Here is a 57,671-nt window from a genome sequence, read left to right on the forward strand (position 1 = left end):
TATCTAGCCCAGCATAGCCCCCAATTAGTAAATATCCCCAAACAAGAACGCATGATCGATTTCTTTGCCCAAATGCAATTACCTAATTGGTCAGCCTGGTCTAATCCTAAAGTATATTTTTACGCCCTGGTTATCGCAATTGTTGCTTCTTTGGAAACCTTATTAAACGTTAAAGCAGGGGAAAAGCTGGATCGTAAAAGACGTTACACTTCCAAAGACAGGGAACTATTTGCGCAAGGGATCGGTAATATGGTAGCGGGGCTAATTGGCGGGATTCCCGTAACCTCCGTAGTAGTAAGAACTTCGGTTAATATCCAGGCGGGTTCTAAAACAAAAATGTCTACTATATTGCATGGCATATTTATCTTATTAGCGGTAATGTTATTACCAGACATGCTTAATCGCATTCCATTGTGCTCTTTAGCAGCTATTTTAATTTATACTGGTTACAAATTAACCAAGCCAGCAATTTATACCCAAATTTACAAACAAGGTTGGGACAGGTTTATTCCTTTTATTGCTACATTAATCAGTATTGTTGCTTTAAACTTATTGGTCGGCATTCTTATCGGATTAATCGTTAGCTTATTTTTTATTTTCAAAGCACATAGTCAAGTGCGCATTGATATTATTAAAGAAATATACCCCAATGGAATAACTAATCGTTTGATTCTGCCTCAGCAAACTACCTTTTTAAATAAAGCTTCATTGGTTGCCGAATTAGACTCTATCCCCAAGAATTCGCAATTAATTATCGACGCACGTTATTCAGATTTTATTGACAAAGAAATAGTAGAACTTATTAAAGAGTTTCAAAGTGAACAGGCGCCTCTTAAGCAAATTTCTTTAAACCTTATGGGTTTTAAAGATTATTATAATATTCACAATTATATTGATTTTATTACCGTTACCACTTATGACGTGCAAGCTAATCTCCAACCCTCCCGGGTTTTGAATATTTTACGTGAAGGAAACCATCGATTTCTTAAAGATAGACGTATTCACCGCAGCTTAAAAATTGATATTAAACATACAGCTTCCACGCAACACCCTATTGCTGTAGTGCTCGCATGTATTGATTCCCGCGTTCCTGTAGAAACTATCTTTGACATGACTTTCGGCGATTTATTCTGCGTACGTGTCGGCGGTAATGTGGTAAATGATGATGTATTAGCTAGTATTGAATACGCTTGTAGTGTAGTAGGTGCAAAACTCATTGTTGTTTTGGGGCATACGCACTGCGGAGCTATTCAAGCAGCTTGTGATGATGTAGAAAAAGGCCACATTACGCAATTGTTAGCGAAAATAAAACCTGCAATCGCCGCAGAAAAAGAAACCGAGGTAAATCGCAATAGCCAAAATACCCCTTTTGTAAATAAAGTTATTAAATTAAATGTAGGTCATACCCTACACGATATTTACAAAAAAAGTACCATTCTTCGTGAAATGACCGAAAATGACGAAATCGGGATGGTAGGAGCAGTTTATGACGTAAATACCGGTAAAGTTAACTTTAGAAATTTTGGCCCGGAGGTTCAACAATTTGATCCCCATGCCACTGAATTGGCCGAAAAACTAAGCACCCTCATAAGCGACGCCCACGCCGATGAAATGCATAAAGAACTCCAGTTAGAAATTCCTTAAGATAGCGCTTGGACTTAATGCCTGTTTTAAGTGTAATTCTTGCCTACGCTGGTTGAGCCGACAGGCCCAACCAGCGCTATTTTTACTTTGCTACCCTTTGGCACCAACCTATAAAAGTAGTTAGTCTACTTCATGCGTTTGAATACTTCATAAGTGTATCCGCTACCTTCATGGGTACTAAAAGTTTTCACAAGTTGGTACTTATCATCTTTTAATAAAAACGGTTGTATACACGCATCTGCAGGGGCATAAGTGGTCTGTTTTTCACGTAGTGACGTTAAAATAATAATCTGGGGCGATTCTTTCAGCGTTTTTTTACAGAAATTTTCTATTCTTTGAGCCGATCTATCCATTCCCATCGTGAGGTTATTTAAACAGTAGGAATCAATAATTTTTAGAGAGCTTTTATAGGGGATTAAACCTGTATCTCCAAGAACTACCGTTGCGTTTTTCTCTACATTATTATTTAACCAATCCACAACTTGTAAGCGAAGATTTTCCCCTTTTTGCGGATCTATAGTAAAAAATCGGTATTCATTTAGTTTCATGCCAGGAATAAAAAATAAAGCTAGCAGAACACTGGCCAACCAGATAAAAGAAGTTTTTTCATAACTTGCCAAATAGCGGCGAAAATAAAAACGAATTCCGAGTAATACTAAAGGTAGCAGCAATATGTATACAGGTAGAAAAAGTCGCGTATAGAAAGCGACTATTGGATCGGCACCTATTAATAAAACACCGTAAACAACACTTGGTATCCAAAGAAAATAATGCTTTCGGCTGTGGTTTTTGATTTCTTGCACTATCGCGGGGAAAATTAATAGAAATAAAGGGTAGATTAAAATCAGATAGTCCTTATCAAGGGACAACTCAGTAAAACTTGATAACCCTTTACAGGATACGGAGTTAGGGAATAAATGACCGAAATAAGTCCATCTCCAAATAAAATAAGGAGCAAATATAAAAATAAAGCTAGCAATAAAATACAGTAAATTACGGTAAAAAACAGGTGCTGTGCGTGGCTTGTCCATCCACATCAAAACAAGGAATAACGCTACAAAACCAGGCATTTCTGGTCTAGTCATAGCGCCTAGGCCGAGTAAAATGCCGGCCATAATCCAATAAACTTTTACTAAAGGCCCTCTTTTCTGCGGATAAGCCAAATGCCCGAGACCTTTTAAAATAAAATAAACACTAAAACAAAAAATCGACTGATACACCGTCGTTTCAAACCCACTAACGCTCCAAATAATTTGCCCTTTATAAAACAACATCCAAAAAGACGGGATAAGGGCTATGAGCGGGGTAAACCACAGACGTGAAATAAGATAAATTCCAATAAACGTAATGAAAAGTCCAACAGCTCCCGCTATTTTTAAGACAAAAACAGGGTTTAATCCCATCTGAATGGCAAACTTACCTAATGCTAAAAATATAAAACTTGTGTAGCCTTCCACCGGTGGCTCGTTTATATTCCAAACCAATCCATAACCTTCACTCCAATTACGGGCATACCGCAAAGGAATATACATATCATCAACGGTAAACGGCCATATAGCGATAAGTTGTAAAACAAACAAGTATATAAACAGAAAGCATAAGAACGCGGCGATACTAATTTTTTTAAAAGTTAGCCTGTCTTTTATCATTGAATAAGGGCCAGGAAAGTAAGAACAAAGAAACAAATAAAATTAAATACCGATAAATAATCCGAAAAAAACAAGGCAATGGGATCATCTTTTTTGCGATCTTTGCTTGTCAGTTTGGTAAAACGGTACAAACCAAAAGCTGCGAATGGGATAGTCAATATAAAATAAAAAGACCAATTACGAACAAAGTAAATATAAAATACGTACCCAAATAAACATAAATAGCCAGTGCTAAATAACAGAAAATTTAAAAGACGCGGATGGTATTTTTTTAACACAGCTCGCCTTTCATTGACTTTCAAAAGCTGTAATTCTAAACGTCGTTTGCTTAAAGCAATAAATAAGCTTAATAAAGTAGCGGTAAGTGTCAACCACCAGGTAATGGGCAAGCCGATGCCAATGGTGCCCGCAAGAATACGCAACATAAAACCGCTCGCTATACACAAAACATCTAGAACCGGCACATTTCTAAGAAAATAGTTATAAGCAAAATTTATAAGTAAATAGATTGCCAATATACCTACCATTTTAAATGAAACTAAAAATGCCAGGCCCATTCCTACGATTAAAAGAAAGAAAAAACTTCCTACGGCAAAAGGAATGGAAACTAAACCGCTTGCTAAGGGACGTTTATTTTTACGGGGATGTAACTGATCTTCAGCAATGTCTTTTAAATCATTATAAATATATACAGCACTGGCAATTAAATTAAATGCCAGGGCAGCGACTATAGCCCGCGGCCAAAAAAAAGATTGATTAGAATAAATAACTCCCAGGAGAACAAAAATTGCTTTTGTCCAATGTGACACTCGCAACAATAAATAGAATTTTTTTATTGAATCCATTCCACTTAAACCGGATTTTCGCTTTCTATAAAATTATGTCGTAATTCAAATTTAGCACCCAGATGATGTCCTAAAGCCTGAATTCCATAGCGCTCTGTGGCATAATGACCACACGCGTAATAATGAATATCCATTTCAATTGCTTCATAGTAGGTTCTTTCAGAAATCTCACCACTGATATAAGCGTCGACACCTAAAGCGGCAGCATCTTTTATAAAATCCTGCGCCCCTCCCGAGCACCATGCAATTGTGGAAATTTTTTCTTTACTAACAGGAATATGTAAAGGTTGTCTTTTTAATTTTTCTTGTAAAAAAAAGGAAAATTCATCCGGGGTCATCGACTTAATCAGTTCCCCCGCCCAAAGCAAATTTTTAGTTTTTCCTACTGAATATTTATTGATCGCTTCCACTTCAAAAAGTTCAGCAAGACAAGCGTTATTCCCTACATCAAGATGACAATCCAGAGGCAAGTGGTAAGCAAATAAATTAATATTATTATTTAAAAGCTGACTAATACGATTCTTTTTTATGCCTGTAATGACCGGGTTCTCACCACGCCAAAAATATCCATGGTGAACCAATAAAGCATCTGCCTGTAAAGCTACTGCGGACTGAATTACATCTGCCGATGCAGTTACCGCTGTACAAATATGCTCAATATTTTCTTTGCCTTCAATCTGCAAACCATTCGGTGCGTAATCAGAAAATAAGTCACAACTTAAATAGTCTTGCAGATAATGATTTAAGTCCTCTCTTTTAATCACCTTCCAGAACACCGTTTAATATCAGCGCCCAAAATAGAAAACTTTTCTTCAATACGCTCATATCCCCTATCGACATGATAAATCCGCTCTACTCGCGTCTCTCCCTCAGCCACCAATCCAGCCAGGATCAAGCTTGCAGAAGCACGTAGATCAGTGGCCATAACCGGCGCTCCTGTCAGTTTCTCAATTCCATTAACCATGGCGGTATTTCCATGTAAACGAATTTGCGCTCCCATTCGTTGTAGCTCTTGCACATGCATAAAACGGTTTTCAAAAATAGTTTCTACAATAGATGCCGAGCCTTGGGCAACAGTATTTAATACCATAAATTGCGCTTGCATATCCGTTGGAAACCCTGGATAAGGTGCTGTAGAAATGTTTACGGCACTTGGTCTTTCCCCATGCATATTTAAATTTACCCAATCTTCGCCAATAGTGATGGCCGCTCCAGCTTCTTCAAATTTACAAAGCATCGATAACAAGTTATCTGGCTTTACTTTACGCACGGTTACATTGCCTCGGGTCACAGCCCCAGAAGTCAAATAAGTGCCTGCTTCAATACGATCGGGCATTACTGAATACGAACCCCCGCCCAAAGAATCCACGCCTTCGATTTCAATGGTATGGGTTCCCGCACCATGGATTTTTGCACCCATTTGAATCAAAAAATTAGCCAGGTCAACTACCTCTGGTTCACGAGCAGCGTTTTTAATTACTGTTTTACCTTCAGCTAAACAAGCAGCCATTAATACGTTTTCTGTTCCACCTACAGTGACAGTATCAAACACCAGGGTTTTTCCTTGTAAACGGCCATTTTTACAACGTGCTTTGATAAACCCATTTTTTACAGAAATGTCAGCCCCCATCGCTTTAAATGCTTTTAAGTGCAAATCGACGGGACGGGTACCAATCGCACAGCCACCCGGCAAGGAAACGTCTGCTTGCCCAAAACGAGAAAGAAGCGGACCTAAAACCAATATCGAAGCACGCATGGTTTTTACTAATTCATAAGGAGCAGTAAAATCATTAATATGGCTTGCGTCTACCTGGACATTCATTTTTTCATCAAGAACTAATTGAGCCCCTAGCTGGCCTAATAGCTCCATCATCGTGGTAATATCACGAAGATGAGGGACATTGGCAACAGTGACATTATCGCTGGCGAGGATGGTGGCTGCCATAATAGGTAACGCTGAATTTTTTGCACCTGAGATAGTTACATCACCTTGAAGGGGCTTCCCGCCATTGATGATTAATTTATCCATGTTGCTTCTCCCATTCTTCATTGGTCAGTGTTTGCATTGAAATAGCATGCAAGCTACCCCCGATAATATCATCTTTTAATTGTGAATAGACCCATTGTTGCCTGGCTACTTTCGACTTTCCGTTAAAGACGTCAGAAACAATGACTAATTGAAAATGGTAACCGTCCCCTTTCACTTTGACATAATCCACATTTTCAAGGGCTAACAATTTTTGTTCTATTTCTTCATTGCTTATCATTTTTTATCTCAACAGCCTTTACTGGCGATTCTAAAATCCACCCCACACCACAAAATTCTGCTAAAGCATGAATAGCAGCAGAAGCGCCTTCAATTCGTAAATCTTTTTTGAAAGTTTTACAGATGCGTTTTGCTTCAATTAAAAAAGCAAGACCCGCACTATCACAATGATTAACATTGGTTAAATTACAAAAAATGGTGGCATTATCCTGCGCCCTGGCCAATTTTTGCAAACGGACCGCGTCCTGCTGTACCGTATCAAACGTTAACTCAGCAGCAGGGGTAAATTGAATTTCCATTATGCAGCCTTTTTACGCATTTGATTAATCAGCTCGTCCATGCTTGAATTTTGCAGGATTTGACCAAATTGCGATCGGAAACTTTGTAACAAGCTGACCCCTTCAACGCTTAAATCATAAATTTTCCATTGGCCATTCTTAGAAACCAGGCTATAGCTTAAAGGAATATTTTGACCGTTGCTGCGGCTAATTACGCTATTTACTCGAATAAACTTCCCATTGGTTGCACCACGTAAAGGAAGAAATTTTACTTTTTCATCAGAATACTCCGCCAAGGGAGTCGAATACGTTCGTATAACCAGTTTGGTAAATTCTTGTGTAAATTCTTTCTTTTGAGCACTGGTAGCCTGGTTCCATGCTTGTCTTCCTAAAACAGAACGCGACATACCGGTTACGTCAACTACGGGTAATAAATACCGGGTAACGGCTTGGTGAATAATCGCGTGGTTATTTTTTAAATTTCCCTTGTTCTGATTTAAGGTATTAATAATTTGATTGGCAACATTTTCCAGCATAGGGACCGGAGAATCTTGCGCACAAAGAATGGTTGATACCCCTAGCGCCAAAGTGAGTAATAACGTTTTTAATGTTTTCATATAGATGCACCTTTTCTGCAATTATGATTTTTTATTAATATTAAATAAGAGTTGACCAATTAAATTTTCAAGAATCACTGCTTCCTGGGTCTTGGCAATAACATCCCCGCTACGCAAATAAGGATGCGCTTTACTTCCTTCATCGTCATCATCAAAACCCGGGACAATACTAATATAATTAGAACCTAACAAACCTTGGGTTAGAATGCGAGCACTAGCATCTTCATAGGGAATGGGCTTATCAGGACGCAAGGCCATAGTTACCTTGGCATTAAGGCTTCCCGGTTGCAATTCAATATTCGTTACTTCGCCAATTTTAACTCCAGCAACCGTAACAGGAGCCCGTACCTTTAGCCCTCCTATATCAGTAAACTCCGCCGTAACTGAATAACTGTTTTTCGTAGAAGAAAAATCAGAGAAACCACTTACTTTAAAAACCATAACTGATAAAGCCAGTAAGCCTAGCAGCATAAACATTCCAACGCTAATATCTATATAACGCTGCTTTTTCATTACCAATCTCCAATCATTACTGCTGTCAAAAGAAAATCAAATCCTAAAACTGCCAAGGAAGAATAAACCACCGTTTTAGTCGTAGCCTGGCTGATGCCTTCCGAGGTGGGTTTGCATGAAAAACCTTGGAAAACAGCAATCCATAAGACTAAAAATGCAAAAACAACACTTTTTATGATGCCGCTTAAAACATCCATGCGAAAATCAACGGAAGCTTGCATGTTTGACCAAAAACTCCCTCCATCAATTCCTAACCACTCTACTCCAATAAAATATCCTCCGAAAACAGCAACAGCGGAAAAAATTAAAGCGAGCAGAGGCAAAGCAACGATACCCGCTAAAAAACGGGGAAAAATGATACGACCTAGTGGATCGACACCCATCATATCCATACTATCCAGTTGCTCCGTTGCCTTCATAAGGCCAATTTCAGCGGTAAGTGCCGAACCGGCTCTGCCAGCAAATAGTAATGCGCTGATTACAGGCCCCAATTCGCGAGAAACACTGAGTGCAAGTAGCTGACCTAATTGCGTGGTGGCACCAAATTTATTAAGCGTATTAAAGCCTTGAAGGCCTACTACCATTCCTATAAAAAGTGCGGACACGACAATAATTAAACAGGATAAAACGCCCACATAGTATAGCTGTGAACGAAAATCTGGCCATAAGCGGCGAAAATCCGGTTTTCTTAACAATACTTTTAGTAAAAAAACACCAGAATTTCCAATTCCTTGTAAAGAATTTAAGCCACGCAGTCCTAATTTGGCGATTGCCTCAAGCATCTAATAACTCCTCTTGATAAGAACGGGCGGGGTAATGGAAAGGAACTACACCATCAGCCTCTCCATGCATAAATTGTTTTACGAGTGGATTATCAGAGTGAATTAGTTCTTCAGGCGTTCCCTGCCCTATTACTTTCCCACCAGCAATTAAATAAATGTAGTCGGCAATAGACGTGGTTTCGTTTACATCATGCGAGACCACAATACTGGTGATTTCGAGTAATTGATTTAACCGTTTAATTAATTTAACTAATACACCTAAAGAAATGGGATCTTGCCCAGTAAAAGGCTCATCATACATCATAAGAGCGGGATCAAGCACAATACTTCTAGCCAATGCCACTCTTCTAGCCATACCCCCCGATAACTGGGCAGGCATTAAATCTGCAGCCCCTCTTAATCCCACCGCTTCCAACTTCATAAGTACAATATCTCTAAGTAAGGCTTCACTTAAAGAAGTGTGTTCACGCAAAGGGAAAGCGACATTGTCAAAAACAGACAGGTTAGTGAATAAAGCACTATTTTGAAAAAGAAGCCCCATTTTACGCCGAGCCTCATAGAGTGCTTTACGCGAAAGTGTGTGAATATTTTCCCCATCTACGCGTATCTCGCCCGCATTGGGGGTTAATAATGCTCCAATTAATCGTAAAAGCGTGGTTTTGCCGCTACCACTAGGTCCCATAATAGCAGTAATCTTTCCCCGTTTTACTGCAATATCAATTTCATTAAAAATCAATCGATCTTGGTGAGCAAAGGAAAGCTTGGTGATTTCCACCAAATTGTCAGCCATACTTTTAATTCCGGAATTATTTAGACAATATTATACTCAAGAAACGCTAAATTGCTATTAGTCATGGCTACTTCTCTTGTCCCCCTCGAGGCCGCATTTGCGTTGTCAATTTGGTGGTTATTTGTTTTTATGCAGGCGGGCGCAAAGACCCAACAAACCTTTCAAAAGGTCGCTCTTAAGCATTCGATATCAATCCCCATTTGATTTGATAGTTAGACCCTACACCCCATACTATGTTAATATCTGCAAAATTTATTCAACTTACATAACCTATGAACTTTTGCGAACTAGGTCTTGCTGTTATTGAAACCGAAGCACAAGCTGTTTTTGAATTAACGCAGCGTATTGATCAGCGCTTTGATCAAGCTTGCAGGCTTTTATTGGCTTGCAAAGGGCGAATAGTTGTAACCGGTATGGGGAAATCTGGACATATTGGAGCTAAGATTGCTTCCACTTTCGCAAGTACAGGTAGCCCTGCTTTCTTTATGCACCCCGGGGAAGCAAGCCACGGGGATTTGGGTATGATTACAAACCAGGACGCAGTGCTTGCCATTTCCAATTCAGGAACTACGCAAGAATTATTAATATTGCTGCCCATGTTAAAAAGGATGCAAATTCCTTTAATCAGTCTAACCGGCAACCCCGCGTCGCCTTTAGCCAAAGCAGCTGATGTTAATCTTGACCTGAGTATTCGCCAGGAAGCATGCCCTTTAGGCCTTGCACCAACTACGAGCACTACTGTATCGCTGGTCATGGGCGATGCTTTAGCGATTGGCTTATTACAAGCAAAAGGTTTTAGCGCCGATGACTTTGCTCTCACTCACCCTGCAGGTAACCTGGGCAAACGTTTATTATTAAAAGTAGATGATCTGGCTCATAAAGGGGAAGAAATACCTGTTGTTAGTGAAAATGCTACTATCCGTGAAGCACTCATTGAAGTAACCGCAAAAAAATTAGGTATGACATGCGTTACCAATGAAAAAGGCCATTTGGTTGGTATTTATACGGATGGGGACGTAAGAAGAACGCTCAACCGTGAACTTGACATTAATAACACGCAAATTAAAGAAGTAATGACACGTAATAGTCGCACTATTTCTTTTGGTTTATTGGCTGTAGAAGCATTAAGCTTAATGCAGCAACATTGCATTACTTCCCTTATCGTTATTGATGAAAATAATTTCCCGCAAGGGGTCTTGCATTTACATGATCTACTACGAGCCGGGGTCATTTAACCTAGGAAAACCATGAAAGAGTTGATTGAAAAAGCAAAAAAAATTAAATGTTTAATTTGTGATGTAGACGGCGTTTTAACCGACGGACTTTTGTTTATTGATAATTTTGGTAATGAATTAAAAGCTTTTCACGTGCTAGATGGCATGGGCCTAAAGCTTTTGATGGCTGCAGGGATAGAAGTAGCTGTCATTACCACTTCCAAAAACGCCGTCATTGAGCATCGTATGCAGCAATTAGGGATTGAAAATTATTTTAAAGGCCAAGTAGATAAGCAAGAAGCTTTTGCCAAAATCAAAGCAAAATTAGGATTTGCAAATGAAGAAATAGCTTATGTGGGTGATGATCTGCCTGATCTACCTATTATTCAGCAAGTAGGTTTAGGTATTGCGGTGGCAAATGCGGTTTATCAAGTGAAAGAGTTTGCCGTTTGGCACACAGAACAACAAGGCGGCCGTGGTGCCGTTCGGGAAGTTTGTGATTTTATATTAAACGCCCAAAACAAATGGGATTTAGCATTAACAGGATATTTTAGCCAATGAACGCCGGCAGCAAACAAGCAGTTTGGATTTTCATCGCACTAATAGCGCTTGCTTGCTCAGGCTGGTATTTTGCCAGCTCTCCCATACAAATTACGTTAGATAATCAAACCTTAGCAAATACTATCGATTCTACGGCTACTCATCTAACAGTAAAGCAGTTTAATGCGGAGGGAAAACTCGCCAGTTTGTTGCAAACCCCCCAAATGGATCATATTCCAAATGAAAACACACATTTACTGGCAGCCCCTTTTATTAAAATAAATCAAATTAATAAACCCGCCTGGGAAGTACAATCAAAACAGGCCATTTCAAAAGAGGGCGGTCAATTAATAACTTTTGAAAAGGATGTCATTATTCACCAAAAGAGCGCAGAACAGACAGCAGAGAGTACCCTAAAAACCGAATTATTATTTTATCAACCAAAAACCAAACTTGCGTGGACACATGCCAAAGTGTTCTTTGAGCAAATGGGGAACATCGTTGAATCAAAAGGTATGAAAGCATATTTGGAAGAAAAACACATACAGTTATTAAGCGAAGCCCGAGCAACTTATGTTCCAAAACAAGGTTAATTGTTTTTTTGTAATAATAATAGTATTACTAAGCGGTAATTGCTTTGCTTTACCTGAAGATAAAAATGAAGTAATTAACCTACGGGCAGATTCTGCCGATTTAAATCAACAAACTCACAATGGTAAATACATAGGGAATGTTGAATTTGACCAAGGTTCTAGCCACCTTCGGGCTGCAGAGGCCATCACCAAAGCAAATGAAAAAAACGAATTAATAAAAGCAATTGCCAAGGGAAGTAAAAAAGAGCAAGCTCATTACTGGGCGTTAACCGCACCAGATAAACCCCCATTACATGCTTATGCTGATAAAATAACATACTTTCCTGAGCGCCATATTATCGAATTGATAGGCAATGCCCGGGTTGAGCAAGGAACCGATTCTTTTTCTGCCCCTAAAATAATCTATGATACGGAGCATGAACACGTTGTAACCGAGAGCGATGGAAAAAAAAGAACAGTAATCATTTTTCATCCTGAGAAAAAAGCATGAATGAATTAGTAGCACTTAATTTAAAAAAATCTTTTAAAACCCGTACAGTAGTAAACGGTGTCAGTATTAAAATAAACCAAGGCGAATGTATCGGTTTACTAGGTCCCAATGGCGCGGGCAAAACTACCTGTTTTTACATGATTGTAGGTTTGCAGTCTTGCGACGAGGGCCAAATCCTCTTTAATCACAAGGATATTACCAAAACGGCCATGCACCAAAGAGCGCGACTGGGCATTGGATATCTTCCACAAGAAGCCTCTATCTTTCGAAAATTATCTGTGGCTGACAATATAATGGCCATCCTGGAGCTTCGTAAAGATTTGAATAAAACACAGCGTAAACAACGACTTGACCAACTCTTGCAAGAATTCAATCTTACCCATCTCTACAGCAATTTGGGCATGAGTTTATCAGGGGGAGAGCGCCGGCGGGTTGAAATTGCGAGGGCTTTAGCGATTGAACCTGCTTTTATATTATTAGACGAGCCTTTTGCGGGAGTGGACCCCATTTCAGTATTAGACATAAAAAATATTATTTCTCATTTATGTAAGAAAAATATTGGGGTTTTAATTACTGATCACAACGTACGCGAAACTTTAGATATTTGTGAACGTGGCTATATTGTTAGCCAGGGAAAAATCCTTTGTGAAGGTACTCCTACAGAAATCCTTAACAATCAGCAAGTACGTGCAGTTTATTTAGGAGAAGAGTTCACACTCTAAATAGATAGATGATTTTAATCATTGATAATTATGACTCCTTTACATACAACCTCGTGCAATATTTTCGTTGTTTGCAGCAAGAAGTAGTAGTGCATCTAAATGACCAAATTACTATTGAGCAAATCGAAAGCTTGAATCCCAACTCTTTAGTTATTTCACCAGGCCCTAATGCTCCTGATGATGCTGGTATTTCTTTAGCTGCAATTACCCATTTTTATAAAAAAATTCCCATTCTTGGCATTTGCCTGGGTCATCAAGCCATTGCCCAAGCTTTTGGCGCCAGCATTGTTTCGGCAAAGGAAATCATGCATGGGAAAACCTCTGCTATAGAGCATAATAACCAAGGGTTATTTCACACGCTTCCGCAACATTTTCAAGTAACCCGTTATCATTCTTTAGCCATAGAACCGCAGAGCCTCCCTCCTGATTTGCGCGTTGATGCCTGGTCCAAAGAAACAATTATGGCAATATCCCATCGAAGCCTGCCTGTATTTGGGCTACAATTTCATCCCGAAGCTATATTAACGGAACATGGGATGGACGTGTTATCGCATTTTTTAAGTTATCAATATGAAAGAAGTGTTTGAAAAACTACTCACTAAAAATAATTTAACTTCTGTCGAAATGAGTACAGTGATGCAGTCCTGTATGGAGGGAAAATTAACCGACGTACAAATCGGGGCGTTTTTAGCTTTAATGCGTATGAAGGGGGAATCAGTTGAGGAGCTAGCCGCAGCAGCAAAAGTAATGAAAGCCAATGCGCGTTGTGTGGATTTAGGCCCCTCTCTTATTGACATTGTGGGTACAGGTGGTGATGGTAAAAATACTTTTAACGTTTCTACTATTAGTAGTTTTGTAGTTGCCGCTAGTGGCGCAAAAGTCGCGAAACACGGCAATCTGTCGGTATCTAGTCGCAGTGGAAGCGCTGATTTTCTATTACAAGCAGGTTTTAAATTAGATTTGACAGATGACCAGTTAAAGCAGTGTATTAATTATTGTGGCATTACTTTTTTATTTGCACCACAATTTCATCCTGCCATGCGCTTTGCTAAAAAAGCCCGCCAGGAACTTGGAGTTCGCACTTTCTTTAATTTATTGGGACCATTAGTTAACCCTGCTCAAGCTAGAAAGCAAGTTATTGGCGTATTCTCTTCTAAATGGCAAGAACCTATTGCAAAAGTTCTCGGCCATTTAGGCAGTGAACGGGCCTGTGTTATTCATTCTCATGATGGCCTAGACGAAATTAGCATAGCCGACAAAACATCTATTTATGAATTGAATAATGGTGAAGTGAATCAATGGACGCTTGACCCTAGAGACTATGATTGTATGCATACCTCCCTAGAAGAAATTATCGTAGAATCTCCTACCCAAAGTTTAAATATAGCAAAAGCAGTGCTCAATGGTGAAAAAGGAGCAGCACGTGATATAGTGTTGCTAAATAGCGCCCTGGCGATTTATTGTTTTAATACCCATAGTTTTGAAGAAGCTTTCCTGCTTGCCCAAAAAGCTCTTGATGGTGGTGAAGCTTTTAATCGTTTTCAGACTTTGCGTGATTTTTCCAACGAGTGTTAAATGAATAGTATTCTTTCTCGCATTACAGAAATTAAACAACAAGAAGTTGCAGAAGCAAAAAAAAATGCCCCTCTTTCTTCGTTAGTGCTTAATAGACCTTTAAAGGATTTCATAGAACCCTTACGCACCGAAAAGGTAGCTATTATTACTGAAATAAAAAAAGCCTCTCCTAGTAAAGGTATTATTCGTGAAGATTTTGACGTAACCCGTATCGCGCAAACTTATGCTCAAAATGGAGCAAGCTGTCTTTCTGTATTAACAGATATACAATTTTTCCAAGGCCACCCAGGAAATCTTGCTATCGCTAAAAGTGCCTGTGATTTACCTGTTTTACGCAAAGATTTTATTATTGATCCCTACCAAATTTATGAAAGCCGGCATTTAGGCGCCGATTGCATACTGCTTATTGCAGCAATTTTAGATAAGCACCAATTAGAAGATTATTGCCAATTAGCACAAGAATTAGGAATGGCCGTACTAGTTGAAACCCACGATCAGCAAGAAGTAGAGTTAGCGGTTGCCCTTCCCACTCCATTAATTGGAATCAATAATCGTAATTTACATACATTTAAAACCGATCTAAATCTCAGTTTAGAATTAAAACAACACATACCCAACGATAAAATTGTTATTAGTGAAAGCGGCATAAACTCAAGACAAGACATTTTAAACCTTTACCATTCAGGAATAAGTAAATTTCTAATAGGCGAAAGTCTCATGCGAGAACCCGATATAGGCAAAGCCCTATTAAACCTATTGCAGTGACCAAACCAACATTTTGAGCTCCGAACCACCTGAATTTCAGCCTTCCGGCCCCTGATACGGGTATTTACCCACTCTTTTAGAAAAATGACTTACGCAAAACCTCGAGGTCAGGGAAAAAATTGATTTTAATGAGGGAGTGTAGATTACCTAAGTGACTGAATTAAAATAAATTTTTAACAAAGCGATCGACGTTTTACGTAAGCCCTGAGAAATTTACATTTGTTCCTTTGTGCTAAATTAAGCATAATACCCAATTATTTAATAGTTAGAATTTTATGAAGCCTAAAAAAGTGTCACCCTCTTTACATAGTGAAACACCGAAAAAAAATATAACCGTGCAGTTATTGGAAGAGCTAGTTAAGAAAGCCGAAATAAATCACGAAGGTCATGTGGCTAATTATATACCTGAGCTTGCGAATGTGGATAAGGATATGACCGCCATTGCTGTTGCACCCTTAGGTCAAGAGCATTTGGTGTATAGCAATACGCCGCTTATACCTATTACTTTACAAAGCACCTCTAAATTAATTCCTTTAATCGGATTATTAGAAGAGTTTGGTGCAGAGCAAGTATTGGAATGGGTTAAAGTCGAACCCTCTGGCGACGACTTTGCTTCAATAACCCGTTTAGAACAATTCGGTCCCAAGCCTTCCAATCCTATGCTCAATGCCGGAGCTATTACGTTATGCTCTCATATTCCGGGGAAAGGAGAACATCAATTTGCATGGTTAGAAAGTTGGGTATATAAACTTTTTAATCAACATTTGCGAATTAATCCTTCCGTTTTCGCTTCCGAAAAAAGAACCGGCGACCGAAACCGCTCTCTCGCTTATTTACTTCATAGCCGTAAAAATTTAGGTACTAACGTTTCCGAAACGTTAGATCTTTATTTTACCTTGTGCTCTTATGAGGCTCTCATAGAGCAAGTGCTATATTTACCTACCCTGCTGGCTAATTATGGTAAAAACCCTATGACGGGTGAGCAAGTCATCTCTTTAGAAACCTGCAAAATCACCTTATCCATTATGGCAACTTGTGGGCTTTATGATGAAACCGGCACACACATGGTCCGCACAGGAATGCCCGCAAAAAGTGGTGTCTCCGGCTATACCATGGCCGTTGTTCCTGGAAAAGCTGGCATTGTGGTTTTGAGTCCCAGAGTTAATCCTAAAGGCAATAGCATCCGTGGGGAAATTATGCTTGAAGGGTTGTCCAAAGCCCTAGGCTGGCATTTTGCTGATCCTTTTTAAAGGATCAGCTCTCGCCTATATTTGCTCTGCTAAGATTTTGAGGCAATTAAGTTTCATTCTTCTAATCTGATTTTTATGTTCAGATAAAAACCAAATACACCTTTTCACCATACTCTGCTCATAAACTTAATACTTGTCGCAAACCCTCATCCAGAGCATTTAAATCTTTATCAGAAAGTGGACCTATAAAACCTTTTAATCTACTTTTATCAACTGTTCGAATCTGATCACAAATAGCGGTTACATTTTTATTAAGACAAGAGACTGAGATAGTTATTGGAGGCCTGGCTTTTGCAGATGTGGAGAGCGGAACAACAATCACAGTATGACGCGCTTGATTTATTGGCGTTGCACCCACCAATACACACGGGCGTTGTTTATTGATTTCTGAACCAGTTGTCGGGTTAAGATCTATCCAATAAATATCACCACGATTCATTATTTAATCCATCTTGAAGAGTCACATCCCAATCTTTCATTTCCTGATTCAACTCATGATCTTGTTCAACAGCGGCAGCACATTCATAAAGTGCTTTTTCACGTTTTTCTATTTCTTTCTCTATTAATTCAACAATGACTTTACTGCGTTGCTTTTGTGGAATGGAAGCTCGCATTCTAGAAGCAATTTTATCAGGCATTGAAATAAGAACTTTACTCATAATAATCTCCACCATATATAATATAGTATATCCTATATCTTATATTATAGTCAGGATTTAAATCAAACCTCATCCACTTCCTCAATTGCCCCATTTCCCCATAGCCATGTGTTATAATAATCAAAGTATTTTGTCGAGTGATTTATATATGCATCTTTTTAGCTCAGTCAAACCCACTGTAAAATTTATTAGATTAAACGAACTAGATTTCATCTCATTTAATAAGTGTTTAAACCAAGTAAACTTATGGTTTACTAATGAATGGGGTTATATCCATGATAAAGCTAAAACACCAGAACAAGCGCTTAAAGATCGTAGAGATTATTTAGCTGAAAATGCGGATAGAGTTCATTTGGCTTTTTATGGGTCTGTTATGGTAGGTGCCTTTCGAGTGGAAAATAAAGAGTTTGATGAAAAATTCATAAGAAAAGGCTGGGAAATAATCTAAGGACTCAGGAAATATGGTTTATTTATGTAGACCCTTTTGCTCGTGGTTTAGGAGTGGGTCGTCAAATTGTTAAGCAAATTAAGCGGCATTCTAAAGAGGAAGAAGCTAAAATGGTTTTATTAGAGACATTAAAACCTAGCCTAAATCACCTATACCAAACAGAAGACGCAGAAATAATTAGTGAAAATAATTTAGATGGCCATCCAACTGATGTCTTAAGAATAAATCTAAAATGATAAATGCAAATTTATTACATGACTCGAGTAATGGGGCTTCTCCGAAATTTTTTTACTTAATGGCTCTTGATGTGGATGAACCAGAAGAAATATTTATTGTAAATTCTTTCGATATTTTTTAAATTCTTTATCTGAATAAAAATTACCTATGCAAAAAGTGATGTCAATGCTTACAGTTGTTATTTTGAAGTTCAATTGAAACATTACTCATAATTCGGCTCAGGTCGTTCAGAAGGCTCTGGTTCTGGAGTATCTGGTAATATAGGTTCCAATGGTTCAGGGTGCGGTGGTGATTCCAGAGGTGGCCTTTCAGGAAACTCGTTAGGTGGTTCAGGAACTGTATCCGGGGCCATAAAGCACTCCTTGTTGAAATTGTGTTCAAAATCATACCATCCTGGATTACAGCCTTGGCGTAATCCAGAAATCATTTATAGTTTCTTATTTAAATTCTAGAACACAATCCTAAAATCTTCCTATCTATGCTAAGATCTTTAGAATACACCTCAAAAAAAATTCGCTGAGAAATTTTCATGGATATCAGTTTATTCGATTTATTTTCAATAGGTATAGGTCCTTCCAGCTCGCATACCGTTGGGCCCATGTGTGCGGCAAATGAATTTCTTACTCTCTTGATGCAAAAAGAACTTTTTGATGCAACTTCCCGGGTAAAAATAGAATTATATGGTTCACTCGCTCTAACTGGCAAAGGTCACGGTACGGATAAAGCCATACTTAATGGCTTGGAAGGAAAGTCCCCTGAATCGGTGGTACCTGAAAGTATGGTTCCCCGTATGCAGGAAATTTTACAATCTCAGCAACTCAATTTAGGCTCTAAAAAACTGATAGCTTTCCATGAAGAGCAGGATTTCCCGTTTCATCAAAAAGAATTACTCCCAAAACACTCCAACGGGATGCGTTTTAGCGCTTTTGATGAGAATAATCGTCTATTAGTTAGTCAAATATATTATTCGATTGGTGGTGGGTTCATTGTTACTGAAGAAGCATTTGATCAAACAGACGCTGCTATAGAAAAACCTCTACCCTGCCCCTTTGCCACTGCTAAAGAATTACTTGATCAGTGTAAAAAACAAAATAAAACCATTGCTGACATTATGATGGCAAATGAGCGCAGTTGGCGCAGCACGCAAGAAATACATGAAGGCATCTTGAATATTGCGAAAGTAATGAGCGAGTGTATTGAAAATGGATGTAAACATGAAGGAAATTTACCAGGCGGTTTGCACTTAAAACGCCGTGCCCCCGATTTATATAAAAAATTAAATGAGCAAAAAGGGATTCCCAGTGTGTTCGAACACTCCGACATTATGAATCTTTTAAATTTATATGCTATGGCAGTGAATGAAGAAAATGCCGCGGGTGGGCGAATTGTAACCGCACCTACCAATGGAGCTGCCGGCATTATTCCCGCTGTCTATAAATATATGCAACATGCACATGACAAAATTAGTAATGACGACACCTATATTTATTTCCTCACCGCTGCAGCAATCGGAATTCTGTACAAAAAAGGCGCTTCAATCTCTGGGGCAGAAGTAGGGTGTCAGGGCGAAGTCGGCGTTGCCTCATCAATGGCTGCAGCAGGTCTTACTGCTGTTCTCGGAGGAACGATTGAGCAAATTGAAAATGCTGCAGAAATCGCTATGGAACATCACTTAGGGATGACTTGTGATCCTGTTTTGGGGTTAGTACAAATCCCCTGTATTGAGCGAAATGCCATGGGTGCGGTTAAAGCAGTCAACGCTTCACGGATGGCTCTAATGGGTAGTGGTGAACACTATATATCTCTTGATAAAGTAATCAAAACCATGAAACAAACAGGACACGATATGCAAAGTATTTATAAAGAAACATCCATGGGCGGACTTGCAGTAAATCTACCTGAATGTTAAAACTTTGTACTATCCTTTTTCTATTTTATATGACGAGTGTAGACGCGAGGACTTTGTTAGTAGTAGATTCCGATCTACATTCTTCCTTACCGAAACATTTTCGCATTTTAGAAAAAAACAACTTAAAAGCTATAGCCAGTGGTCAATTCTCCCCTACTCAACTGCAAAATATCCTTAAAAAAATTCACGCCCCTATAGTAATAATTGATTTGCGCCAAGAAAGCCATGGATTTATAAATGACATACCGGTAAGTTGGTATGGAGTTAAAAACCACGCGAATAAGGGTAAAACATCCGCGGCAATCGCGAAGGATGAAGAGAATTTATTAAATGTATTGGCTTTATCAGAAATAACTCTTCATCAAATTATAAAAAAAGAACAAGGCCACATTATTGAAACCCGCCCTCTCACGGTCAAACCACAAAAAGCAGATGAGGAAAAAACCTTGGCTAAACGCTTAGGCATTCCTTATTATCGTTTTTATTTAGCGGATCATTCTTTTCCCAGTGAGAAGCAAATAAAAAGATTGAAGGGTCTCTTACAAAATATCCCTAAGGGAACTTGGGTTTATTTCCATTGCCGAGGAGGTTCTGGCCGCTCGAGCACTTTTCTTTTGTTATATGATATTTTTCTTAACGCCAAGAATGAATCTTTGGATGACATGGTTGACGAGCATGTAAGAATGGGCAGTAAAGATCTTTCCAAATTACCGGCTGTTGAGAATTATAAGTATAATTTAGCGCAGAAGCGATGGGAAGTAATTAAAAAAATCTACATAACTATGACTACTAACAATACTTTCCCGAACTAACAAAATCAAGACTTCATCATAGCTCTATGCATTTGATTGGCATCGAAAACCTGGTTGCTAGTCAACCAGGCTTGTATCTTTAAAAAGTAAGCAAAAAAGCTTAATCTCAAGGGCACTTGGGATGGGAGGAGAGATCTTGAAACCAGGCAAGGCTTAAAAAGCCTGTGAGCGTAGAGTAGGACCTTCTCCCCACTTATCTATCGACCGTACAGTATCTTAGGCTACCGACCAAGTAAGCCTGCATTCACAAGCATGGTCAATGATAAATAACCCCAAGTATTCACAAGCATTAGGAGATTAGCATGTCAGGGTTCGATTGTGTAGGTGTTGATGTTGCGAAAGATAAATTTGACGTATCCGTTGAGTATAAAGGGAAAAGCAAACATAAAGTTTTTGCTAATAAGGAGCAAGGATATATTGAGTTTTTAACATGGCTTCATGAATACACTATTAACCCTTGGGTTTGTATGGAAGCAACTGGGCATTACAGCACAAAAATCGCGGATTTTCTAATAGGGCAAGGCATCCGAGTCAGTGTAGTTAATCCATTTCAAATTAAAAACTATGCCAAAGCGTCACTTATTCGGAATAAAAATGACCGGGTAGATTCGGAAGTTATTCGACAGTTTTGTAAACGGATGGAGCCTCGTCCCTATCAGGCTTCGTCTCCTGAGCAGAAAGAAATTAAAGACTTAACCAAGCTTCTTGATATGTTAAAAGGTCAATTAACTCAGCTCACTAATCAAAGGCATAGTACTCAAGGAAGTATTGCAAAGAAAGCTTTGACCAAGCTTATTATGCAGCTTGAGAAAGAAATTGCGAAGGTAGAAAAACAAATTGCGGACTTAATTGCTAGTAATTCACAACTTAAAGAAAAATTGGAGTTAATTACCAGTATAAAAGGCATTGGCAATTTAACGGCCTATCATATTCTGGCCCTTATGCCAGATGTCAATTCCTTTTCTACTGCCAAGCAATTTGCAGCCTATACGGGTATTACTCCAAAACAGCGTGAGTCAGGAACCTTTATCGGTAAAACTACTATCTCAAAATTAGGGGATGCCAGATTGAGGAAATCTTTATACATGGCTGCATTAGTCGCCAAACGATATAATAAAGGGCTTGCTTCGTTTGTAGCTCGTTTACAATTAAAGGGAAAAACACCAAAAACCATTATCTGTGCCGTTATGCGAAAATTAACACATATAATTTTTGGTGTTCTTAAAAATAAACTGCCTTATAATGAAAATTATCATTGCATTTAAAGACAGTATCTACTAGCTATTTTTTTGTCATTCCTGCGTAGCGGGAATCCATTTCTATGCTGAACTGCGCCAATTGATAAATAGATTCCCGCCTAGCGCGGGAATGACAGACATTAAAAGTGACGTACTTCAGTCGGCAGGCCCAACAATTCATCTGCCATTGTTTGTTGCGCCTTTGGCGCTAACCTACTTAAATCCCATCAATATTCCGCATGTCCCGGAGTTCGTGGGAAGGGAATTACGTCACGAACGTTATTGACTCCGGTAACATAACTCACCAGCCGCTCTAACCCCAATCCAAAACCTGCATGAGGTACACTGCCATAACGGCGTAAATCGCGATACCATTGATAGAGATCTTTGTTTACCCCGCACTCCTCCATGCGTTTATCCAAGATTTCCAAACGATCTTCTCTTTGGCTGCCCCCTATAATTTCGCCAATTCCAGGAGCCAATACGTCCATAGCCGCTACCGTTTTGCCATCCTCATTTAATCGCATGTAAAAGCTTTTTATCTCTTTAGGATAATTAATAATGATAACCGGCTTTTTACAATAAGTTTCCGCGAGATAACGCTCATGTTCTGATTGCAAGTCTAATCCCCACTTAACCGGATAATCAAATTTTACCTCCGCTTTTTCTAAAATAGTTATCGCTTGCGTATAAGGAATTATTTCAAATTCCGAATCAATAATATTTTCCAAGCGCTCAATACAACCCGGGGCGACAAATTGATTGAAAAAATTCATGTCGTCAGAACGTTCGTCCAGTACAGTTTTACATAAAAAGCGCAACATTTCCTGACTCAATGAACAAATATCATTTAAATCTGCGAAAGCAAGCTCTGGCTCTACCATCCAAAACTCTGCCAAATGGCGGCTGGTATTCGAATTTTCAGCACGAAAAGTAGGGCCAAAAGTATATACTTTAGACATAGCCAAACAATATGCTTCCACATTTAATTGTCCAGAAACAGTTAGAAAAGCTTCACGGCCGAAAAAGTCTTTGCTGAAATCAACCGTATTTTTTTCATTTTTGCAAAGATTCACCAAATCCAAAGTACTCACTCGAAATAACTCACCCGCGCCTTCGCAATCGCTGGTAGTGATAATGGGAGTATGAATCCAAAAATAGCCTTTTTGATGGAAAAAATTATGAATTGCCCAAGAAAGGGTATCGCGAACACGCGTTACTGCACTAATGGTATTGGTACGGGGGCGTAAATGGGCTACTTCTCTTAAGTATTCCAAAGTATGTCTTTTAGGCTGTATAGGATAAGTATCTGGATTTTCTACCCACCCTATTACTTCAATTTTTTCGGCTTGAATTTCAAAAGACTGCCCTTTTCCTTGGGAAGCGATTAATTTTCCCGTTGCTTTTACGGAACAACCTGAAGTTAGCTTGAGCACTTCCATTTGATAATTGGATAAATTTTCTGGAACCACAATTTGAATAGGAGAAAAACAAGAGCCATCATGTAAACTAATAAATGATAAACCCGCTTTAGAATCGCGTCTTGTTTTAACCCAGCCTTGAATGGTTACAGTTTCATCAATGCTAATTTCCCCATCTAAACATTGTTTTACTGTGAAAACTTCTGTCATTATGTACTCCGAAAATTTATCCTCTGCTTTGCTGTTTAATTTTCAAAGCGAAATAAAATTTGGATAATACACTAAATAAAAACAGGGTGGGAATAGTATGCAGCTTATACTTTGCTTATTTTTTAGCATATTAGCTAATAATCTATATGCTCAAAATACAGAATTATTATTTTATAGACCGTTTGCAGAAACTACGGCCCATCCCTCGCCAAAAATAGCTAACACATTGCATGGAGAATGTATAAAACAATCCGAGGTGATTAGAAGAGAAGATGCTATTCAATGTAAAGCGGAAGGGAAAATTTATGACCCTTGCTTTATTAAAGCTTTTACAGATAAAAAAGAAGCACTTTGTCCACAATCTCCGTGGAGTGAAAAAAGCACAATAATTCAATTTGCTGAACAATACCCCCAAGCCACGGAAATATTAGATATGTCAAAAACCTACCCGTGGGCTTTAGAATTAAAAGATGGGATTAGATGCCAAGCTTTTCTAACGCAAAACTCGTTTGATAATTTACCTGTCCGCTATTTTTGTAATGATCAGTCTACCCTTTTAGGCCACCTACAGCGATGCTCTGCATCCTGGAAAATTCTACAACATAAAGATAGCTCTCAATTAGATACCGTGGAAATTACAAAGGCATGGTTTTAAATAGTGAGTAAAACGATAAGGGTTTGCAAAATAAGGAATTTCAGTCTATTAATTATAGTATATTGACTGCAAGGGAGTGGATCATGGTGGGGGCAATTCATACTTTTTTAATAGGGCAAATAGTTGGCCTTTATATGGTAATAATGGCTATTATTATGATTGCAAGAGCACGGTATTATCGTGAGTTAATACAAGACATACGCGCAGATAGTATTGAAATTTTCTTTAGCGCATCGGTTTGGTTATTTATAGGAATTATGCTTGTTGTCCTACACAATATCTGGGTTATGGGACCACCTGTTATCGTAACCGTTATTGCCTGGCTAATATTAATAAAATCTGTATTTTGGCTCGCTATACCAGAAATGATGCTAAGATGGACTAGAAATCTCTATTCAGGTAGTGGATTTTATGTGGTTGCTGTAATTGCAGCAATATTCGGGGTCATTTTAATGTCATCCGGGTTCCATCCTTTATTCGCTGATTTAGCCGACTTTAATCCATTTAATTAGACTAATCATTCTTCATGTTGGGTCTTGGCCCGACATGACAGCCGCACCAAAACCAAAACTTCCGCTCACGTTAGTAAGCGGAAGTTTTGTTTGTCCACGTGTAACCCTGAGAGAGCGGAGATTTTGCTTGTCTGCTTGAAACGGAGGACAGTAAACCTTATCTAAAAAATCACTTTCCCTTCTTGCAAACTCCAGACTTTATCCATGCGTTTAGCTAGTTCCATATCATGCGTAACAATCACCAATGCAGTTCCAATATGCGTATTCAATTCCAACATCAACTCGAATACTTTTAAAGCAGTACTATGATCCAGGTTTCCCGTGGGCTCATCGGCAAATACACAGCGGGGTTGGTTGACCAATGCTCTAGCAATAGCCACTCTTTGTCTCTCTCCTCCTGAGAGTTGCGCAGGTTTATGAAGTTCGCGCGCTGACAAACCTACTTTATCTAAAATTACACGGGCTTTTTCTTGTGCTTCTTTTACAGAGTGATTTCCCAGGAGTAACGGCATAGCCACATTTTCAAGCGCGGTAAACTCTGGCAATAAGTGGTGGAATTGATAAATAAATCCTAAATTCTTATTACGTAATTGGCAGCGTTTTTTTTCGTTGATAGATTGCCAATCAATACCTTCTATAAAAATTTTTCCCGCCGAAGGTTTATCTAGTCCACCTAATAAATGAAGCAATGTACTTTTCCCTGATCCCGAGGGCCCGACAATGGCAATTCTTTCTCCAGAAGTAATAGAAAAATTAATTGCTTTTAAAACTTCTACAGCCAAATTTCCATCATGATAAGATTTAGTAAGATCGTTACATGAAATAATTTCATTATTATTCATAGTGCAAAGCCTCCGCAATAACGGTTCTTGAGGCTCTCCAAGAAGGATAAATCGTTGCTAAGAAACTCATTAATAATGCAATTGCACAAACTTGCAATAAATCCGACAATAAAATTTTTGAAGGAAGAAAATCTACAAAATAAATATTTGAAGACAGGAGTTTTACATTGAAAAATCTTTGTAAATAATTAACGATCTCTGTAGCGTTGCTTGCGAGTATTAGCCCACCAATTAAACCAATTAGAGTACCTACTATACCAACCATCATACCTTGCACTATGAAAATAGAGAGTATCTTCCTTGGGGTGGCACCAATGGTTCGTAAAATAGCAATTTCGGCTTGTTTATCGTTAACAACCATTACTAAAGAGGAAACCAGGTTAAAAGCAGCTACAGCAATAATAAGCATTAATATAAGAAACATCATGGTTTTTTCCATTTTTACAGCTTGGAAAAAAGCGCCAAACTCCTGTGTCCAGTTGCCAACCTGATAGTTTTCCCCCAACCTATTGCTAATTATTTCGGTAAGTAGCGGCGCTTCATACACATTATTAATACGCAATTTTAACCCGCTTACATCTTCCCCTAATTGCATAAGCTTTTGCGCATCTTCCAAGTTAATAAATGCCAAGCGGGTATCAAAATTAAACCCAGATCCAGCACTAAAGACACCTGCTACTGTAAACCGTTTGAAACGAGGAATCATTCCTGCCGGGGTAACCGACGCTTGCGGAATCATAATAGTGACTTTATCGTTAATCATGACCCCTAACCGATCCGCCAATCCTTGCCCTAAAAAAATTCCAAAGTGATTCAGATTTGCAATATCTCCGGTGATTAGCTTATTTTGCAGGTTGGTAACTGATTTTTCTTGTTCTGGCGATATTCCTGTAATAACTATAGGTAAAACTTGCCCCTCATGGGTCAACAAACCTTGGCCTCCTACAAAAGGAGCAACTGCTTTAACACCCGGTATTCCCTTAAGTTCTTTGGCTAAGTTTTGCCAATTCGCCACTCTTCCATCCTGACCGGAGACAGTTATTTCTGGCGCCATACCAAAAAACCGCTTATGAATTTCTTCATCAAAGCCGTTCATAACAGAGAGTACGGTAATTAAAACCATTACTCCCAACCCAATCCCCAACATGGAGCTTAGAGAAATAAAAGAAACAAAATGATTTTTTTTCTTGGCTCTTGTGTAGCGTAGGCCAATAAATAATGCCAACGGTTTGAACATGGCTCTATAAAATAGTTAAAAATACTATTGTAGTGAAAATCTTGATGACAGGATACTATTAATTTACCGGTTAGTAGCAAGGTACTCACAGAATTATCCACAGAAAATGTGGATAGAAATACAAGCCTTAAATTGATACACTGTTTTCCTAAAAAAAACAATAATAACGGATAACCGGGATGTTATTAGATTTAAGAGGCAAACTGCTTCGTTTGAAATCAGAGGCGGCAATTCAAACAGTAGCGGCTGAAATTACTAGCGAACATACTGGAATATGCCTGGCCGGTAACGGATTAGGTCGAAAATTTCCTACTCTTAAAAAAATAATTACTGCATTGCCCCCGCAGATTACTTTTTTAGATTTAAGCAATAATGATCTCCATAAACTATCTGCCCCAGAGCTATCCTCCCTTTTCTCTTTGCTTCATCACATGCGCGAACTCAATTTAAATAAAAATAATTTGGGTTTTCGTAGTTGTAAGGAATTAGCAAGTGCCGTAAAAAAATTACCTCGTCACCTTCGTGTTCTTTGGTTAAATGAAAATGAACTTAAGCAAATAAATGATTTCCCTCAATTTATGCTTGAATTACAACTGCATCTACCAAACCTGGAAGAATTAAATCTGGATAAAAATGGACTGGGCTTTATCTCGCCGGATAAGTTAGTAAGTGGGTTAGGCCACTTAACTGTAATAAAACTTTCACTACAATTTAATGATCTTGCCACACGCTCAATACCCGCATTGGCCAAATTAGTTGCCAGCTTAAATGTTCGGATGTTGAATTTGGCACATAATCATCTTGGTCAAAAGCCGGAGGATAGGCTGAAAGCAGTATTTTGTAATCTCCAGGATACACTCGAACAATTAGATTTAAGTGATAATGTTCTGAGTGTTAAGTCATGGTCTGACCTAATAACTATATTTACTTCCATACCTTCACATGTGCATGTGAATATCCATAAGAATTTTTCCCCGGAACAAGAAAAAGAGCTAATAAAGTTGCTACCGCGGGCCAACTTATATTCAACCTTAGAGGATACAAGCAGGGTTAAATTACATGTGGAATCTGCCTCTTTGGTTCCGCCACGACAAGAATGCGACAGGAAAGAGCCCCCAAACGCCCTTCCTCCTCTTAACTTTGACCAAAATAAGCAGGTAAATTATTATTTTTACTTAAAGGTATTCGCAGCTCTATCTGTCACTTCGGGTACTTCTTGTGTTCTAATAGGCGTTTTAGTTTTACAATCGACAACAGTCGTTTTAGCCGGTACCACTTTTATTTTTGTCTCGGCAGCAGGTTTAGCGGGACATGGTTTTTTTTCCAAATCGCGAGAGCCTACTACATCGCCTCGACTAAATGAGAATGAAGAAAAAAATATAGAGTTATCCTCCCCGGTATAAAAACCATAATTAGTGTATTTTCTGTTGATTGCCTGTCCAATTTCTGGTATAAACTAATTGCTAGTAACTTTCTGGTGATTTTGAATAAACAAATAGCCAGAGCTTTTAGGAAATTTAGATATGTCAGAAAAAGTACGTGGTACGGTTAAATGGTTCAATGAGAGCAAAGGTTTTGGTTTTATTGAAAGTAGTGGAAAAGATTATTTTGTGCATTTTAGCGCTATTCAAGGCTCAGGCTTCAAAACCTTAGCTGAAGGCGCGTCAGTTTTATTTAAAGCTGGCCAAGGACAAAAAGGTCCTCAAGCTGAAGAAGTTGAAGTAGTTTAACCTACCCATTTTTCATTTTATGTATCCTGGATTAGCCAAGCCTACTCCAGGATACGAATGACCCTCTATCTCCAAGTCTATTTTTTAGCCTCAATTTCTTGCTGTAATAGTTCCAAATTCTTTTGAAAAGTTTCTTGTAATTGTTTAATTTGATTTTGTGTGTCGTTGCTTACCTTTTGAATTTGCGCTTGTAGTTGGGCTTGCATTTGCTTAATTTGCGCTTGGACTTGTGCATTCATAGCTTGCATTTGCTTTTGTTGCGTTTCTTGTAATTTTTGTAGTTGGACTTGAATTTGACTATTTAGCATTTGTACTTCGCTAGATGCGTCACTGTAAGCCCACGACGAAAAAGCAAACAAAAGAAACATTAAAAAAACTTTCTTCATATAAAACTCCTTTTTTACCAATCTTCACTTTAAACAAATCGTTTTAAATTGCAAGATGTACAATGCTATTTGTAAAACTACTTCGTAAATAAAAACCACGGGGAAGAGTGAGAATTTTTTCTCCTAGTGCATTAATGCCATAACACAATGATTTATTATTTGCTGCTTTAGGCCGAATTTGTAAATATTGCCCCATACCGGCATTTATTTCCTCTAATCTACCTGCGCTTATCATGAAGGTTAATTCTAACCAATCTGATTCCAAGATATTTTCAGTTTCTTTATTTGGCGACCATAAAACAGCCTTACCGATTCTCCTTGCAGAATAGGGAATAGTATTATTGTCCTCTATAGGTACCCATAAGATACTTTTTAGTTTTTTATAGCATTGTGAAGTTTTCCATTTCTCTTGTTGAATTGTCATAAGAGGAATACTCGTAATAAAAGTAGACTCAGCCACTTTTCCGTTTTCATTAATAGGTAAAGTTTTTAGTTCAATCTCTAAAAAGTGAAAGTCAGGCAATGGTTTTCCTTTTGCCGAGGCTCCCAGGGCCAATTCAACAAGAGTGCCTGCAAATCCTTTTCTTTGTAAAGGAGAGTAAGGTATTGAAATACCTATCAATAAAGCAAGCTGGCCCAGGGTTAAACCCTCAATATTTTGGCAGCGCTCTAGTAATTCAGCTTTGCTTTTCGGTGGACTGTTTGGAAATAACATAGGGTCTAGTCTCCCCTTCTTTCAATTCCACACTTATAGGAGGTATGGGTGAGCGAATTCCTGCGGCGCTAAACTGGGCAAGGATTGCAAATAAAAGTTTGGAGCGAATTTCAAAGCGCGTATAAAGTTCTACATTAATAAAATATCGAATTTCAAATTCAATAAGCGCATCGTCAATCTTGGTTAACAATACCTGCGGAGGCGGATCTGACAAAATCTCTGTTATGTCCACAATCACATCCAGAATCAATTGTTGCACCATAGCAGGGTCATCTTTGCGACTGACTTTAATAGGTACGACTGTTCGTACGATACTATCCTGGTGCGTCCAATTGGTAAATGGTTTGGTGAAAGTCTCAGCATTTGGGATAAGCACTTCTGTATTATCCCATGAAGATACACGCATAGAACGAATACCAATATGCGAAACTTTTCCTTCATAGCTTCCCAAAGTAATTAAGTCTCCTTCGCGAACAGGACGCTCAATCAATAACATTAATCCACCTACAATATTACTGGCAAAGTCACGGAGCCCGAAACCCATTCCCACTGCCAATCCACCTAAAACCATTGACATGCCGCTAAAATCCAGCCCGAGTATTCTTAATGAAATAAATCCCCCCAATAAAATCACAGCATATTGGGTAAAGACAGATAAGCTATTGCGTACGCCTGGATCTTTGGATTTGCGGTACAGCCAACGATAACTGAATTCGCGTGTCCACTTGGCTAACCAAGAGAAAAAGAAAATAATTAAAATGAATTCTGCTGCACTAAATAAGGTAATATGTACACCGGAAATATTGATAAAAGGATATTTACCTACTTCAATAATTTTTGCTACTACCCATGAATCGGCATACCAACCAAATAATTGAAATAAAATAGAAATACCACCTACAAAAAGTAATAACCGGAAGATGTTATCCAACGGTTTTAAAATAACCTCAATCCACAGCCAACCGTTTTGTAAAGAGGAGATCATCCAAACAGACAGTAATTCTAATGCGTCAAAAATTAAGCCCCGGGCTAACACATAGCCAGTTATTACGAGTAAAAAATAAATTTGGTATAAACTTAAACTCCAGGCTAAATTAAAATAGCCAATTAAACCAATTATCGCAGTAGAGAAGAGGGTAAGGGGAATAAGGATATTCAATATTTTAATAGCGGTGTGCAGATATTTTCTTTTAGAGCTCAAATAGGGCGCAAGTAAGTACGGAATAACTTCCCTGCTTCTCCAGGTTACAAAAGACACTGAGAGAAGAAAAATCATGAATAAGCGATTGAATATATCCTGTAGTAAAGTAGAAAGCGGCAATTGATGACTAAATACCATCAGCGCAGTTGACCAGCCGCCTAATAAAAATAACCACTTTAGACGATAGTAAAATTTTACATCCTCCCCTGAAACATCGCTCAATCTTTCTAAAAGCATTAATCGCGAAATAATAATTAAACTTCGAAAGCTTAACCAAACAAGCAACAAATTAACTAAAAGCTGAGCGTAGCTGAAGGGCACATGCGTTAAGTAAAATGAAACCCATAAAGACGTCAGCAAGGTTAAAAGAGGAATATTTCGATTCAGTAAAACCAAAAAACCATCATACAAATGGGCACTCAAGAGATAACGTTCTTTATCCTTTGCAATCCATTTCAGAAGACGATTAAGCCCCAAAAAAAACGAAAAAATCATTCCCAAAATTGACCAATAAATTATTTTTGGCCATGTATCCTGCCATAAGTAATTATCTTTAATTTGAATAATTAGAGTTTTAGCGTAGTTATAAAATTGAACCGGAATTTTTATAATTTTTAAAAGGATGAAAGACCAATTTTCCAGCTGATACTCAGTTAAACTTTGTCTTTGAGCTAATTGTTTTTTTAGTAATTCCTGCTTACCTTCCAAATTTTCTTTGATTTGAGCTGTTTCTAATTTTGTTTCTTGCAGACGTTTATCAATAGTTTTTTCTAAATTAGCAAACTGCATATTAAAAATGTTGGTAGGCAAAGATTTTTTTTGACTCTTCACTAACCCCAACATCTCTTGTAATCCGTTCTCAATATTATTCAATTGATTGAGAACACTTTTATAAATTCCAGTTACCTGTTGTAGCGTTTTTAGATCATCATTTTTTAAAGATGCGAAATCTGCTTTAATAATTTTTTTCTTCAGATCTAAAGCGGAAATTTTATATTGGATTAATACAATAAGTTGATTGTTATATAATAACTGTGTTTCATAAGTAAGATTAGAAGCAAACGTCGTTTCTACTTTTCTTGATCGTTGTAACTCTATATTTTTTTGATAAAGACTTTCCTTTGCTTCTTTAAGAACTGTAATGCGATTTTGTATTTGCTCTATATCACGTTCTTCGTCAAACTTAGCTTGCAAAATTTTCAGGTCATCCTTTTGTTCTACTAAATTTATTAAATATTGATTTGCAAGCCTGATATTTTCATTTAGTAACTCAATTGCTTTATCGTTCACTTCAATCAGGTTACTTATTTGACTGATTTTTTCTTGAACACCTAACTCATTTGCTTTTTCTAAAGGGGATTGTTGTAGCGACTGTAATTCATCAGCTAATCTACGTGCTTGTTTCTTTTGATCAGACAAAAATGAACCGAAATTTGCAATCTTGGAGTTTACTAAAGAAATCATAGTCTCTAGTTGCTGATTTTTAATGGTTAAAGAATGTTGATCAACCGGCGGCATTGCTTGTTTTAAATCATGATTAGCAATAGTTATATTTATCTTTTCCTGCGCAAGAAATTCAATAAGCTTCCCTGAGTTATCCTCTGGGCTCGCAAGCGCCGGCAAAGAAAATAGCGAAAAAAATAAAATAAATACAAAGACGAAAACAGAGCCACGACCGTAAGGCAGTGGCGATGTTAATTTTCCATAAAAAAATTTATTTTTTCTGGCTCGTGGTTGCAAAACGTATTCCTAGTTCATTTAATTGCGCAGCACTGACAGGCGTTGGCGCATTAGTAAGCAAGCAAGATGCTGATTGCGTTTTTGGAAAAGCAATTACATCACGAATGGAGGTTGAATCGGTAAGTAACATAGCCAGGCGATCAATACCTAAAGCAATTCCACCGTGGGGTGGGCACCCGAATTGCAAAGCATCTAATAAAAATCCAAATTTTACTTTGGCTTCTTCCTGCTCTATTCCCAGCAAGTCAAACACTGTTTGTTGTAATTCAGGGTTATGAATACGAACAGAGCCCCCGCCAATTTCATAGCCATTAATCACTATATCATAGGCTTTAGCCAAAGCGGCCAAAGGCTTTTCTTTTAAATCCTCTGCCGAAAGATTTTGCGAAGACGTAAAAGGATGGTGCATTGCTTGTAACTTATTTGTGTCGGAATCTAACTCGAACATCGGCCAATCGACAATCCACACCAATTTCCAGCCTTTTTCAATTAAATTACAATCGTGGCCTAATTTAATTCGCAGAGCACCCATTGATTCATTAACTATTTTTTCTTTGTCTGCACCAAAAAAGACAACGTCACCTGTCTGTGCATTTACTCTGTCTAATATCGACTGAATACTATCTTCGCTTAAAAACTTCAAAATAGGCGACTGTAGCCCCTGGATTCCTTGCTGAAGATCATTCACTTTAATATAAGCCAGGCCTTTAGCACCATAGATCCCTACAAATTGACCGTAATCATCTAATTCCTTTCGACTTAAGTTACAACCATTCGTTAGTTTTAAAGCAACAACACGCCCATTAGGGTCATTGGCAGCGGCAGAAAATACTTTAAATTCTGAATGTTGAACTAAATCTGCAATATCAATTAATTCTAAAGGGTTACGTAAATCAGGTTTATCGCTCCCATATCTATGCATAGCCTCAGCATATGTCATACGCGGGAGTTTTTCCGGAATTTCAACTTGCAATATTTCATGGAATACTTTCTTTAGCATCCCTTCAATTAGAGACATGATATCTTCTTGATTAATAAATGCCATTTCAATATCAAGCTGAGTGAATTCAGGTTGTCTATCTGCGCGTAAATCCTCATCTCTAAAACAACGAACAATTTGATAATATTTATCAAAGCCCGACATCATTAATAATTGTTTGAATAATTGAGGGGACTGTGGAAGAGCATAAAACTCGCCGGGATGCACACGCGAAGGGACTAAATAATCGCGGGCGCCTTCCGGGGTAGCCTTCGTAAGCATAGGCGTTTCAATGTCTAAAAAGGCCTGATCATTTAAATACTGACGAATACATTGATTTAAACGATGGCGCAGGGTTAAATTTTCCTGCATTTCTTTACGACGCAAATCTAAATAACGATAGCGATACCGTAGGTCTTCATTTGTCGATTGAAATTCATCGGGTAGAAAAGGCGGCGTTTGCGCTTGATTAAGAATTTCCAGGGAAGTTCCTACAATTTCAATTTTACCCGTCGCCATTTTTTCATTAATCATACCTTGCGGACGAGCGCGAACGATTCCTTCAACCCGTATTACATATTCATGACGTAGTTTTTCGGCAATATGAAAAATTTCAGAGCGCTCAGGCTCATAAACGACTTGTACTAATCCTGAGCGATCACGAATATCTAAAAAAATCACACCACCATGATCACGACGATTATGCACCCAACCGCAAATTGAAACTGTTGTATCTGTTAATGAATCATTAACTGCAGTGCATAAATGTGAACGCATATAACCGCCTATTTATTTAATAAAGTTGGAGTTTCTAATGCAACAGGCGATACCGGTTGCATTACACCTAAGGAAATAATTAATTTTAATGCTTCTTCAACACTCATACCTAACTCAATGACTTCGTCCTTAGGTAAGACCATAAGAAATCCTGATGTGGGATTGGGTGTGGTTGGAATAAAAATGGATACCATCTCTTTGCCAACTTTCGTATTTATTTCCGGGTTGGCCTGCCCGGTTTGAAACGCCAAAGACCACAAACCTTTTCGCGGGTATTCTACTAATAACACTTTACGAAATGCTTCACTATTTGTCGCAAAAATGGCATGGATTACTTGCTTTGCGGCAGTATAAATGGAACGTACCAAAGGGATACGTTCAAGAATTGACTCACTCCATCTTATCAGCCGTTGCCCCAGAAAATTGGTAACTATAATACCCGTGACTATCAATAAAATGAGAGACAACAACACACCCAATCCGGGTAGATTGATACCTAATAAATTTTGCGGCTGATAAGCATTAGGTAACAACGCGATTGTTTGATCTAGCAAATCAACAATAAATCGTAAAATGACAAAAGTGACCAAAATAGGCAACCATACCACCAGGCCCGCTAATAAATAACTTCGTATTGATTTACCTTTCAATCCCCTTCACCTTTTTTTGTGCTCGATTTAGACTCAGCAGCCTTATTTTCACTGGAAGCAGTGGAATTAGTAGCCTCTTTTTTTGGAGTAGCTTTTTTCTTATCTTTATCTTTGAAATCTGTTACGTACCACCCTGTCCCTTTTAACTGAAAACCTGCAGGAGAAACTATGCGCACCACACTTTCTTTATGGCACTCAGGACACTGTTTAACTGGTGCATCCGCAATTTTTTGCATTAAATCAAATTCATGATGGCAATTGTTGCACTGATATTCGTAAATTGGCATCAAAGTCCCCTTCTTTCCTGCGAAGTTAAATAACAAAATGGATAAACTATGCCCATCGAACCAAAGAGGAATTATAGCTAACTACTGAAAGGGAAACAATCATTACAATTGAGGATAAGTCGAAGTTGTAACCCTGATACAAGCAGTCGGGTTACAACGGGCGTGGATTCTTATGTCATTTTTTAAGGCGGTGGAGTCCCGCGACCTTCATCTGCACTGCCGGGTTTCCCTGTAACACCCCCTGGACAGAAAGTAATTTGATAGCTCGTATAAAGATCTGCTTCCCCATCCTTATTACATTGAAAAGAAGATGACTTGTCGTCAAATTGGTAAGAGTAAGCCGTTGGGCAAGCTGCCTTTAACCATAAAACGCCTTTTTGAATAGTAAAATTATCAGCAGTAGCCAAACTTGGTTTAGCACTCGTCCAATCATCATTGGTATTTACACAAGGCTTGGATGAAGCAGTTCTTGTGGCGCTTCCAACCGGTTCATTTTCCCATTCTATACAGCCACAACACCGCGGACCTGCCGCATCTAGATAGCAAGAATCTGCCGATTGATTACTGGTAGGCGTACAAGCAAATAAAGAGCCCCAATCAGCAGGCTGCCCCCCGATAGTTCCATAAGTATTTGGTAGCGGGCTTGCAATTCCATATTTGGTATATAAATTCGGTGTTCCCCATTGCCCATCTGCCTTGTATCCAAAATAGTTGGCGACAGTTGTATAACCAAGAAAAGGGGCAGCCCGTAAAACAATTTTTGCTGGATTATTCGGTGGACTTACATCATAGCTTCGACCACAGTTGGGATCGTTGGTCTCGCAGCTCAACTCCGCACCCGGAGTTACCCATTGAAAATCTTCCCGGCTTAACCCCGATAAAGATACAGGGTCAAAAACCCAAGGGCAAGCATGCAACCTAGAGTCTTCTGGTTGGATGAGTGCCCCTGCCCCTGTGCAATTGAAAGGGTCGTCAGTTGGTGGCCCAAATGCTTTAATTTCAACAGGAACCGTAAAGCCATTGATAACCGAAACGTCGTAGACTCCATCCTGACCCGGGTTTGTTTCGATAGTAAATTCAAATTTGGTATAAGGAGGTATCGGTTGTTGCAAGTCACCTGAACTTTTACAGGTAGCGGTATTATCCATAGTAGCGCAAGTGCCGGTAGTACATATAAATTTACCGTCGACCATTTTACATCCTGTTCTTGGCCAAATCGCTCCATTCTTATATACGGTGGTTGGAAGAATAATGACACTCGGCCGTTGCCCTTCTACTTGCTTGGGCAAATAATAAGCGCTAGGCGGCGCTCCATTAGGAAATTTGATTAGATTAGGATCCGGCGAGTAAATGCCCCCGGCTCCATTAGCAATGCCGTACCATACATCAAAATTACATTGATTCACGAATTGCACGTGGTGTGTGGCTTGTTGATTAGTAATCACTTCAGCAGATGTTTCTGTGTTTACTGTAGTGGTTTCTGCCAAAACAGATGCCTGGATAGTCATAGCTTTTGTAAGGGTCCGAGGGCTTACTGAGGCCATTACAAAGCAACTCTTTCCATTAGCTAACAGGGAATTCGAACACGTATCATAAGAAGCAGGTTTTACAATCGCTGCCTCGTTAGATGAAGTGACATTTACCGCTCCAAGCTTTTTAGGGGTTCCGCTCGCGCATTCGTTTGTAAAAACAAATTTCACCACATTATCTGCGTAAAGATAAGTTTGTGTAGGCAAAGGTAAAACAGTGGTACCGCGAACCGTACAATTTGCTTTGCCCACAGCCTTAAGTGGCGGTAAAGGAAACTGTTTTCCATTGTAAGAGTATATCAGTTGAAAAGTCGAAACATTCGCCGCCTTTGGTACAAAGCTTACTATTACCTTACAAGTTCCCTTGGGCTTTAAAGTCACGTTATTACAAAGGTTATGAATAGTAAAATTTCCACCCACGGTTTTAGCGAGTGTACTGAGCTTCACATTGGCGCTTAAGTTATTTCTTAATACATAGGTCACTACTGATTGCGTTCCCAGGATTGTATCGGGAAAACCTTTTGCAGGACTCAGGATCCAGGAAACAGGAGCAATCGCCCAAGCATTCAAAGAAAAGTTGAACAGCGCTAAAAAAAATAAGGAACGTAGTTTGTTATTCATAAAAAAAAGAAATCGGCACAAAAAGCGGCCATCTGAACATAGTTTTTCAAAGAAGTCAAAGATTGGAATTATGCATAAGATGAGTAATTTTTCCTTGAAATGGCACTGTTGTAATTAAAGGCATTCCCATACGCTCTTTTAAAATACTTATATTTTCCCCTAAGGCCATCATATTTGGATCAAGACAATTTGCTATCCACCCTGCACAGGAAATTTGATTACTTTTCATCACTGCTTCCGTCAGCAAAGCATGATTGATACATCCTAAGCGTATACCTACTACCAGTATCACGGGAATACCGGTATATTTTAAAAAATCCAACCAGGTTTCTTTTTCATTTAAGGGCACCATTAATCCCCCTGCGCCTTCAATTAATACAATATCCTGGTTTTTATAATGCGGAGCAAAACAATAATCAGCTATATCAGCAATATTTAAATTTACGCTCGCATAATGTGCTGCAATGTGGGGTGCTATGGGTTCTTTAAATCGCCATGGAGACGATACATGAGCAAAGGACGGGTTTAATTCATTCAAGAGAAGTTCATCCTCACTGAATAAACCCCGAGCAGAATCTTTACACCCGGAAGCGACCGGTTTAATGCCTACTACTCGATTATTTTGGCTCTTAAAATAAGCAAGCAATTGGCAGGTTATATACGTTTTTCCACAATCTGTATCGGTTCCAGTAATAAAATAGGTATTCATAAATGCTCCTTTAAAGCAGTTATAAACTCTTGTGGGTGCGATAAAAAAGGCATATGCCCAGCTTTGGGAAATTCGTGATAAGAAAAAGCAGGGTAAGATTTTTTCATTACTTTAATAATTTTGGGTGGAATAATGGTATCGAGCTTACTAAACATAAATACTATGGGTTTGGTTAATTCTTTGATAAGTAAACGAAAATCCCACGTAAACAAAATATTTAATCCTGAAATCAGGGCCGCTTTTTCTATGTTGTTTTCATCTAGAGGTTGAATCAAAGCCGCTCTTTTATCTTGAAGCTTTATAAACGCTTTAACAGCTACTAAGGGATCTTTCGCCACCTGCTCTTGGAAAGCTTTAAACATATTTTCATCAATTCCTGGCCATTGATTATCACCCATAAAAAATGGAGGTGCCGCAACATTAATTAATTTTTTGATTTGCGTTTTTTCTTCAAGGGCTAAACGCAAGCCATACAACCCCCCTAAAGACCATCCTACAATGGTAAAAGGAGATGGAATAACCTGTAACAGCTGCGTTTTAAAAGTTTGCCAGTTCATCTGCGAACTTTTTCCAAATCCTGGTAGATCAATCAAATAGATTTGATAGAGTTTCTCTAATTCCGGTAATAGAGAATTCCATATCGTTTGATCAAATCCCCACCCATGAAAAAAAACAATACGCTCACCTGTACCGAATATATTAATGTGAAGGTGTTTCAAAACTTTCTTTCCTTATTGATTTTTTCAAGGGTATCTACTAACAGATCAAGGGCTTTAAAATCATGCTGATAATTAATATTAATCCGTAGCCCGGTTTCTTTTGTAGAAACCGAAGGAGGCCTAATGGGCAAACAAAAAATATTTTCCTTTTTAAGCGCTTCTGAAAAAGAAAATGCTAATTTAGGACAACCCAGTTGTAAGTTTTGAATGGGCGTATATGAGTTACTCCACAGCAGTGAAGAATTTTTAATACGCATACGAAAATAATCGACCAAGGCAAAAATCTTTTCCCTGCGATTATCCGCATTAAGAAGATAGTCCAAGGTTTTTAGCAAACCATAACAAAAAGCGGGACTCACTGCCGTGGAATAAATATTGGCTCTTGCTATTTGTAATAAAGCATCTATCCATATTTTCTCTCCAGCAACAATAGCACCCGAAGCCGAAAATGCTTTACCTAGCGGAATAACGCGAAGAGGTACTTCCATTTGCGTTAACCTCGCACCAGCCACCGCCCCAAGTCCTTGCGGACCTAAAATTCCAAAGGAATGCGCTTCATCCACAATAAGGGAAGCATTGAATTGCTTCGCCAAAAAAGTAATTTCATTTAAAGGAGAGATTGCACCGTTCATACTGAAAATCCCTTCTGTAATAATTACTTTGTTACCATTATTTCTTTTTAGTTTACTTTCTAAATCTTCTAAATTATTTGAGCGAAAACGCAAAGCTTTTGCTTTCGCTAAACTTATTCCGTCATAAATAGATGCATGGATATTTTTATCAATAACGGCAATAGTGTGAATCGATTCTAATAAACGAGGAATACTACAGTTTACGCTGTATCCCGAAGGAAACAGCGCACAAGCATCAACATTTAAAGCGCTGGCAAACGCTTCTTCTAATTGAGAGTGAACAGAATAATAACCTCCAAGAAAAGCAGAGCCCCCACTCCCTACAGCAAATTTTCTAAACCCTTCGCAATAAGCCTCTTTGATGACTTTCTCTGTTCCCAAAGCCAGATAATCATTACTACTAAAATTAAGAAATCTTCCCTCTTCTTTTATTGTACGTTTTCTATAGAGATTATTTTTTTTAAGGCTTGCCAATTGCTCAGTTAAAGTATTAGCAATATTTTTAACACGTGAGGTGCTGGTATCTTTAAAGTCTAAAGAGCCATCGTTTTCTAGCATGAGTAATCTCGTTGTTTAGAGACCTTTGCCTTTAATCCAAGTTTTTTAAGCAACACCGCATCTTTGTCGGTAGAAGGATTCGCTTCTGTTAATCCTTTCTTCCCTAAAAATAACGAATTAGCGCCGGCAAAAAAACAAAGCGCTTGTAATTCATCACTCATTGCCGTACGACCAGCCGTTAGCCGTACCACGCTTTTAGGCATTAAAATACGCGCGGTAGCAATGGTGCGAACTAACTCAAATCCTTCTACTTCTTTTTGATTGGCTAAAGGTGTTCCTTTTACCGGAATAAGCCGATTAATAGGTACACTTTCTGGTGGGGTTTTAAAATTGGCAAGAGTATAAAGAAATTCAATGCGATCAGATTGTGTTTCTCCTAAACCAATAATCCCGCCGCAGCAAACGTGGATTCCCGCTTGACGTACACGTTCCAAAGTTTGTAAGCGGTCTTCAAACGTACGGGTGGAAACTACTTTGGGATAATAAGAAGGAGAGCTATCAATATTATGATTATAAAAGGCAAGACCCGCTTCTTTTAATTCTTTAGCTTGTTCTAACGTTAACATTCCTAAAGTCATACAAGTTTCAAGACCAACCGCATTTACTTCTTTAATTATTGTTTTAAGATCTTCCATTGCTTTATTAGGAATACTTCTCCATGCAGCACCCATGCAAAAACGAGAGGCCCCTTTCTCTTTTGCTTCACGAGCACGCTCCACAATTTTCTCTACTGCCATTAATTTTTCTTTTATGACATGGGTAGTATGATGCCCACTTTGCGAACAATAGCCACAATCCTCTGGACAGGCTCCTGTTTTAATACTAAGTAACATAGCTTTTTCAATTTGATTGGGATCATGGTGCAGGCGATGAACTGTATGTGCTTGATTTAGCAGATCATTAAAAGGTTGCGTGTAAATTTGCTTTACTGTGTCAATTGAAACCGGCATGCGTGATCCTTTATTTTCTTATTTTTGGAAACATGATAAATTGCTTCCCTCTATTGTCAACCAAAAATTTAAATTATGGTTAACCACTCGCCTGCAATTGCCAAAAATCTCAAACACGTTTGGCATCCTTGTACCCAAATGAAAGATTTCGAAACCTATTCACCTTTGTGGATACATTCTGCCAAGGGGAGCTATTTATATACGGATCGAGGACCAATTATTGATGCCATTTCGAGTTGGTGGTGTAAATCGCTTGGGCATGGGCATGAAGAAGTTTTAAAAACTATAGGAGCCCAATTAAAAAATTTCGAACATGTTATTGGTGCGGGTACCTGCTTTACATCAATCAATGAATTGGCGGAAGAATTATCGGCTTTAACTAATCTGCAACATTTGTTTTTTGCCAGTGACGGCTCTTCTGCAATTGAAATAGCACTAAAGCTCGCTTTACAGGCCTGTCAAATTCGCGGGGAAACGAAACGGACGCAGTTTTTATCTTTAAAGAATAGTTACCATGGGGAAACCTTAGGTGCCTTAAGCGTCAGTGGGCTAAATCTCTATAAAAATCCTTATTCTGGCTATGGCTATCCCTGTATTTTTTTAGAAGATATCCCTTATGTAAATAACACTTCTAACCCTTTATGGGATAATTGCGAGGTAGCATGGACGCAAACCTTGAAAAAAATCGAACCTGTTAAAGAAAATATCTGCGCTCTTATTGTTGAACCCCTGGTTCAAGGCGCTGGCGGAATGCTTTTATACAGTAAAGATTTCTTAAGACGTCTATACGAATGGGCAAAAAAGAATGATATATATATTATTGCTGATGAAATAATGACAGGGTTTGCCCGTACTGGTAAGTGGTTTGCGAGTGATTATGTCGATTTAACTCCTGATATCCTATGTGTGTCTAAAGGGATAACGTCTGGCTCTTTACCTCTCAGTGTGGTTTTAATAGATCATGCAATTTACTCACTATTTTATAGTGATTATGATACCCATTCCTCTTTTTTGCATTCGCATACCTATAGCGGAAATGCCCTAGCGGTTTCCGCAGCTTTAGCCACTATAAGAGTCATGCGTTCTATTGATATTCAACAAAAAGTGCAAGCGATGGGAGAGCTGCTGAAAGAATCTTTTGTATACATCGCTGAAAAAACACAAAAGTTGATCAAGATACGTTCTTTAGGTGGGTGGGTAGCAGGAGATTTGGTAGAAAATGGCAATCCGCGTTTAGGTTTTTCATTGCAAAAGGAAGCATTACAAAAAGGCGCACTTCTAAGACCTTTAGGAAATACGGTATATTGGCTGCCATCATTTCTTATTGATGAAAATACTATTGGGAAATTAATGGAAATAACACTAAACTCAATAGAAACAATTTATAAAACAAGAGGATAATCCCTTACTTGGATAACCCATGAATGTTTCTGCCACGAAGAAACTAAATACCTATTTAGTGCTCAATATTGTTTGGGGAACGCTATCCACCCTTCTTCTTCTTTTAGTTTTATATTTTACCTGGCAAAAAGAGCGTTTAAATATTCAACATATGCTTTATTCGCTCACTAATGAAATTGCTGAGCAATTTGACAATTTTTTGCATTCCATGGTTAATAAGGTCATCACGCTCGACTTATCAAACAATCAATCACTAACTTGTTCGCCTGCTCTTTTAAAGCATATGCAGCAGTTTATTTATAATGAACCCATGGTTTCCGGGATTTCTATCAAAAATAAAAGCACTCATTGCAGTACCGTTCATCAAGAAGTGCAAATGAGTAATAATCCCGCAGGATCTATACATTTATTTGGCCCTTTTCGTATGACGAATAGTGACAAACCTGCTTATGTTTTACGTCAGCGCCTGGGGGAAACTAATATTGATATTTATTTGCTAGCACAAGTTCTTGCTAAACATTTACAAACAAACTCTCTTCTCGCAGGGAAAATCGCATTGTACAGTGAAAATGATGGCAAAGTTATTTTGCAACTGTCAAGAAACAATGAAACGAATGCCTGGCGAATGGATAAACCCTTTCAATATCTAAAAGAAGAAAATTCTGACATAGATATCATGCGTGCTAACCTAATTTTTTTAAATAATTTTAAAATAATTTTAAAAGGTGATTTAAGTCAAATTAAACAAGTTACGTGGAACCAGGAATTAATCGCAGCAATTATCATTATCCTCGTTTCTATAACCATCTATTATTTATTACGGGCATTAATTACACGCCATTTTTCTTTGCGAAGAGCTGTTATTCTTGCCATGAAAAGCGAACGGTTTTTTCCTATGTATCAGCCTATAATTGACATTAAGGAAGGCAAGTGCATAGGTGCTGAAATTTTACTCCGTTGGCGAACTATCGATCAGGAAATTATAACCCCTGATTTATTTATCAAGGATGTGGAGGAATCAGGACTGATTGTAAATATTACCATACAGCTTGCTGAAAAAGCCCTGCAAGAGTGCCAAAGCTTACTCCTTACTAATCCGCAATTTCATCTTGCTTTTAATTTAGCATCCACTCATTTTGCAGACGAAAGGTTTTTCCAACGTTTCATTGCGCTTTGTGGGAAGTACTCCATACCTGAAAATCAAATTATGTTAGAAATAACCGAGCGCGATCTATTAAAACAGGATGATGTAGCCTTAATACGAATGATGAGACAACTCCGTGAAGCGGGTTTTTCTTTAGCCGTTGATGATTTTGGCACAGGGCATGCTAGCATTAGTTATTTACAACACTTTCCCTTTAATTACCTAAAAATTGACCAACTTTTTATTAAAGCCATCGGCACAGGAGCTATTACTGAAACATTAAACAATTCCATCATTCACATGGCTAAAAATTTAAAACTGCATATTATTGCTGAAGGGGTAGAAACATTTACGCAATTTGAATTTTTGCAATCGCAAGAAGTTTATTTAATGCAAGGATGGTATTTCGCTACTGCAATGCCTATTGAGCAGCTCATTCAATTTATAAAGGGAGTTCATTATGAATAAGCCACTTTATTTAGTAAAAAGTCTATTGGTAGGGACATTATTTTTTGTGAACTCACTCCCTCTGTATGCCCAAGTAACCATATTACACCCTAAAAATACATACTGGGAATGCAATGCTTACGACCAAGATGATAACTTATGGATCGCCCAAAGCAGCTATGAGCGCTCCTCTATTAATAAAGCATTGGATACTTGTAAAAAAATGAGTAAAAACCCGGGGACTTGTAAAGTCGCAAAAGAAAACTGCTTCGCTGTAGTAAATGGTGTGGATACACGTCCTATGTGGCAATGCACTGCTTTTGATCAAATGGCAAAAGAGTGGAAAAGTGCTTATTACACCAAAAGAGATGACGCAGCCCTAGGCGCAAAAGCCTTTTGCCAAGATCATAGTGGCATGCCAGACACGTGCTATATAAATTTAATGACCTGTAGTAACAAAAATAAATTTGTGCATTAGGAAATGTATGGTGTTTTGTATTGGATTAACGGGAACTATTGCTAGCGGAAAATCAACAGTTGCTCAAGAGTTTGCTAATTTAGGCGTTCCTATTATTAGTGCAGATGGTATCGCCAAAGAAATAACCGCTAAGAATACTCCCATAAGCCTACAAATCATTCACCATTTCGGCAGTGACGTAGCTTCTGTTGACGGAGCATTAAACCGCAGCTTGTTAAGAAAAATTATTTTTAACAATCCACAAGAAAAGCTCTGGTTGGAAAATTTATTACATCCTCTTATCCGCAAAGAAATTGCACAACAAATCAAAACCATTAACGCGCCCTATTGCATCATTGAAATACCCCTATTAAAAAATAAAAAAAACTACCCGTATTTGAATCGAATTTTGGTAGTACTTGCAGGAGAAGAAACCCAGATTAAACGGCTAATGAAACGGGATCATTGTAGTAAGCAAGAAGGGTTAGCAATTCTTAAAACACAAGCAAGTGAAACGGCCTTAAAAGCAATTGCCGATGATATAGTGATAAACAACGGCGGTTTGCAAGATTTACAAAAGAAAATACAGCACCTACATGCGAATTATTTACGCGCAGCGCAAATAATTCGAGGTAACTAAATCAAAAGCAGCCTAAATGTTAGCGTCATCTTAACCCACCGAAACTCCTTGATTGCGCTGCGCTACATCAAGGCTATTTTGTGAAGCTTCGATAAACTCTTGCCCACAACTCTTGGTAAAAAATAATGGACTACGCCCCGTAACTTTGGCATAGATAAGCCCCGGCAGGATACCTGTGACTACCAATGCCAGATAGCCTAAGCAAGATTTCATAAATTGAATCCAGGAGCTATCGCGGTGGAGCCTTATGTCTTCATTAAATTCCATCAATTTGTTATGGAACTCCATCAGACGTAAACTCGGTAAGGGCTGTTCTGGATTCAGTAATGCGTCGCGTAGTTGCGCCACAAGCGATAACTTATGATCAATCTTTGCAGCATTGATCGCGTCACTTTCATTTTTTGCCAATTGATATTCTAAATAAGAGTAATATCTTATGGTTAAAGGCAATAACTTATTCGTTAAAACCTCCTGCGATTTTAATTCTTTTTCTGCAAGGAGTTTTTGTGTCAATAAATCCTTTTTCAATTGGCAAATTTCTTGCTCAAATTTCCCAGATCGCTCTTTTTCTTCGCTTAACGCGGTTTGCAGACTCTCCATTTCAGGTGATGGAGCACCTAAAGCGATGGCATGATTTTTAATTAATCTAAAAAAGCCTTCTTCCACAATAGAGTCTGGTTTAACTCGCAAATCAATGCCTTTTTCTTTTAATAATCTTCCTCCCAAGTAAATGATTTCTCTGACAAATAAAGATAAAGCAGAGGGGCTTATATTTATCCCATGGTCTTGGACTAAACGACTTAACAGTGGGAGATTACTATTTAAACCGGTCATCATGTCATATAGTTGTTCCAGTTTTTGTAAATACTCTTCGGTATTCAGTTGATGCGCTTTAAGGTATTTACTTAGGGGATTTGATATCAACTGTATTTTGTCATGAAATGATTGAACGGTGTCGGCTGGTAACCCTGATTGCACGCCCTTAACTCTCTCTAAAACCGTAATGAAAGCACGTTCTACAGTTTGGGGAGTTCTTTCTGGTAGAGCGCTTAGCTCAGCATGGATGCTATCAAAGTGTTCATTTTTCTCCCGAGATAAATCTTGTAAGAACTCGGTAAATACGTTTTCAAAGTATTCAGGCGACCTTAAAAACAAGTCGAGCTGTTGAAAGGTTTCTTTTAACTCTTCTTTGAGCTGAGAGAAATGCATTTCCGTTGTATTTTTAATCCCATTTTTTAAAATGTCTTCGCACTCGGCAACGATTCTTTTATGATCTGGATTAGTAATCCTTTCCTTATCAGCACTCGCTAAAACCTCAAAGGGTTCACTAACCACACGTAATAAGTCCTGCTTATCGCTCAAACTTAGATGGTTACGAAGATATTTTCGGCTAATGGTGTCCACAAAAATAGATAAAACATTGGAAAATGCTTTAAATACCTCCCTGTTTTCTAATAAGAAGCTCAAACGTGGGTCAATGTCTTCTGCGGAATTTTGGATTTTTCTAATAATAACTTGTAAAGAGCGTACCAACTGAGAGACTATGACGCTGGGTTTAGCATCTTCACTAATATCCATAAACCGGTGCACATACAACATGGCATGTTCCGTGTTAACGAACTCTCCCTTCATCGCTGGAGATACCTCACTCATACTGACACAATGGGGTCTTTGAAAATAAACTAAACGCTGGCCATCAGCAGCAGAAGCCAAAGACAAGTAAGGATATCCTCCTTTAGTAAACTCTTTAAAGGCTGCATCATTCTTGTAAACATCATCATAAAATTGCAAAGTAGTAATCGTTCTTTCTGAACTCGATTGGCAAAGGAATGAGGTAGTTAATGCGTCCAATTGGGGATGTTCGTGATCTACGGCTACATTTTGCGTTTTAAAAGCCCCTAATGGCTCGGATGTTTGGGAAAAGAACTGTAACAGCTTATAGATTACTAACTTCTGAACGGTTGCCGTATTTCCTTTAGGTACTATGGTACGTTGCTGGTTGTACAAATTGCCACTAGCAGTTCCATGGTGCCCCGGGATAATTTTTGCTTGCGCTCCAAAAGGAATGATGGGTGTAAAACAATAGGTTCGCTCGTCACGGCATATTAACAGCTCATAATTGGAACAGGGCAGTCTTTCGAAGAATCGAGAATCACTCCAAGTTAAATAAGATCCGGGATCGCCTGGGACCGGATCAATAAGAAATGGAAATACTTTAATTCCTTGAAGACGGGTTAGAAGTCGGCGGCGTAACTCCGGTGATTCATTAATTTCTTTGAATAATGGCGCTACGATTGCACTTTTTGTATAAGCACAGGGGCTGCCTTTAAGTACTTCAAATAAAGTCTTAACTCCATACTCAAGTTCGTGTTTTATTCGATTTAATTCATGAATAAGCAAAATGGATTGTACTGCACCACGGCTATGCCCAGTAATATGGATATTTTTTTTACCTTCAGCCACCGCACATAAAACTAAAAAGACCGCTTGCGCAATTCGCTGCCCCACTTCCCTACCTAAGGTTGTCGGGCCATTTAATACATCGACAGAAGGCGAAGTATAGGACAATACCTCCCCTACTCTTGTTTCGGCCGCTTCACCTTCATTTAAAAGACCTGTGGTAACTTGCGCCACATAGGATAGGGTTTCTCCATGATCGTAACTCGTTTTTTGTCCTGAAATAGCGGTAGGTCTTGGTGTAAATACCGTGTCGGTGCCTAATAAAAAAAGAAAGTAATCAGGATTCGTATTGATGGGTCCATCAAGTAATGAAAGTAGTGTATTTAAATTATCTGGTTTAGGCATACTTAAGCAGGCAAATATATGGTTAAAATAGGCGCAAATTTTAATTTTTTAGAGCATGGCTGTCAAGAATGCACAGCTTAAGTACCGTCACCTTTTATCCCTCTAGTAGTGAATTACCAAGCCGCGCACGTAGTAAGCGGAAGTTTTGCAGCGGGGCGGCACGTAAGCAAGCGGAAATTTGAGGTACGATAGCCTAAAAACTCTACGCCCTAACGGTTGTGGCTCGGTAGAAAAATCACGTTGAAAAGGAACGTTTCATCCTTAAGGCTCAACTGTTATCCTTAAACGAGCGTGCTAAAACACTTGTAACTGCCCAAAAGGAGGCAACTTACTACATAATGCCTGAAGCTTTTGCTTTATCATTCAATTCTCCAATTTAAAATGCATGAATAAGTTTAATTTCTGCATCCTTGCTCCTAATTTCTTCTATAGTCGGTTGCAGGTTTTTTGCAGTGACATCCAGAGCAAAAAAAGTATGTTGTTTAACGCTATTTTGATAGGTATAAATCGTTTCATAATGATCCGATCCAGATATATCGTTACTTGAAATACATCGTATCTGAACCTTTTTTTGGCCTGCAATTTCAGCAACTTGATACCCATTTTCATGAAGTGTGTTAATAGCATCCAAGAACCCTTGATACCGAGGTACCCGTATACGTTGATATCCATAGGTTTCTTGTTTTTTGGTAGAAAAACGTGTCGCAGGCGCATCTTCATCTACCAGAGAAATATTCGGATTTACTTGATGGAGTAAAGACAGCCCCTCGCTGAAGTCCGCGAGAGAAGTCTTACCCTTTTTTACAATAATATCGGAAGTAGGGGCGGCTTGGTCCGCTTCCTGGTTGTACCAGTATGCTATGGGGGCAGAAACTATTCCCCGGGCGATTAAATCAATTGAAACAACAAAAAATGTAATACAATCGGCCAAAGTCTTATGCTCGCTATTCCAAAAAGCATTCTTTAGTGGTGTTAACTTTTGAAAATACGAATAGTTATAAAAAGGGGTAGTATGGATAAACAGGCCATAATCTTGAAAGGCTGAGGCTACGTAATGTTGAAAAGACGTGGCATTATTTTCACTTAATAATGGCCAGCATAGTAGAGAAATTAGACCCTTGGCCCCCCATTCCAAGCTCGTGTTAATTCCAATAAATAGACTCATTAACATATACTCAGAAAAAATAATTTCTTTATGGGTATGCTCTTTTCTGGCTTGCGCATAGGATTTAATAAAAATCTTCCAAAAGGTCAAAAGTTGTTTGAAGAAAGGAAACATATAAAAGGGTTTATTTTCTCCTAGAAAATCACCAAACTCTTCGGCCATTTCCACGTTACGCCATTCCAATGCAGTAAGATACGTCTGAAATAATGGGCGTTTGTATTTGCTATCCTTCTGCGAAATTCTAGAACTCAATTCTGACGTAAATCGACCCATTTGCTTGGACTCCCTTAAATTTTGACAATGTAGAAGACGAAAGCTTAATGGAATATTAAGAAAACGGAAATGGAAGTTTTTCTCTTAAGATTGTATGGATGATCTCGACATACTTGAATAAACCACTCCATGAGTTCTTGATAGTGCCGGTTTTGTGCTGTTCTCATCCACCACGTGCACAAACGATTCAATAACTCCTGATTCGGCCGAGAGAGACTCCATCAGTAACCATTTGCTTACTTGTTCACATTTAAAGATTGTATGGGTGACGCGACACATACTCTGAAAGAATTATTCTCATCTCTACATACACACCCAAGACCATTGCTATTTTTACCTTGTCCTCACCCTCGATAAAACCTAGTTTGAAAGATAATTTGATCCTTTGAAACGATTCACACTTGCTTATCTTTCCAGGTGGCCCTTAGCGAATTATTTTGCGACGACAACTTAGTCGCTGCCGCAAAATAGCTGATTCATAAATTGAAATTTGATTGTATCACTGTTTTAATTGCTCTTATTTGGGTCTTATGTGCTAAAATATAACCATTGTTAATTATTTGGAATGGAACATGTCAACACCAGACAATGAGTTCCTATATCAAGCTGCGGTGGAATGGATTAAAAAAAATCCAGACACCACAGGTTTATCAAGCAAGGATAAAGATGCTTTTTTGAGTTTTAAAACATTATCACCTGAGGATAAGGGTGAGTTGTTACTTACCTTGTTAAAAACAACTGGGCTAGCCGAAAAAATCAAACCAGCATTACCTTATCTAACATTCGATTTGCAAGGAATACCCCAAGAGTTGTATTTGGAGATTGCGGCTCAATTAGAAAATGAATCCCATAGAAGCCATCTGGTGAGTGTTTCAAAAAACATGCATTCTTTTATCCAAACATCCCGCTTGCAAGATAAATTTCTGCAACATGTAGCATATGGTGAGCAGGGTAAGGCAGAAAAATTATTTACAGAGGTATATCAAGGAAAGACAGAAAAGATACAAGAAGCTTTACGTCATCAAGGGACGTTTACGGACTACTCGGGCCGAACCTTTCAGTGCAGTGCGTATGAATACGCCTACTGGGCGAAAGACACCCACATGTGTCGAATGTTAGAACGTCACATGGATGATGCGACCAAAAAAGAAATGTTAGCACGTGTGAATAAAATAGAACACACAGGACTTTCGTATACTCAAGACGGTGTTGACTATTGCACGCATCATTTTGATATGACACCCTTGATACAAGCACTTCAATTTTACGTTGATAACTATAATGCATGGTCGACTGCACATAATCAGGATGCTTTGAAAGCTGCTTGGATGAATGTGGGCCTTGCGCAGCGCGATGTGCCTGCTCATGTGGCGCAAGAATATTGTAGACCGGACCGATCATTTCATCCCTGCCCACTTTTTAATGAACCGGTATTACCACGAATTTTAACTTTTTATAACTGGCTTACTAAGCGGGACAAACCTTGGTTTCCTTTAATATCTAATTCTGGTCTCGGTTTTGATTTTGCATTAATGCGATGGGGCAAGCGGGAGGGGCCTGAGCCATGTGGGCCGTGGGTGAATGGGATAGGCGCGGCACATGATTTAGCAGCCGTTAGCCGCCTGGATGCAGTAAGGACAGCAGATCTCACTCTTTCGTGGAAGCACTTAAACTCACCGGCAATATCTCATGGAGTGAGCATACTGAACTTCTCAGTATAGTCGCGGCGATACGTAGAATACTAACGTACCACACCACTGCAAATTTCCCCTTACTTCGCGGCTCAGTATCATTCCCAAAGAAAAAAAGGTTATGATTACTTAGGCCCTTGGTGTTATCAATGATCGGAATAAAAGCTGGTGGGTGCCAAAAGGCTCAACCGAAGTTGCTTCGGATTTTTATTGCCCTTTTTGATCACTTAGATTACATTGCCGGACTTTGTTTATTCATTTAATCTAATTTTTACCTTACTAATTTTTTGTGTTACCCTATTCTTGATATCACCAGGAATCCCTATGCATGATGAAACAATAACTTTTCAACTGGCTACGCATTTCTTGCCGAAAGTTGCATTACGTTTGGAGTGTTTATTTCTTACTATAGAGCAAGCGTGTGAAGAAACACATCCGGTTATTCATCATTATGCATTAAAAAACATTATTGAAGTCATTCAACTTATTGAGAAGCCAGAATTAAAAAGCCGTTTCTTAAAAGAATTAATGCGTATAGAACATGCGATTAACAAATCGCAAATTACAATTTCAGATGCTTTATATGCAAATCTTTTCGTACAAGTACAATTTCTAAGTCATGTAGCAGGCAGGTTTGGGGAAAATATTCACCTGGATACTTTTTTACAAGCAATACGCCTGTCGCAAACGGGCAACCATAGTGATTGTGAAGTTCATTCACCCCAATTATTACTGTGGTTAGAAAGTGATGCTAAAAAAAGACAGCTCGATCTCTTAACTTGGCTAAAACAACTCAAATCTTTAACAGAGACAGTAAAAGTCTATTTATCTTTATTAAGAAATACCGCAGAATTCGATAAAATTGATATGTACAACGGCTTTTACCAACGTTCACTTCCTTCTAAAACCTCTTGCCATTTAATCCTTTTGCGCATGGATAAAAATTGCGGTATTGTTCCAAAAATGCAGCTGGGCCACCATGGTTTAAGTTTAAGACTATGCGAAGCTAATTCTATGCATGAGGTGAGAAGATCAAATACCGCCGTTGATTTGGCCATTTGTCAGATTTAATATAACTTATAATAACTTATTGCGTATTAATTCAATAATTTGCTTATTAGCCGCAGGAAATTCAAAATCTTTTAGGTGGGAAAAAGGTACCCAATTCATTTGCGGTTGATTTTCCAAGCATAACGGTTCTCCTTGAAAAGCCTTGACATGAAAAACTAATAAATGAACTTTTTTGTCGCTGTAGTCATAATTGACTTCGCCAAGGAACTGATAATCAACTACTTCCAGTCCTACCTCTTCCCGCACCTCTCTTAACAAGGCGATGGCAGGACTTTCATCTTCTTCTAGTTTACCACCCGGAAACTCCCATAAACCCGGGTGAGAAACATGTGGAGGTCTTTGGGCAATTAAAAACCTTTTTTGAATATCCGTAATAACCGCAACAGCTACCTTCATGCCAATTTGCCGTGGCACATTTTAAATTTTTTCCCCGACCCACATGGACAAGGGTCATTTCGGCCTACTTTTCTACTTTCTCTTTTAAAAGTTGCCGACGTATGCACCTCCTCTTCAGGAGCCTCATTGTCATGGATATACTGCATTCGCGTGATTTGTTCTGCACGGCGACGTTCTTCAACTGCTTCCACATCCTCTTCTGTACGAATTTGGACTGCTGAAAGAATACGCACGATTTCATACTTCAAATTATCTAGCATCATAGAAAAAAGTGTGAACGCTTCTCTTTTATATTCTTGCTTGGGATCTTTTTGCGCATAACCTCGTAAATGGATGCCCTGACGTAAGTGATCCATATTGGCTAAGTGTTCACGCCATTGATGATCCATGTTTTGCAAAATAACCGATTTTTCAAATTGGGCTAAATTTTCACGTCCTACCAGTTTTTCTTTTTCCTCATACTCTTTAACAGAAAGATCCACAATCCTGTCTTTAATCTCTTCTGTTTGAATATGAGGATCTGCATCGACCCAAGCTTTAACGGACGCTTTTACTTTAAAGTCTTCAAAAAGCACTTGCTCTAAAGTTTTTATATCCCACTGATCTTCTAAACTAGCAGGAGGTATGTAACTATCCACTAAAGAGCTTAAAACGTCTTCGCGCATTGCCTTAATGGTGTCTAATGGGTCGGTAATGGCCATAATTTCAGCACGTTGGGAATAAATCACCTTGCGCTGTTCATTGGCTACATTGTCATACTCTAGCAATTGTTTACGCACATCAAAATGATGCCCTTCTAATTTACGTTGTGCATTTTCAATTGCTTTAGTCACTAAACTATGTTCAATAGGTTCGCCAGGTTTCATACCAAGACGGCGCATCATCCCCGCCACTCTTTCGGAGGCAAAGATACGCATTAAATTATCATCTAAAGATAAATAAAATCGGCTACTGCCGGGGTCGCCCTGGCGCCCAGCACGGCCTCGAAGCTGGTTATCAATTCTGCGAGATTCATGGCGCTCCGATCCGATAATACGTAAACCACCTGCTGCAATTACCGCTTCATGTCTTTCTTGCCATTCCTTTTTAACTTTTTGTCTAGCCTCGTCACTAGCTTCTTCTCCTAATTCAGCAAGATCGGCAGCAAGGCTTCCACCTAAAACAATATCCGTTCCCCGCCCGGCCATATTCGTAGCAATTGTAACTGCTCCTGGTCTTCCTGCTTCCGCAATTATTTGGGCTTCTTTCTCATGGAATTTAGCATTCAATACTTGGTGCTTAATTCCCGCTTTTTTAAGTAAATTGCTGAGTAATTCGGAAGCTTCAATAGACGCGGTACCTACTAGCACAGGCTGTTTTCTTTGCGCACATTCGCGAACGTCTTCAATAACCGCCTGATATTTATCTTGCAAAGTTAAATACACCAAATCTGCCTCGTCTTTACGACGCATAGGTTTATTAGTAGGAATTACCACCACTTCCAAATTGTAAATTTGCTGAAACTCATAGGCTTCTGTGTCGGCAGTACCGGTCATCCCGGCTAATTTGTTATATATTCTAAAGAAATTTTGGAAAGTGATAGACGCTAAAGTTTGGTTTTCATTCTGAATTGCTACATTCTCTTTGGCTTCCATGGCTTGATGCAATCCGTCAGACCAACGTCTTCCCGGCATGGTTCTGCCTGTATGCTCGTCTACAATAACTACCTGGTTATTTTGCACAATATAGTCCACATCCCGATGGAACATAGCATGTGCTCTCAGGGCGGCATTAACATGATGCATAAGCATAATATTGCTAGCATGGTAAAGGCTTTCGCCTTCTGCTAATAACTTTTCTTTGATTAATAGTTCTTCAATATGTTGGTGACCAGCTTCAGTGAGATGAGCCTGTTTTTGTTTTTCATCAACCGTATAATCTCCCGCATCCCCTTCTTCTTCTTGTTTTTTTAATAAAGGAATTAGTTTATTTACCCGAATATAAAATTCGGAGCTATCTTCTGCCGCACCGGAAATGATAAGAGGAGTACGCGCCTCATCAATTAAAATAGAGTCTACTTCGTCAACAATAGCAAAATTGAGCTCACGTTGGACTTTGTCGGCCAGATTAAATGCCATATTGTCACGTAAATAATCGAAACCAAATTCATTATTCGTTCCATAGACAATATCAGCAGCATAGGCTTGTTGCTTTAGCTCATGCGGCATGTCAGGGAAAATCACCCCTACTGACAACCCTAAAAATTCATAAATAGGTCGCATCCATTCACTGTCACGTTTGGCCAAGTAGTCATTTACTGTAACAATGTGAACACCTTTTCCAGAAATTGCATTTAAATAAACAGGGAGTGTTGCCATTAGGGTTTTACCTTCCCCAGTACGCATCTCAGCAATATTCCCTTCATGTAAAACCATTCCGCCAATTAACTGGACATCAAAATGGCGCATCCCTAGAGTTCGCACCGAAACTTCACGAACGACCGCAAAGGCTTCAGCTAACAGTTCATCTAACGTTTCACCTTCTGCGAAACGCGATTTAAACTGCGTAGTCTTTGCAGCTAACTCAGCGTCAGATAAAACCTGCATTTGCGCTTCAAATGCGTTAATGGCCGTGACTGTTTTTTCCATGCGCCGCAAGGTTCGCTCATTCCGGCTTCCAAACATTTTCTTCATTAACGTATTCAGCATGACCCTGATAATCCTCTAAACGATCGATTTTTAAAAACTGCTTAATTTACTAAAAATTGCGGTTAAAAGCCACTTTAACTATGTAGGGTTGATGCGGAAGGCTCTCAGGGATCGTCACTTTTATTCAACCCTTCTTATTTTTGTCATTCCCGCCTACGCGGGAATGGCAGCTTTAAAAAAATGACGAGCCCTCGAGCCTTGCGGCGCAAGTTACTTGACTACTCTATAATTAATCCACCAAGCTAAAGCCAACGTAGCCACAACAGAGAGTATTACTGCACCCGTATTCCACGAAGGACCTACACACCTTAAGGCGTCAGGACTTTGAAAAATGGAAAATGGGATAGCTACCAATATATCCATTAAAGCAGAACCCGCTACTAAACCGCATGCTAGCAACGTTCCTGTTTGCTTTCGTTGATTTTCGGCCGTCGTACTTAATTTTCTTTGTTTTAATCGCCAATTGACTACCATTGCTATCATTCCCCCTAAAAATAGCGGAAAAGAAGAGGCAATGGGTAAATACATTCCAATGGCTACTCCCAAAATAGACAATTGAATATAACGGTAAAGTTTAAATACCCTATTAATAATAAGAATAACAAGGATAATCCCAGCCCCTACAAACATCATCATCCAAGGCAAAGTATTGCGAAAGACTGCTTCCGTAATAGCTGATAGTAAAGCCGCCGTCGGTGCTGGCAAGGTTTGACTCACATCCATCCCTGCCTTAGGAACCATCCCCGCTATACCATAGACATTAAATAACAATTGCATTACCGGAGGAATGACTAAGGCCGATACTAACACCCCAAAAAGCAGCATGCATTGTTGCTTCCAGGGCGTAGCTCCTACTAACTGTCCCACTTTTAAGTCTTGGGTATTATCATTAGCAATTGCCGCGATACCGGTAACAATAGAACCGATAATAATTGTTATAGCCTCTGCTGCCCGTATTTGGTTTTGACTCAAAGGCAAAGGAACCACCCAATTTATCAATGAAAGCAATAACCAGGCAGCCATTAAAATCCCAGCGATCACTATCGAACTTCCAGGACTTGCAGTAACTCCGACCATACCTGAAAAATACGCTGTTATTACCGAGAATAAAAACCCAATCACCAATACATAAATGACCGCAAAAAATATTAAACTAGGGGCAAAATCTCGGTCCAGGCTCGCCTGTTCTAAAGGAAATAAAAATTGGAAGAAAAGAAACAAAACGGCGGCCATGATAAACACCCCAATCAAAATATAAGGCATGGGGATATCTCTATCCGTTCTGGGCAATTCCATATTATTTGTATTTCTATTAATAAAGCTATTAAAGGAAAGGCGAATACTATTAGATAAGGGTTTGATTAACCGCATAAAAGTCCAAATCCCCGCAAAAAGCATTGCCCCTATACCTAAGTAGCGCAGCTCACTGTTCCATAATAAAGTAGCAGCCTCTTGTGGCGGATTTTGCAGTAAAAATTCAGGGTAAAAATGGCTAGCAATAGGTAAGGCTATTAACCAGGAGATAACCGCTCCTAAAAATATACTCAATGCCATATTATGACCGATCAAATATCCTGCGCCGATCATAGTGGCTGAAAAACCGGCCCCCAAGCCAAAAATAGAACGATTAATAACAAACCAATAGTTCCAACTATTGGCTAATATCTTAAAACCAACTTGAAATAGTTCTAAAACAGCACCGATGAGTCCACCAAGAATGATGTCACGCAAGGAAAATTTTTCCGCAGAGGATTTTAAAACTTCAGCAATAGCCCGTCCTTCTGGAAATTTTAAAGACTCATCGTTCACTAAAATTCTTCGTAGCGGGATAGAGAAAAGCACCCCTAAAGCTCCGCCAATCGCCGCAATTAAAAAATTAGTGAAATAATCAAAAGATTGCCAATAGCCAATAATGATCAATGCGGGAATAGTATAAACGATTCCCCCTGCTACCGCTTCTCCGGCGGACGCTGCGGTTTGTACTGCATTGTTTTCCAGAATGGTTGCATTCTTAAACAAACGCAAAACCCCCATGGAAATAACTGCCGCAGGAATAGAAGCCGAAGTTAAAATTCCCAACTTCAAAGCCAGATACGCATTGGATAAAGCCAATAACACAGTCAAAATGCCGGCAAGAATAAAGCTTCTAAAAGTGAGTTCTGAAATTTTTTCTTCAGCGGAAATAAAAGGCTGCACACTACTCATTAGCACCCCAAACTGCTTGGGCAATTTCTGGCTTTATCATTTTTTCAAATTTAATTTTGGGCACTTCAACCGTAAGGGAGCCATAAGAATAAGGCGCTACTTGGTAATTGCCAAATACAATAGCCAGGCCCTTTTCAGTAAAATACCAAATTCGATAGTTATCCAAGGTAGGCGCACTCCCTTTTTTCAACCAATCTGAATCTGGCAAATCCATTTTTTCTAGTTGCGCACGGCTCTCATTAGCTAATATCTCTAGAAAATTGCTATCCGCCAAAAACATATCTTTTAAATTAATGGATTTACCTTTAATGAAATTAAATGAAATATTGGAGTTACGTGGATGAGCAGCTCCACGATCATAAATGGAAATGTCAAAGAGCAAGCTAACGGCAT

At 38.7% G+C, this 57,671-nt stretch carries 58 protein-coding genes (2 of these 58 cut by a window edge); 25 read left to right on the forward strand and 33 right to left on the reverse strand.

Annotated elements, in window-relative coordinates:
• A protein-coding gene (locus tag EL206_RS03565) for a bifunctional SulP family inorganic anion transporter/carbonic anhydrase (protein ID WP_058461475.1) crosses the window boundary here: on the forward strand, positions 1-1,644 show its 3' portion. Its footprint begins 693 nt before the window's first position; only the last 1,644 of its 2,337 coding nucleotides appear in the window; its start codon lies beyond the left edge, outside the window; it ends in the stop codon at positions 1,642-1,644.
• Between the two features lie 125 nt (positions 1,645-1,769).
• Here the strand turns inward: EL206_RS03565 and EL206_RS03570 are convergent, their stop codons facing one another.
• The 10 genes from EL206_RS03570 to EL206_RS03615 form a co-directional block, all read right to left on the reverse strand.
• Positions 1,770-3,224 carry a glycosyltransferase family 39 protein gene (locus tag EL206_RS03570; protein ID WP_232048513.1) on the reverse strand — a complete coding sequence of 485 codons (1,455 nt, stop codon included), beginning with the start codon at positions 3,222-3,224 and terminating at the stop codon, positions 1,770-1,772.
• 65 nt (positions 3,225-3,289) lie between these two features.
• A complete protein-coding gene (locus EL206_RS03575; protein ID WP_058461473.1) occupies positions 3,290-4,138 on the reverse strand; it encodes a decaprenyl-phosphate phosphoribosyltransferase in 849 nt (282 codons plus the stop codon).
• Between the two features lie 5 nt (positions 4,139-4,143).
• Entirely contained in the window at positions 4,144-4,902 is a 759-nt protein-coding gene (locus EL206_RS03580) for a Nif3-like dinuclear metal center hexameric protein (protein WP_084758817.1), read from the reverse strand.
• Positions 4,899-6,167, reverse strand: coding sequence for a UDP-N-acetylglucosamine 1-carboxyvinyltransferase (murA, locus tag EL206_RS03585; protein ID WP_058461472.1), 1,269 nt, complete (start codon positions 6,165-6,167; stop codon positions 4,899-4,901). The genes EL206_RS03580 and murA overlap by 4 nt, the downstream gene beginning before the upstream one ends.
• Positions 6,160-6,405 carry a BolA family protein gene (locus EL206_RS03590; RefSeq protein WP_058461471.1) on the reverse strand — a complete coding sequence of 82 codons (246 nt, stop codon included), beginning with the start codon at positions 6,403-6,405 and terminating at the stop codon, positions 6,160-6,162. The genes murA and EL206_RS03590 overlap by 8 nt, the downstream gene beginning before the upstream one ends.
• Positions 6,392-6,703, reverse strand: a complete 312-nt coding sequence (locus EL206_RS03595) for an STAS domain-containing protein (protein WP_058461470.1) — start codon at positions 6,701-6,703, stop codon at positions 6,392-6,394. The genes EL206_RS03590 and EL206_RS03595 overlap by 14 nt, the downstream gene beginning before the upstream one ends.
• Complete coding sequence (locus tag EL206_RS03600; RefSeq protein ID WP_058461469.1) at positions 6,703-7,299, reverse strand: MlaC/ttg2D family ABC transporter substrate-binding protein; 597 nt, start codon at positions 7,297-7,299, stop codon at positions 6,703-6,705. Before EL206_RS03600 ends, EL206_RS03595 begins: the two co-directional genes overlap by 1 nt.
• 21 nt (positions 7,300-7,320) lie before the next feature.
• Entirely contained in the window at positions 7,321-7,812 is a 492-nt protein-coding gene (gene mlaD / locus EL206_RS03605; RefSeq protein WP_058461468.1) for an outer membrane lipid asymmetry maintenance protein MlaD, read from the reverse strand.
• Positions 7,812-8,594, reverse strand: a complete 783-nt coding sequence (gene mlaE / locus EL206_RS03610) for a lipid asymmetry maintenance ABC transporter permease subunit MlaE (protein ID WP_058461467.1) — start codon at positions 8,592-8,594, stop codon at positions 7,812-7,814. Before mlaE ends, mlaD begins: the two co-directional genes overlap by 1 nt.
• On the reverse strand, positions 8,587-9,384 hold the full coding sequence (locus EL206_RS03615; protein ID WP_058461466.1) for an ATP-binding cassette domain-containing protein: 798 nt from the start codon (positions 9,382-9,384) through the stop codon (positions 8,587-8,589). Before EL206_RS03615 ends, mlaE begins: the two co-directional genes overlap by 8 nt.
• Positions 9,385-9,656: 272 nt before the next feature.
• On the opposite strand from EL206_RS03615, the gene EL206_RS03620 reads away from it, so the two are divergent.
• From EL206_RS03620 to glsA, 9 genes are all read left to right on the forward strand, one after another.
• On the forward strand, positions 9,657-10,619 hold the full coding sequence (locus EL206_RS03620) for a KpsF/GutQ family sugar-phosphate isomerase (protein WP_058461465.1): 963 nt from the start codon (positions 9,657-9,659) through the stop codon (positions 10,617-10,619).
• Positions 10,620-10,631: 12 nt separating this feature from the next.
• On the forward strand, positions 10,632-11,159 hold the full coding sequence (locus EL206_RS03625) for a KdsC family phosphatase (RefSeq protein WP_058461464.1): 528 nt from the start codon (positions 10,632-10,634) through the stop codon (positions 11,157-11,159).
• A complete protein-coding gene (gene lptC, locus EL206_RS03630) occupies positions 11,156-11,731 on the forward strand; it encodes an LPS export ABC transporter periplasmic protein LptC (RefSeq protein WP_058461463.1) in 576 nt (191 codons plus the stop codon). Before EL206_RS03625 ends, lptC begins: the two co-directional genes overlap by 4 nt.
• Positions 11,712-12,221, forward strand: a complete 510-nt coding sequence (gene lptA, locus EL206_RS03635) for a lipopolysaccharide transport periplasmic protein LptA (RefSeq protein ID WP_058461462.1) — start codon at positions 11,712-11,714, stop codon at positions 12,219-12,221. The genes lptC and lptA overlap by 20 nt, the downstream gene beginning before the upstream one ends.
• A complete protein-coding gene (gene lptB, locus EL206_RS03640; RefSeq protein ID WP_058461461.1) occupies positions 12,218-12,943 on the forward strand; it encodes an LPS export ABC transporter ATP-binding protein in 726 nt (241 codons plus the stop codon). Before lptA ends, lptB begins: the two co-directional genes overlap by 4 nt.
• 8 nt (positions 12,944-12,951) lie before the next feature.
• On the forward strand, positions 12,952-13,530 hold the full coding sequence (locus EL206_RS03645; RefSeq protein WP_058461460.1) for an anthranilate synthase component II: 579 nt from the start codon (positions 12,952-12,954) through the stop codon (positions 13,528-13,530).
• Positions 13,514-14,518: an anthranilate phosphoribosyltransferase gene (trpD, locus tag EL206_RS03650; protein ID WP_058461459.1), complete on the forward strand. Its 1,005-nt coding sequence runs from the start codon at positions 13,514-13,516 to the stop codon at positions 14,516-14,518. The genes EL206_RS03645 and trpD overlap by 17 nt, the downstream gene beginning before the upstream one ends.
• Positions 14,519-15,283 (forward strand): indole-3-glycerol phosphate synthase TrpC, encoded by a 765-nt coding sequence (gene trpC, locus EL206_RS03655; protein WP_058461458.1) that lies wholly within the window; start codon positions 14,519-14,521, stop codon positions 15,281-15,283.
• A 275-nt stretch (positions 15,284-15,558) separates the two neighbouring features.
• Positions 15,559-16,533: a glutaminase A gene (glsA, locus tag EL206_RS03660; RefSeq protein ID WP_058461457.1), complete on the forward strand. Its 975-nt coding sequence runs from the start codon at positions 15,559-15,561 to the stop codon at positions 16,531-16,533.
• A 118-nt stretch (positions 16,534-16,651) separates the two neighbouring features.
• Here the strand turns inward: glsA and EL206_RS03665 are convergent, their stop codons facing one another.
• On the reverse strand, positions 16,652-16,972 hold the full coding sequence (locus EL206_RS03665) for a type II toxin-antitoxin system PemK/MazF family toxin (RefSeq protein WP_058461456.1): 321 nt from the start codon (positions 16,970-16,972) through the stop codon (positions 16,652-16,654).
• Positions 16,959-17,192 carry a hypothetical protein gene (locus tag EL206_RS03670; protein ID WP_058461455.1) on the reverse strand — a complete coding sequence of 78 codons (234 nt, stop codon included), beginning with the start codon at positions 17,190-17,192 and terminating at the stop codon, positions 16,959-16,961. Before EL206_RS03670 ends, EL206_RS03665 begins: the two co-directional genes overlap by 14 nt.
• A 148-nt stretch (positions 17,193-17,340) precedes the next feature.
• Between EL206_RS03670 and EL206_RS03675 the strand changes: the two genes are divergently transcribed.
• Together EL206_RS03675 and EL206_RS03680 are read left to right on the forward strand one after the other, a co-directional pair.
• Positions 17,341-17,640, forward strand: coding sequence for a hypothetical protein (locus tag EL206_RS03675; RefSeq protein ID WP_058461454.1), 300 nt, complete (start codon positions 17,341-17,343; stop codon positions 17,638-17,640).
• A gap of 20 nt (positions 17,641-17,660) precedes the next feature.
• Positions 17,661-17,876 (forward strand): GNAT family N-acetyltransferase, encoded by a 216-nt coding sequence (locus tag EL206_RS03680; protein ID WP_267885273.1) that lies wholly within the window; start codon positions 17,661-17,663, stop codon positions 17,874-17,876.
• 203 nt (positions 17,877-18,079) lie between these two features.
• On the opposite strand, the gene EL206_RS09955 is transcribed toward EL206_RS03680, so the two are convergent.
• Positions 18,080-18,229: a hypothetical protein gene (locus tag EL206_RS09955; RefSeq protein ID WP_165476678.1), complete on the reverse strand. Its 150-nt coding sequence runs from the start codon at positions 18,227-18,229 to the stop codon at positions 18,080-18,082.
• A 177-nt stretch (positions 18,230-18,406) separates the two neighbouring features.
• Between EL206_RS09955 and EL206_RS03685 the strand changes: the two genes are divergently transcribed.
• The 3 genes from EL206_RS03685 to EL206_RS03695 all read left to right on the forward strand — a co-directional run bounded on the left by EL206_RS03685 (position 18,407) and on the right by EL206_RS03695 (position 21,863).
• A complete protein-coding gene (locus tag EL206_RS03685; RefSeq protein WP_058461452.1) occupies positions 18,407-19,786 on the forward strand; it encodes an L-serine ammonia-lyase in 1,380 nt (459 codons plus the stop codon).
• A 29-nt stretch (positions 19,787-19,815) separates the two neighbouring features.
• Positions 19,816-20,598, forward strand: a complete 783-nt coding sequence (locus tag EL206_RS03690) for a protein-tyrosine phosphatase family protein (RefSeq protein WP_162261866.1) — start codon at positions 19,816-19,818, stop codon at positions 20,596-20,598.
• 302 nt (positions 20,599-20,900) lie between these two features.
• Positions 20,901-21,863, forward strand: a complete 963-nt coding sequence (locus EL206_RS03695; RefSeq protein WP_058461450.1) for an IS110 family RNA-guided transposase — start codon at positions 20,901-20,903, stop codon at positions 21,861-21,863.
• A gap of 200 nt (positions 21,864-22,063) precedes the next feature.
• Here EL206_RS03695 and asnS read toward each other — a convergent pair whose 3' ends face one another.
• Positions 22,064-23,467: an asparagine--tRNA ligase gene (gene asnS / locus EL206_RS03700; RefSeq protein ID WP_058461419.1), complete on the reverse strand. Its 1,404-nt coding sequence runs from the start codon at positions 23,465-23,467 to the stop codon at positions 22,064-22,066.
• A gap of 97 nt (positions 23,468-23,564) precedes the next feature.
• On the opposite strand from asnS, the gene EL206_RS03705 reads away from it, so the two are divergent.
• Both EL206_RS03705 and EL206_RS03710 read left to right on the forward strand, forming a co-directional pair.
• Positions 23,565-24,122, forward strand: a complete 558-nt coding sequence (locus EL206_RS03705; protein ID WP_058461418.1) for a hypothetical protein — start codon at positions 23,565-23,567, stop codon at positions 24,120-24,122.
• Positions 24,123-24,205: 83 nt separating this feature from the next.
• Positions 24,206-24,634 carry a hypothetical protein gene (locus EL206_RS03710; protein ID WP_058461417.1) on the forward strand — a complete coding sequence of 143 codons (429 nt, stop codon included), beginning with the start codon at positions 24,206-24,208 and terminating at the stop codon, positions 24,632-24,634.
• A 161-nt stretch (positions 24,635-24,795) separates the two neighbouring features.
• Here EL206_RS03710 and lolD read toward each other — a convergent pair whose 3' ends face one another.
• Together lolD and EL206_RS03720 are read right to left on the reverse strand one after the other, a co-directional pair.
• Complete coding sequence (gene lolD, locus EL206_RS03715; protein ID WP_058461416.1) at positions 24,796-25,476, reverse strand: lipoprotein-releasing ABC transporter ATP-binding protein LolD; 681 nt, start codon at positions 25,474-25,476, stop codon at positions 24,796-24,798.
• Positions 25,469-26,713 carry a lipoprotein-releasing ABC transporter permease subunit gene (locus EL206_RS03720; RefSeq protein ID WP_058461415.1) on the reverse strand — a complete coding sequence of 415 codons (1,245 nt, stop codon included), beginning with the start codon at positions 26,711-26,713 and terminating at the stop codon, positions 25,469-25,471. The genes lolD and EL206_RS03720 overlap by 8 nt, the downstream gene beginning before the upstream one ends.
• A gap of 179 nt (positions 26,714-26,892) precedes the next feature.
• Here EL206_RS03720 and EL206_RS03725 point away from each other — a divergent pair, with 179 nt between their 5' ends.
• Positions 26,893-28,116, forward strand: coding sequence for a leucine-rich repeat domain-containing protein (locus tag EL206_RS03725; protein ID WP_058461414.1), 1,224 nt, complete (start codon positions 26,893-26,895; stop codon positions 28,114-28,116).
• A 120-nt stretch (positions 28,117-28,236) separates the two neighbouring features.
• Entirely contained in the window at positions 28,237-28,443 is a 207-nt protein-coding gene (locus tag EL206_RS03730; RefSeq protein ID WP_058461413.1) for a cold-shock protein, read from the forward strand.
• A 77-nt stretch (positions 28,444-28,520) separates the two neighbouring features.
• Here the strand turns inward: EL206_RS03730 and EL206_RS03735 are convergent, their stop codons facing one another.
• The 11 genes from EL206_RS03735 to bioB form a co-directional block, all read right to left on the reverse strand.
• The gene (locus tag EL206_RS03735) at positions 28,521-28,829 is read right to left on the reverse strand and encodes a hypothetical protein (protein ID WP_065310919.1); all 309 of its coding nucleotides are present in this window, start codon (positions 28,827-28,829) and stop codon (positions 28,521-28,523) included.
• Between the two features lie 43 nt (positions 28,830-28,872).
• A complete protein-coding gene (gene mutH, locus EL206_RS03740; RefSeq protein WP_058461412.1) occupies positions 28,873-29,544 on the reverse strand; it encodes a DNA mismatch repair endonuclease MutH in 672 nt (223 codons plus the stop codon).
• Entirely contained in the window at positions 29,507-32,263 is a 2,757-nt protein-coding gene (locus EL206_RS03745) for a mechanosensitive ion channel domain-containing protein (RefSeq protein WP_407637796.1), read from the reverse strand. Before EL206_RS03745 ends, mutH begins: the two co-directional genes overlap by 38 nt.
• A gap of 196 nt (positions 32,264-32,459) precedes the next feature.
• On the reverse strand, positions 32,460-34,241 hold the full coding sequence (gene aspS, locus EL206_RS03750; protein WP_058461411.1) for an aspartate--tRNA ligase: 1,782 nt from the start codon (positions 34,239-34,241) through the stop codon (positions 32,460-32,462).
• Positions 34,242-34,249: 8 nt separating this feature from the next.
• Positions 34,250-34,891, reverse strand: a complete 642-nt coding sequence (locus EL206_RS03755; protein ID WP_058461410.1) for a DUF502 domain-containing protein — start codon at positions 34,889-34,891, stop codon at positions 34,250-34,252.
• Entirely contained in the window at positions 34,888-35,178 is a 291-nt protein-coding gene (locus tag EL206_RS03760; protein ID WP_058461409.1) for an FmdB family zinc ribbon protein, read from the reverse strand. Before EL206_RS03760 ends, EL206_RS03755 begins: the two co-directional genes overlap by 4 nt.
• Positions 35,179-35,360: 182 nt before the next feature.
• Complete coding sequence (locus tag EL206_RS03765) at positions 35,361-37,328, reverse strand: thaumatin family protein (RefSeq protein WP_058461408.1); 1,968 nt, start codon at positions 37,326-37,328, stop codon at positions 35,361-35,363.
• Positions 37,329-37,383: 55 nt separating this feature from the next.
• Positions 37,384-38,037: a dethiobiotin synthase gene (gene bioD / locus EL206_RS03770; RefSeq protein ID WP_058461407.1), complete on the reverse strand. Its 654-nt coding sequence runs from the start codon at positions 38,035-38,037 to the stop codon at positions 37,384-37,386.
• A complete protein-coding gene (locus EL206_RS03775; protein ID WP_058461406.1) occupies positions 38,034-38,756 on the reverse strand; it encodes an alpha/beta fold hydrolase in 723 nt (240 codons plus the stop codon). Before EL206_RS03775 ends, bioD begins: the two co-directional genes overlap by 4 nt.
• Positions 38,753-39,946, reverse strand: coding sequence for an aminotransferase class I/II-fold pyridoxal phosphate-dependent enzyme (locus EL206_RS03780; protein WP_084758815.1), 1,194 nt, complete (start codon positions 39,944-39,946; stop codon positions 38,753-38,755). The genes EL206_RS03775 and EL206_RS03780 overlap by 4 nt, the downstream gene beginning before the upstream one ends.
• Positions 39,940-40,896, reverse strand: coding sequence for a biotin synthase BioB (bioB, locus tag EL206_RS03785; protein ID WP_058461405.1), 957 nt, complete (start codon positions 40,894-40,896; stop codon positions 39,940-39,942). Before bioB ends, EL206_RS03780 begins: the two co-directional genes overlap by 7 nt.
• A gap of 138 nt (positions 40,897-41,034) precedes the next feature.
• On the opposite strand from bioB, the gene bioA reads away from it, so the two are divergent.
• From bioA to coaE, 4 genes are read left to right on the forward strand one after another with little or no spacing between them, the layout of a single operon-like run.
• The gene (gene bioA, locus EL206_RS03790) at positions 41,035-42,297 is read left to right on the forward strand and encodes an adenosylmethionine--8-amino-7-oxononanoate transaminase (protein ID WP_232048507.1); all 1,263 of its coding nucleotides are present in this window, start codon (positions 41,035-41,037) and stop codon (positions 42,295-42,297) included.
• Between the two features lie 19 nt (positions 42,298-42,316).
• Positions 42,317-43,909 (forward strand): EAL domain-containing protein, encoded by a 1,593-nt coding sequence (locus EL206_RS03795; protein ID WP_058461403.1) that lies wholly within the window; start codon positions 42,317-42,319, stop codon positions 43,907-43,909.
• On the forward strand, positions 43,902-44,366 hold the full coding sequence (locus EL206_RS03800; RefSeq protein ID WP_058461402.1) for a hypothetical protein: 465 nt from the start codon (positions 43,902-43,904) through the stop codon (positions 44,364-44,366). Before EL206_RS03795 ends, EL206_RS03800 begins: the two co-directional genes overlap by 8 nt.
• A 7-nt stretch (positions 44,367-44,373) precedes the next feature.
• Complete coding sequence (coaE, locus tag EL206_RS03805) at positions 44,374-44,985, forward strand: dephospho-CoA kinase (RefSeq protein WP_058461401.1); 612 nt, start codon at positions 44,374-44,376, stop codon at positions 44,983-44,985.
• 30 nt (positions 44,986-45,015) lie between these two features.
• Here the strand turns inward: coaE and EL206_RS03810 are convergent, their stop codons facing one another.
• Both EL206_RS03810 and EL206_RS03815 read right to left on the reverse strand, forming a co-directional pair.
• On the reverse strand, positions 45,016-47,790 hold the full coding sequence (locus EL206_RS03810; protein ID WP_058461400.1) for a hypothetical protein: 2,775 nt from the start codon (positions 47,788-47,790) through the stop codon (positions 45,016-45,018).
• A 376-nt stretch (positions 47,791-48,166) separates the two neighbouring features.
• Positions 48,167-49,228 (reverse strand): hypothetical protein, encoded by a 1,062-nt coding sequence (locus tag EL206_RS03815; protein WP_131739765.1) that lies wholly within the window; start codon positions 49,226-49,228, stop codon positions 48,167-48,169.
• A 572-nt stretch (positions 49,229-49,800) separates the two neighbouring features.
• On the opposite strand from EL206_RS03815, the gene EL206_RS03820 reads away from it, so the two are divergent.
• Together EL206_RS03820 and zapD are read left to right on the forward strand one after the other, a co-directional pair.
• Positions 49,801-50,949 carry a hypothetical protein gene (locus EL206_RS03820; protein ID WP_058461398.1) on the forward strand — a complete coding sequence of 383 codons (1,149 nt, stop codon included), beginning with the start codon at positions 49,801-49,803 and terminating at the stop codon, positions 50,947-50,949.
• A gap of 294 nt (positions 50,950-51,243) precedes the next feature.
• Positions 51,244-51,990 (forward strand): cell division protein ZapD, encoded by a 747-nt coding sequence (gene zapD, locus EL206_RS03825; protein WP_058461397.1) that lies wholly within the window; start codon positions 51,244-51,246, stop codon positions 51,988-51,990.
• Between the two features lie 6 nt (positions 51,991-51,996).
• On the opposite strand, the gene EL206_RS03830 is transcribed toward zapD, so the two are convergent.
• From EL206_RS03830 to EL206_RS03845, 4 genes are all read right to left on the reverse strand, one after another.
• The gene (locus EL206_RS03830) at positions 51,997-52,386 is read right to left on the reverse strand and encodes a (deoxy)nucleoside triphosphate pyrophosphohydrolase (RefSeq protein WP_188331942.1); all 390 of its coding nucleotides are present in this window, start codon (positions 52,384-52,386) and stop codon (positions 51,997-51,999) included.
• Complete coding sequence (secA, locus tag EL206_RS03835) at positions 52,383-55,073, reverse strand: preprotein translocase subunit SecA (protein ID WP_058461396.1); 2,691 nt, start codon at positions 55,071-55,073, stop codon at positions 52,383-52,385. The genes EL206_RS03830 and secA overlap by 4 nt, the downstream gene beginning before the upstream one ends.
• A gap of 210 nt (positions 55,074-55,283) precedes the next feature.
• The gene (locus EL206_RS03840; RefSeq protein WP_058461395.1) at positions 55,284-57,278 is read right to left on the reverse strand and encodes an OPT family oligopeptide transporter; all 1,995 of its coding nucleotides are present in this window, start codon (positions 57,276-57,278) and stop codon (positions 55,284-55,286) included.
• On the reverse strand, positions 57,271-57,671 hold the 3' portion of the coding sequence (locus EL206_RS03845) for a DUF3298 and DUF4163 domain-containing protein (RefSeq protein ID WP_058461394.1). The gene runs 283 nt beyond the window's last position; 401 of the gene's 684 nt are visible here — the last part of the coding sequence; its start codon lies beyond the right edge, outside the window — the gene reads right to left on this strand; the stop codon is at positions 57,271-57,273. Before EL206_RS03845 ends, EL206_RS03840 begins: the two co-directional genes overlap by 8 nt.

This window comes from Legionella adelaidensis, assembly GCF_900637865.1.
Taxonomy (GTDB): domain Bacteria; phylum Pseudomonadota; class Gammaproteobacteria; order Legionellales; family Legionellaceae; genus Legionella_A; species Legionella_A adelaidensis.

What these genes read in the sequence shown, in the direction of transcription:
- EL206_RS03575 (WP_058461473.1), bottom strand. Translation starts at nt 4,138, where the DNA reads ATGGATTCAATAAAAAAATTCTATTTATTGTTGCGAGTGTCACATTGG.
- murA (WP_058461472.1), bottom strand. Translation starts at nt 6,167, where the DNA reads ATGGATAAATTAATCATCAATGGCGGGAAGCCCCTTCAAGGTGATGTA.
- EL206_RS03590 (WP_058461471.1), bottom strand. Translation starts at nt 6,405, where the DNA reads ATGATAAGCAATGAAGAAATAGAACAAAAATTGTTAGCCCTTGAAAAT.
- EL206_RS03595 (WP_058461470.1), bottom strand. Translation starts at nt 6,703, where the DNA reads ATGGAAATTCAATTTACCCCTGCTGCTGAGTTAACGTTTGATACGGTA.
- EL206_RS03600 (WP_058461469.1), bottom strand. Translation starts at nt 7,299, where the DNA reads ATGAAAACATTAAAAACGTTATTACTCACTTTGGCGCTAGGGGTATCA.
- mlaD (WP_058461468.1), bottom strand. Translation starts at nt 7,812, where the DNA reads ATGAAAAAGCAGCGTTATATAGATATTAGCGTTGGAATGTTTATGCTG.
- mlaE (WP_058461467.1), bottom strand. Translation starts at nt 8,594, where the DNA reads ATGCTTGAGGCAATCGCCAAATTAGGACTGCGTGGCTTAAATTCTTTA.
- EL206_RS03615 (WP_058461466.1), bottom strand. Translation starts at nt 9,384, where the DNA reads ATGGCTGACAATTTGGTGGAAATCACCAAGCTTTCCTTTGCTCACCAA.
- EL206_RS03620 (WP_058461465.1), top strand. Translation starts at nt 9,657, where the DNA reads ATGAACTTTTGCGAACTAGGTCTTGCTGTTATTGAAACCGAAGCACAA.
- EL206_RS03625 (WP_058461464.1), top strand. Translation starts at nt 10,632, where the DNA reads ATGAAAGAGTTGATTGAAAAAGCAAAAAAAATTAAATGTTTAATTTGT.
- lptC (WP_058461463.1), top strand. Translation starts at nt 11,156, where the DNA reads ATGAACGCCGGCAGCAAACAAGCAGTTTGGATTTTCATCGCACTAATA.
- lptA (WP_058461462.1), top strand. Translation starts at nt 11,712, where the DNA reads ATGTTCCAAAACAAGGTTAATTGTTTTTTTGTAATAATAATAGTATTA.
- lptB (WP_058461461.1), top strand. Translation starts at nt 12,218, where the DNA reads ATGAATGAATTAGTAGCACTTAATTTAAAAAAATCTTTTAAAACCCGT.
- EL206_RS03645 (WP_058461460.1), top strand. Translation starts at nt 12,952, where the DNA reads ATGATTTTAATCATTGATAATTATGACTCCTTTACATACAACCTCGTG.
- trpD (WP_058461459.1), top strand. Translation starts at nt 13,514, where the DNA reads ATGAAAGAAGTGTTTGAAAAACTACTCACTAAAAATAATTTAACTTCT.
- trpC (WP_058461458.1), top strand. Translation starts at nt 14,519, where the DNA reads ATGAATAGTATTCTTTCTCGCATTACAGAAATTAAACAACAAGAAGTT.
- glsA (WP_058461457.1), top strand. Translation starts at nt 15,559, where the DNA reads ATGAAGCCTAAAAAAGTGTCACCCTCTTTACATAGTGAAACACCGAAA.
- EL206_RS03665 (WP_058461456.1), bottom strand. Translation starts at nt 16,972, where the DNA reads ATGAATCGTGGTGATATTTATTGGATAGATCTTAACCCGACAACTGGT.
- EL206_RS03670 (WP_058461455.1), bottom strand. Translation starts at nt 17,192, where the DNA reads ATGAGTAAAGTTCTTATTTCAATGCCTGATAAAATTGCTTCTAGAATG.
- EL206_RS03675 (WP_058461454.1), top strand. Translation starts at nt 17,341, where the DNA reads ATGCATCTTTTTAGCTCAGTCAAACCCACTGTAAAATTTATTAGATTA.
- EL206_RS09955 (WP_165476678.1), bottom strand. Translation starts at nt 18,229, where the DNA reads ATGGCCCCGGATACAGTTCCTGAACCACCTAACGAGTTTCCTGAAAGG.
- EL206_RS03685 (WP_058461452.1), top strand. Translation starts at nt 18,407, where the DNA reads ATGGATATCAGTTTATTCGATTTATTTTCAATAGGTATAGGTCCTTCC.
- EL206_RS03690 (WP_162261866.1), top strand. Translation starts at nt 19,816, where the DNA reads ATGACGAGTGTAGACGCGAGGACTTTGTTAGTAGTAGATTCCGATCTA.
- EL206_RS03695 (WP_058461450.1), top strand. Translation starts at nt 20,901, where the DNA reads ATGTCAGGGTTCGATTGTGTAGGTGTTGATGTTGCGAAAGATAAATTT.
- asnS (WP_058461419.1), bottom strand. Translation starts at nt 23,467, where the DNA reads ATGACAGAAGTTTTCACAGTAAAACAATGTTTAGATGGGGAAATTAGC.
- EL206_RS03705 (WP_058461418.1), top strand. Translation starts at nt 23,565, where the DNA reads ATGCAGCTTATACTTTGCTTATTTTTTAGCATATTAGCTAATAATCTA.
- EL206_RS03710 (WP_058461417.1), top strand. Translation starts at nt 24,206, where the DNA reads ATGGTGGGGGCAATTCATACTTTTTTAATAGGGCAAATAGTTGGCCTT.
- lolD (WP_058461416.1), bottom strand. Translation starts at nt 25,476, where the DNA reads ATGAATAATAATGAAATTATTTCATGTAACGATCTTACTAAATCTTAT.
- EL206_RS03720 (WP_058461415.1), bottom strand. Translation starts at nt 26,713, where the DNA reads ATGTTCAAACCGTTGGCATTATTTATTGGCCTACGCTACACAAGAGCC.
- EL206_RS03725 (WP_058461414.1), top strand. Translation starts at nt 26,893, where the DNA reads ATGTTATTAGATTTAAGAGGCAAACTGCTTCGTTTGAAATCAGAGGCG.
- EL206_RS03730 (WP_058461413.1), top strand. Translation starts at nt 28,237, where the DNA reads ATGTCAGAAAAAGTACGTGGTACGGTTAAATGGTTCAATGAGAGCAAA.
- EL206_RS03735 (WP_065310919.1), bottom strand. Translation starts at nt 28,829, where the DNA reads ATGAAGAAAGTTTTTTTAATGTTTCTTTTGTTTGCTTTTTCGTCGTGG.
- mutH (WP_058461412.1), bottom strand. Translation starts at nt 29,544, where the DNA reads ATGTTATTTCCAAACAGTCCACCGAAAAGCAAAGCTGAATTACTAGAG.
- EL206_RS03745 (WP_407637796.1), bottom strand. Translation starts at nt 32,263, where the DNA reads ATGCCGCCGGTTGATCAACATTCTTTAACCATTAAAAATCAGCAACTA.
- aspS (WP_058461411.1), bottom strand. Translation starts at nt 34,241, where the DNA reads ATGCGTTCACATTTATGCACTGCAGTTAATGATTCATTAACAGATACA.
- EL206_RS03760 (WP_058461409.1), bottom strand. Translation starts at nt 35,178, where the DNA reads ATGCCAATTTACGAATATCAGTGCAACAATTGCCATCATGAATTTGAT.
- EL206_RS03765 (WP_058461408.1), bottom strand. Translation starts at nt 37,328, where the DNA reads ATGAATAACAAACTACGTTCCTTATTTTTTTTAGCGCTGTTCAACTTT.
- bioD (WP_058461407.1), bottom strand. Translation starts at nt 38,037, where the DNA reads ATGAATACCTATTTTATTACTGGAACCGATACAGATTGTGGAAAAACG.
- EL206_RS03780 (WP_084758815.1), bottom strand. Translation starts at nt 39,946, where the DNA reads ATGCTAGAAAACGATGGCTCTTTAGACTTTAAAGATACCAGCACCTCA.
- bioB (WP_058461405.1), bottom strand. Translation starts at nt 40,896, where the DNA reads ATGCCGGTTTCAATTGACACAGTAAAGCAAATTTACACGCAACCTTTT.
- bioA (WP_232048507.1), top strand. Translation starts at nt 41,035, where the DNA reads ATGAAAGATTTCGAAACCTATTCACCTTTGTGGATACATTCTGCCAAG.
- EL206_RS03795 (WP_058461403.1), top strand. Translation starts at nt 42,317, where the DNA reads ATGAATGTTTCTGCCACGAAGAAACTAAATACCTATTTAGTGCTCAAT.
- EL206_RS03800 (WP_058461402.1), top strand. Translation starts at nt 43,902, where the DNA reads ATGAATAAGCCACTTTATTTAGTAAAAAGTCTATTGGTAGGGACATTA.
- coaE (WP_058461401.1), top strand. Translation starts at nt 44,374, where the DNA reads ATGGTGTTTTGTATTGGATTAACGGGAACTATTGCTAGCGGAAAATCA.
- EL206_RS03810 (WP_058461400.1), bottom strand. Translation starts at nt 47,790, where the DNA reads ATGCCTAAACCAGATAATTTAAATACACTACTTTCATTACTTGATGGA.
- EL206_RS03815 (WP_131739765.1), bottom strand. Translation starts at nt 49,228, where the DNA reads ATGGGTCGATTTACGTCAGAATTGAGTTCTAGAATTTCGCAGAAGGAT.
- EL206_RS03820 (WP_058461398.1), top strand. Translation starts at nt 49,801, where the DNA reads ATGTCAACACCAGACAATGAGTTCCTATATCAAGCTGCGGTGGAATGG.
- zapD (WP_058461397.1), top strand. Translation starts at nt 51,244, where the DNA reads ATGCATGATGAAACAATAACTTTTCAACTGGCTACGCATTTCTTGCCG.
- EL206_RS03830 (WP_188331942.1), bottom strand. Translation starts at nt 52,386, where the DNA reads ATGAAGGTAGCTGTTGCGGTTATTACGGATATTCAAAAAAGGTTTTTA.
- secA (WP_058461396.1), bottom strand. Translation starts at nt 55,073, where the DNA reads ATGCTGAATACGTTAATGAAGAAAATGTTTGGAAGCCGGAATGAGCGA.
- EL206_RS03840 (WP_058461395.1), bottom strand. Translation starts at nt 57,278, where the DNA reads ATGAGTAGTGTGCAGCCTTTTATTTCCGCTGAAGAAAAAATTTCAGAA.